Origin of the sequence: Streptosporangium fragile (assembly GCF_039534445.1) — a bacterium.
Taxonomy (GTDB): Bacteria; Actinomycetota; Actinomycetes; order Streptosporangiales; family Streptosporangiaceae; genus Streptosporangium; species Streptosporangium fragile.
This window is the reverse complement of sequence record NZ_BAAAVI010000061.1, coordinates 1-52,238: the sequence shown is the minus strand read 5'-3', so window position 1 is coordinate 52,238 and position 52,238 is coordinate 1. Positions and strand designations below refer to the sequence as shown.

33 protein-coding genes are annotated in these 52,238 nt (G+C 71.6%); 13 read left to right on the top strand and 20 right to left on the bottom strand.

Features of this window, described 5'->3' with window-relative positions; genetic code table 11:
- Positions 1–429: 429 nt before the first annotated feature.
- The 4 genes from ABD841_RS31110 to ABD841_RS31095 all read right to left on the bottom strand — a co-directional run bounded on the left by ABD841_RS31110 (position 430) and on the right by ABD841_RS31095 (position 4,087).
- Positions 430–1,746, bottom strand: coding sequence for a tyrosine-type recombinase/integrase (locus ABD841_RS31110; protein WP_344979226.1), 1,317 nt, complete (start codon positions 1,744–1,746; stop codon positions 430–432).
- Between the two features lie 80 nt (positions 1,747–1,826).
- Entirely contained in the window at positions 1,827–2,681 is an 855-nt protein-coding gene (locus ABD841_RS31105) for a DDE-type integrase/transposase/recombinase (RefSeq protein ID WP_344979224.1), read from the bottom strand.
- Positions 2,682–2,863: 182 nt separating this feature from the next.
- Positions 2,864–3,295 carry a hypothetical protein gene (locus tag ABD841_RS31100; protein ID WP_344979222.1) on the bottom strand — a complete coding sequence of 144 codons (432 nt, stop codon included), beginning with the start codon at positions 3,293–3,295 and terminating at the stop codon, positions 2,864–2,866.
- 603 nt (positions 3,296–3,898) lie between these two features.
- Complete coding sequence (locus ABD841_RS31095) at positions 3,899–4,087, bottom strand: hypothetical protein (protein WP_344979220.1); 189 nt, start codon at positions 4,085–4,087, stop codon at positions 3,899–3,901.
- Between the two features lie 627 nt (positions 4,088–4,714).
- Here ABD841_RS31095 and lgt point away from each other — a divergent pair.
- Positions 4,715–5,575 (top strand): prolipoprotein diacylglyceryl transferase, encoded by an 861-nt coding sequence (gene lgt, locus ABD841_RS31090; protein WP_344979218.1) that lies wholly within the window; start codon positions 4,715–4,717, stop codon positions 5,573–5,575.
- A 417-nt stretch (positions 5,576–5,992) separates the two neighbouring features.
- Here the strand turns inward: lgt and ABD841_RS31085 are convergent, their stop codons facing one another.
- The 8 genes from ABD841_RS31085 to ABD841_RS31050 all read right to left on the bottom strand — a co-directional run bounded on the left by ABD841_RS31085 (position 5,993) and on the right by ABD841_RS31050 (position 27,772).
- Positions 5,993–6,772: a thioesterase II family protein gene (locus ABD841_RS31085; RefSeq protein ID WP_344979216.1), complete on the bottom strand. Its 780-nt coding sequence runs from the start codon at positions 6,770–6,772 to the stop codon at positions 5,993–5,995.
- 96 nt (positions 6,773–6,868) lie between these two features.
- A complete protein-coding gene (locus tag ABD841_RS31080) occupies positions 6,869–13,630 on the bottom strand; it encodes a hybrid non-ribosomal peptide synthetase/type I polyketide synthase (RefSeq protein WP_344979214.1) in 6,762 nt (2,253 codons plus the stop codon).
- 26 nt (positions 13,631–13,656) lie between these two features.
- Positions 13,657–19,584 carry an amino acid adenylation domain-containing protein gene (locus tag ABD841_RS31075; RefSeq protein WP_344979212.1) on the bottom strand — a complete coding sequence of 1,976 codons (5,928 nt, stop codon included), beginning with the start codon at positions 19,582–19,584 and terminating at the stop codon, positions 13,657–13,659.
- 61 nt (positions 19,585–19,645) lie between these two features.
- Positions 19,646–23,461 carry an amino acid adenylation domain-containing protein gene (locus ABD841_RS31070; protein ID WP_344979210.1) on the bottom strand — a complete coding sequence of 1,272 codons (3,816 nt, stop codon included), beginning with the start codon at positions 23,459–23,461 and terminating at the stop codon, positions 19,646–19,648.
- Positions 23,458–24,495, bottom strand: a complete 1,038-nt coding sequence (locus ABD841_RS31065; RefSeq protein WP_344979208.1) for a TauD/TfdA family dioxygenase — start codon at positions 24,493–24,495, stop codon at positions 23,458–23,460. Before ABD841_RS31065 ends, ABD841_RS31070 begins: the two co-directional genes overlap by 4 nt.
- A gap of 8 nt (positions 24,496–24,503) precedes the next feature.
- On the bottom strand, positions 24,504–25,856 hold the full coding sequence (locus ABD841_RS31060; RefSeq protein WP_344979206.1) for an MFS transporter: 1,353 nt from the start codon (positions 25,854–25,856) through the stop codon (positions 24,504–24,506).
- Positions 25,857–26,021: 165 nt separating this feature from the next.
- Positions 26,022–27,536, bottom strand: coding sequence for a condensation domain-containing protein (locus tag ABD841_RS31055; RefSeq protein WP_344979204.1), 1,515 nt, complete (start codon positions 27,534–27,536; stop codon positions 26,022–26,024).
- Positions 27,533–27,772 carry an MbtH family protein gene (locus ABD841_RS31050; RefSeq protein WP_344979202.1) on the bottom strand — a complete coding sequence of 80 codons (240 nt, stop codon included), beginning with the start codon at positions 27,770–27,772 and terminating at the stop codon, positions 27,533–27,535. The genes ABD841_RS31055 and ABD841_RS31050 overlap by 4 nt, the downstream gene beginning before the upstream one ends.
- Positions 27,773–29,659: 1,887 nt before the next feature.
- Here ABD841_RS31050 and ABD841_RS31045 point away from each other — a divergent pair.
- On the top strand, positions 29,660–30,478 hold the full coding sequence (locus ABD841_RS31045; RefSeq protein WP_344979201.1) for an MOSC domain-containing protein: 819 nt from the start codon (positions 29,660–29,662) through the stop codon (positions 30,476–30,478).
- Positions 30,479–31,038: 560 nt separating this feature from the next.
- Here ABD841_RS31045 and ABD841_RS31040 read toward each other — a convergent pair.
- Positions 31,039–31,164 (bottom strand): ALQxL family class IV lanthipeptide, encoded by a 126-nt coding sequence (locus tag ABD841_RS31040; protein WP_344979199.1) that lies wholly within the window; start codon positions 31,162–31,164, stop codon positions 31,039–31,041.
- A 1,083-nt stretch (positions 31,165–32,247) separates the two neighbouring features.
- Here ABD841_RS31040 and lanL point away from each other — a divergent pair.
- From lanL to ABD841_RS31025, 3 genes are all read left to right on the top strand, one after another.
- Complete coding sequence (gene lanL / locus ABD841_RS31035) at positions 32,248–35,025, top strand: class IV lanthionine synthetase LanL (protein WP_344979197.1); 2,778 nt, start codon at positions 32,248–32,250, stop codon at positions 35,023–35,025.
- On the top strand, positions 35,025–36,842 hold the full coding sequence (locus tag ABD841_RS31030) for a S9 family peptidase (protein WP_344979195.1): 1,818 nt from the start codon (positions 35,025–35,027) through the stop codon (positions 36,840–36,842). The genes lanL and ABD841_RS31030 overlap by 1 nt, the downstream gene beginning before the upstream one ends.
- A gap of 201 nt (positions 36,843–37,043) precedes the next feature.
- Positions 37,044–38,090, top strand: coding sequence for a radical SAM protein (locus ABD841_RS31025; RefSeq protein WP_344979193.1), 1,047 nt, complete (start codon positions 37,044–37,046; stop codon positions 38,088–38,090).
- A gap of 41 nt (positions 38,091–38,131) precedes the next feature.
- On the opposite strand, the gene ABD841_RS31020 is transcribed toward ABD841_RS31025, so the two are convergent.
- Positions 38,132–38,752, bottom strand: coding sequence for an L-threonylcarbamoyladenylate synthase (locus ABD841_RS31020; RefSeq protein ID WP_425582069.1), 621 nt, complete (start codon positions 38,750–38,752; stop codon positions 38,132–38,134).
- A gap of 253 nt (positions 38,753–39,005) precedes the next feature.
- On the opposite strand from ABD841_RS31020, the gene ABD841_RS31015 reads away from it, so the two are divergent.
- Positions 39,006–39,548 (top strand): hypothetical protein, encoded by a 543-nt coding sequence (locus tag ABD841_RS31015; RefSeq protein ID WP_344979191.1) that lies wholly within the window; start codon positions 39,006–39,008, stop codon positions 39,546–39,548.
- A 366-nt stretch (positions 39,549–39,914) separates the two neighbouring features.
- Positions 39,915–40,160 (top strand): hypothetical protein, encoded by a 246-nt coding sequence (locus tag ABD841_RS31010; protein ID WP_344979189.1) that lies wholly within the window; start codon positions 39,915–39,917, stop codon positions 40,158–40,160.
- A 194-nt stretch (positions 40,161–40,354) separates the two neighbouring features.
- On the opposite strand, the gene ABD841_RS31005 is transcribed toward ABD841_RS31010, so the two are convergent.
- The gene (locus ABD841_RS31005; protein WP_344979187.1) at positions 40,355–40,786 is read right to left on the bottom strand and encodes an NUDIX hydrolase; all 432 of its coding nucleotides are present in this window, start codon (positions 40,784–40,786) and stop codon (positions 40,355–40,357) included.
- A gap of 212 nt (positions 40,787–40,998) precedes the next feature.
- Between ABD841_RS31005 and ABD841_RS31000 the strand changes: the two genes are divergently transcribed.
- Together ABD841_RS31000 and ABD841_RS30995 are read left to right on the top strand one after the other, a co-directional pair.
- Positions 40,999–42,039, top strand: a complete 1,041-nt coding sequence (locus ABD841_RS31000) for an STM4015 family protein (protein ID WP_344979185.1) — start codon at positions 40,999–41,001, stop codon at positions 42,037–42,039.
- A gap of 249 nt (positions 42,040–42,288) precedes the next feature.
- Positions 42,289–43,032 carry a TfoX/Sxy family DNA transformation protein gene (locus ABD841_RS30995; protein WP_344979182.1) on the top strand — a complete coding sequence of 248 codons (744 nt, stop codon included), beginning with the start codon at positions 42,289–42,291 and terminating at the stop codon, positions 43,030–43,032.
- Positions 43,033–43,059: 27 nt separating this feature from the next.
- Here the strand turns inward: ABD841_RS30995 and ABD841_RS30990 are convergent, their stop codons facing one another.
- On the bottom strand, positions 43,060–43,305 hold the full coding sequence (locus tag ABD841_RS30990; RefSeq protein ID WP_344979180.1) for a DUF2630 family protein: 246 nt from the start codon (positions 43,303–43,305) through the stop codon (positions 43,060–43,062).
- A gap of 275 nt (positions 43,306–43,580) precedes the next feature.
- Positions 43,581–44,054, bottom strand: coding sequence for a DnaJ family domain-containing protein (locus tag ABD841_RS30985; RefSeq protein ID WP_344979178.1), 474 nt, complete (start codon positions 44,052–44,054; stop codon positions 43,581–43,583).
- A gap of 221 nt (positions 44,055–44,275) precedes the next feature.
- On the opposite strand from ABD841_RS30985, the gene ABD841_RS30980 reads away from it, so the two are divergent.
- From ABD841_RS30980 to ABD841_RS30965, 4 genes are all read left to right on the top strand, one after another.
- Complete coding sequence (locus tag ABD841_RS30980; RefSeq protein WP_344979176.1) at positions 44,276–45,112, top strand: alpha/beta fold hydrolase; 837 nt, start codon at positions 44,276–44,278, stop codon at positions 45,110–45,112.
- A 138-nt stretch (positions 45,113–45,250) separates the two neighbouring features.
- Positions 45,251–45,712 (top strand): hypothetical protein, encoded by a 462-nt coding sequence (locus ABD841_RS30975; RefSeq protein ID WP_344979174.1) that lies wholly within the window; start codon positions 45,251–45,253, stop codon positions 45,710–45,712.
- Positions 45,713–45,755: 43 nt separating this feature from the next.
- A complete protein-coding gene (locus tag ABD841_RS30970; RefSeq protein ID WP_344979172.1) occupies positions 45,756–46,628 on the top strand; it encodes an aldo/keto reductase in 873 nt (290 codons plus the stop codon).
- Between the two features lie 133 nt (positions 46,629–46,761).
- Positions 46,762–47,595 carry an alpha/beta fold hydrolase gene (locus ABD841_RS30965; protein WP_344979171.1) on the top strand — a complete coding sequence of 278 codons (834 nt, stop codon included), beginning with the start codon at positions 46,762–46,764 and terminating at the stop codon, positions 47,593–47,595.
- Positions 47,596–47,694: 99 nt separating this feature from the next.
- Here ABD841_RS30965 and ABD841_RS30960 read toward each other — a convergent pair whose 3' ends face one another.
- The 3 genes from ABD841_RS30960 to ABD841_RS30950 form a co-directional block, all read right to left on the bottom strand.
- Positions 47,695–49,038, bottom strand: a complete 1,344-nt coding sequence (locus ABD841_RS30960) for an amidohydrolase family protein (RefSeq protein WP_344979169.1) — start codon at positions 49,036–49,038, stop codon at positions 47,695–47,697.
- A gap of 362 nt (positions 49,039–49,400) precedes the next feature.
- Positions 49,401–51,032, bottom strand: coding sequence for a serine/threonine protein kinase (locus tag ABD841_RS30955; protein ID WP_344979167.1), 1,632 nt, complete (start codon positions 51,030–51,032; stop codon positions 49,401–49,403).
- Positions 51,033–51,296: 264 nt separating this feature from the next.
- Positions 51,297–52,238, bottom strand: a 942-nt coding sequence (locus ABD841_RS30950; RefSeq protein WP_344979165.1) for a hypothetical protein, incomplete at its 5' end; no start/stop codon positions are given.

Genomic DNA, 52,238 nt, shown 5'->3' with positions numbered 1-52,238 from the left:
AGCTCCTCACCCTTCCAGGTTCCGGAGCCTCCAACCAACCCGGGGTGATCCAGGGTGGTCCGTGATCTCAGGGTGTGGCACCATGCGATCCATGACGACCCGAAAGGCCGATGCCGCGTAGACGGCCGAGCGCCCTGCGCGCACACTCGTGGGCGAGCCCCCGGAGTCACCGCCCGCTTCCCGAAGTCCCAGGCATCTCCAGCCGAACCCGTGCGGCCATCGCACGAATCGAGTTCGAGCACCAGTACTTGTGGCCCGGAGCCGTTGCCGAGGCTCTCGCCGAGTACCGGCAGTTCCTCCGCCAACCTGGCCGCTATCTCTATGTATCGAATCCGGACTGCCCCTTCTGCTACCCGGTAGAGGCCCGCGACACCCTGGAACACGCCCTGCGACGTCTTCGGCATCCGGCCAGGACGGAGCTTTCACGGATCACGGCGAAGCTGGACGAGGAGCTCCAACGCCGGACACTCCCCGATCCCCGACCGCGTCTCCCATCAGGACCCTTCGACGGATGGTGGTACCACCGCCTCTACGAACAATGATTGTCTCCGTGTACGGCGAAGGGTCCCGGCGCAAACCGAGACCCTTCGTTTCCACGGTGTTCTTCACGACCTCATGCGGCGAGCGCGTCGAGATGCGTTGGTTGGCCACCTCGCGCTGGCCGTCGATGCACTTGGCGTAGACCTTGAGCATCACGTCCACCCCGTGCCCTGCCCGCTCGGCCGCCTCCGGGGCATGCACCCCGGCGTTGAGCCACAGCGACACCGCCGCGTGCCGCAGGTCGTACGGCCGGGCCGCCAGCGGCGAGGCCACCTGGTCGGGCGTGAAGGCCAGCATCCGGGCCTCCTTCCAGACCTTGGCGTACGCCGACCCGGAGATCAGGCCGCCCGTCCGGGCGCGGAACAGCTGGCCGTCCGCGCCGACGCCGAACCTGTCGAGGTGCTCCCGCAGGATGGCCACCAGCTCCGGCGGGATCGGCACCTCCCTGGTCTCCTTCCGGTGCCGGTGCTTCAAGCCGCGATCGTCGTGCGTCTCCCCCGAGTCGGTGAACCGCTTGTTGCTCTGCGGCTTGGTCCTCTCCAGCGTCAGCAACCCCCACCCGGTCGAGGGCAGGTGGCAGTCTTTCCTACTCAGCCCCGCCGCCTCAGCCGGACGCAGACCGCCGAAGTACATGCAGGCGAACATCGCCGCCAGCATCGGCCCGCGCGAGCGGCCCACGTAGGTCACCGCGGTCAGCAGCTCACGCGCCTGAGCCGGATTGACCACCGAGCGGCGATCGACCTCGCCCGTGGACTTGATCTTGCGGAGCTTCACCTTGTGCAGCGGGTTCGCCGGAAGCTCCTCCAACTCCACCGCGTACTCCAGCACGTGATGGAAGACCGCCCGCTTGCGCCGGTAGGTCGAGGTGGCCGCCGCCGTGCCGTCCAGGAGCAGTGCCAGCGCCTCCAGAGCCGCCCGGGTGTGCTTGGCCTCCTCCAGAGCGCTCAGGGGCAGCGAAGCCGCCTCCAGCCACCGCACCGCACGGGTGATCTCCGGCGAGGGGTCCGGTCGGCGATCCTCCGGCAGGAAGGAGAACTCCCGCAGCGCCCGCCGGATCGTCTCGTCATCGGGACGGCCGGGCAGGTCTTTCGTGAGCACCGGCGTGACGTTGGCCAGGGCGTCCGTCATGCCCTCGCGGGTCTTGGCCGCCGCGTGCGGCCACCAGGCGTGGTGAACTACTCCGACTCCACGGAAGACAGGGCACATCAATCCGCTCGGCGTCCTCCTTGAGCGCGTCGGCGGTCCGGAGCTTGGCGGCCTCGGTACCTGTCAAACCTGTTGAGACATCAAGCCACGTTCGGTGTCTGTGCTGAGGCCTCGGCTTCGTCGGCTTCGGCCACCGCCGTCGGCTTGTTGATCCATACACGGGAGGGCAGCGGCGGCGGGCTCGGCCGCCGGCCGCGGAACCGCTCGGGATGCGCCAGGAACGCCGCGTTCAGGGTGGCTGCCCGCCGGGCATGGATCGCGACCGCCGGAACCATCGTCCACCGAGGCGGGGGTGTGCATCCCGATCCCGAAATTGCGGTGTTCGGTGTTGTAGTAGCGGAAGAACTGCTCGCAGAAGACGTTGGCGTCCTCGACTCCCCCGGGAAAGCCGGGCAGTACTTGAACGTCTTGAACTGCGCTTCGGAATACGGGTTGTCGTTGGAGACGCGCGGCCGGGAACGGGATTGGTCGACGCCCAGCAGTGCCGGCAGCCCGGAGACGGTGTTCGACGTCATCGCGGTCCCGCGGTCGGCGTGGATCGCCTCCGGGGCGATCCCGTCATTGGCCTCGATCGCGTGCTCGATGAACTCCTTGGCGAGAATCCCGGTCTCGGTCGGCCAGATCTCCCACCAGATGACTTTCCTGGAGAAGATGTCGAGGATGACGTACAGCAGATAGTGCACGCCGCGCCCGGGGCCTTTCGGCTTCGTGATGTCCCACGACCACACCTGGTTCGGGCCGTCGGCGGTCAGTTCGGGTTTCCTACGCGCCCGGTGGACGGCCCGGGCGCGGCGCTCGCCGACCGTGCCGCGCATCCGCAGCAGCCGGTACATGGTGGCCTGCGAGCACAGGTAGACGCCCTCGTCCAGCAGGGTGGCCCGCACCTGGCCCGGCGACTTGTCGGCCAAGCGCGGCGAGTCCAGCACCGCCAGCACGTGCGCGCGTTCTTCTTCCGACAGTTCGGCCGGGTGGTGGAACGGGCGGCGCGGTCCCGGCCGGGGCGGGGCGGGGTTGCGGTGCCGGTGCAGCGTGGCCCGGGACGTCCCGAGAATCACGCAGGCGCGCACCGTGCCGACGGCTTCTTCCATCTCAGGGAAGTGCTCGTCGAGGATCCGGGTCACTTCTCGTCGGAGTCTGCACTGCTTGAGATGTCCTGCAGCGGCGCGAACGCTTTTCCCGCGATATCGAGGGCGGTCTTCGTCTTGCCAGGCTCGCCGGCGAGTTTGTCGTTGGCGGCCTTCAGTTTTTTGTTCTCGGCGCGCAGCCGGGCCGGTTCCTCGGCCTCAGCGCTTTTCGCCGGCTTTCCCGTCGAGGCGGCCATGGTGCCGTTCTCGGCTCGCGTGCGCCAGTGCTCGATATGGAAGTGGTACAACCGTTCCTTGCACAGCAGGGCGCCGCGCTCGGCGCTGCCCTCGGGCAGGGCGTCGAAGGCCGCGAGGGTCCGCGCCTTGTAGGCGTTGGTGAAGGTGCGCCGCTTGGGCCGCTCCGGCGGCTGGGAGGTCATGCGACCATCCTGTCTCGTCATGGCGGTCTGGTCGGCGAGGGTCATCGTCACTGTCGTGGTGGTCCTGTCTCGCCCTGCTGCACATCAGAAGGACTCATGCGCCCCATGTCTCACAGCAGTCTGACAGAGAGGGGTCGGCTCGGCACCTGCGGCATTCAGCTTGACCCGAGCGCAGGCCACACGCACCGTCTCGCGTGTGCTGTCGTGATCGAATGCGCTACTTGCGGCTGCGGCGTGGGATGCGACTGCTTGAGTGTCCGCCATGAGGCTGACGGTACCCCGTCCGTTCGCCATCGACCGGAGCTGGTAACGCGACCTGACGCCGGCGTCGTCGCGACGGCCCCGATTCATCGGCAAACATGCCGCGCCCCCGTTGAAAGCGTGGACAGCGTTGACACAATTCCCTGTTCAGGCAGGTCGGAGCGTCGTTTCCGGCAGGGATAAGTGCGTTGACGAGCGTTGACACGAACTGCGGGTTCTGCATTGCCGTCAACGCGTGGTTGGGCACGCTGCGAACTGGCCTGACGTGCTCAGATACGGGTTTGTGTCAACGCTGTCAACGAAGTGGGAGCAATCGTCAAGCCCTGTGGATCACGAGTGGACTACGAGATTCCTGACGATCTGATCGCTGCCCAGCGCGCCTCTTGATCAGGGGATGTACACCTCGTAGTAGAAGCCCGGCATATAAGGGCCACCCCCGCGGAACCAGTGACAGCCGACGAGCCCGGTGTACAGGCCGCTCTGCGCAGCGTCCTCGTAGGCGAGGTCACAGTCGGCCAGGGTCTGGTAAGGGCCCTGCAGGTACCAGTCCGGCGTCGGCCAACCCCCCGCGGCCACGGCCGTTCTGGTGTGGGTGGCGGCGAAGGCGGGTGCGGTACTAGCCAGGACGCAGGCGCCCAGCGCCACGGCGAGTACAGCGGAATGTAATCGGCGGGTCTTCATTGTGGGTGACTCCTCACATCCGGGAAGGAGAACACCTTTAGGTGAGCACCGGCCACGAGCAGTCGTCAAGACCTGGGGCAAGCTGCCCGAGGGTGACCCCCGACCGGAGAGCGCCACGATTTACAGTTCGCTGGAGCCCTGAGGTGATCTCAGCGACTTTCATTTCAGGTAGCCGTGTTCGAAATGGGTGAGAACGAGCGCGGCTTTGACGATGCCGCCGATTCTGCTGGGGCTGACGGTGATGCGCTGGAGGGTGCGCCAGCGTTGTATGAGCGGGACATCCGATCTGCGTAAGGCGTCAACCCGAGCCGGCATTTGCGGGCCGCTGACTGTTTTTTCACGTGGGGGTTCAGTGACAGACTGCCGATCATGAGTGGTGGACAGGACTCTGTCTCGATCGTGGACGCAACCTCGTGCGCGGCGGAGGGGGCCGGGAGATCCTGCCGCCAGGGCGATGAAGGCGCGTGGAGTATGGACTTCGGTGGGATGTGTGATCGCGGCGGGCTGCACTAGATTCCTGTCATGTCACTCGCCGGCATTCCCAGTCCCTCCGAAGGGGTCTGGTATCTGGGGCCGTTGCCCATCCGCGGTTACACGATCTGCATCATGCTCGGTGTCGTGGTGGCCGTCGTCATCGCCGAGCGCCGCTGGCGGAATCGCGGTGGGGCGCCGGGAACCATGCTGGACCTGGCGACGTGGGGGATCCCGTTCGGCATCGTGGGTGCGCGGCTGTACCACGTCATCACCGACTGGCAGCTGTACTTCGGGCCTGACGCCCCGCACCGGCCGATCGACGCGATCCTGATCTGGAGCGACTCCGGACCGGGCTGGCGCGGTCTGGGCGTCTGGGGCGCCGTCGCCCTGGGCGGGGTGGGCGTGTGGATCGCCTGCCGCCGCCGGGGCATCGCCCTGAGCGCGGTCGCCGACACCGTGGCCCCGGCCGTCGCCATCGGTCAGGCCATCGGCCGGTGGTGCAACTATTTCAACCAGGAGCTGTTCGGCGGCCCGACCGACCTGCCGTGGGGGTTGGAGATCGATGCGGGCCGCCCGGGGACCGTGCCGGGCGTCACCACCTATCACCCCACGTTCCTGTACGAGTCGCTGTGGAGCCTGGGCCTGGCGCTGGCACTGATCTGGATCGGCGGTCGCTTCGCGCTGCGGCACGGCCGGCTCTTCGCCCTGTATGTGGCGGGCTATACCGCGGGCCGGTTCTGGATCGAGGGCCTGCGCGTCGACCCGGCCAACGAGGTCCTCGGAATGCGGCTGAACCAGTGGACGTCGATCGCGCTGTTCCTGGGCGCGGTGGCCTATGTCTACCTGACCCGGAACAAGAGGTCCGAGGAGTCCCTGGGCGATGAACGGGTTCCCGCCGAGGTGAAGTGACCCCACGCGATGGCGCCGCCTGGCCACCGCGGGCCCTGCCGTCACGGTGTAGGGACCTTGCGCCTGCCGTGAACTGCATTCAGGCAGTTCACGCGGCATGTGAGTACTCGCGGAAAGCGCCACCGGGCCGGTCCCGCCGACATATGTTCAGGTCGGCGATCTGTCCCGGGCTCGATGACCGCCAGGAGGAAGAGGCGGTCCTCGGGAGCGAATCTCACTCTGGTGTCCACGCCGAGTCGCCGTTCGAGAACGGTGATCTGGTGGCGGAGGGCAGGGGTCTCGGTGTCCTTGTCCCGATCGCCCTTCGGCGGCGGCCGCAGCGCGGCGAAGGTGTTCGTGAGGGTCGGATAGGCCGGGCGAAAGAGCATAAGTGATCATCATGCCGCTCCCTTGGCCACCCGCTGGAACGGCGTCCGGTCAGGGTTTCCACTCCCGTCCGAGCGCGGCGCGGATCGTGCCGATGAGCTCGGCCTGCGCGCTTCGCAGGAAGAAGTGGCCACCGGGGAGGACCCGTTTCAGGAACCCCCCGGACGTCTGCTCGCGCCAGGGGTCCACCCGCGAGGGCGGCGCCTCCCTGTCCTCGGCCCCGGCGAAGGCCACGACGGGGCACGCGAGCGGCGGCCCTGACCGGTACGTGTATGTCTCGCACACGGCGAAGTCCGCGCGGATGGTCGGCAGGAGGAGTTCCAGGAGCTCGGGCGCGTCGTAGACCTCCTCGGGGAGGCCGCCCAGCGACCGCAACCTCTCGACCACGAGCGCCTGCGGTCCGTCGTGGATCCGCGGCTGCTCCCGCGGGAGCTGGGGCGCAGGACCACCGGAGACGAACAGGACCCGCGGCTCGCCGAGGCCCCGCCGGCGAAGTTCGCGTGCCAACTCGAACGCTACGAGTGAGCCCATGCTGTGGCCGAACAGGGCATAGGGAACGCCGAGCTCACCCGCCAGCGCCGACGCGAGCGCCTCGACGAGCGGCTCGACGCGGGTGAAGGCGTCGTCGCGCCAGCGTGTCTGACGGCCTGGGAGCTCGACGGCGCAGACCTCGACGTCATCGGGGAAGGCGTCGGGCCACTGCGTGTACGCCGAGGCGCTGCCCCCGGCGTAGGGCAGGCAGAAGAGCCGGAGGGCCGGCGCGGTCCGGCGCCGCGCGCCCATGACCCAGCCCTGGGCGCGCGTCGTCCGGAGTGCTTCGGTTCGGTTCACGTGTGTGTCTCCGTGGTGTGTCTGCTCGGTCGGAGGCTCCGTGGGAAGCTCAGTCGGAGGCTCCGTGGGAGACCCGTGGGAGGCTCCGTGGGAAGCTCAGTCGGAAAGCAGCGTCTGCGCCTCCTCGTCGGACATGCCCTCGATCTCGGTGAGGAGCAGGTCCTCGATGACGAGCGCGGTGTCCTCCAGCGTCGGGCTGTCGAACAGGACACGGATCGGCACCTCTATGCCGAGCACTTTGCGCAGGTGAACCACCGCGCGCATCGCCATGAGCGAATCACCGCCGAGAGCGAAGAAGTTGTCGTGCACGCCCACGTGCTCGACCTGCAGCATGCTCGACCAGACCTCGGCGACGGCCTTCTCCAGCGCCGTGCGCGGCGCCTCGTACGGCGGCGCGTCCTCTCCGGCCACGTCCTCCGGGACCACGAGCGCCCGCCGGTCGACCTTCCCGTTCGCGGTGAGCGGCAGTTCCCCGATCTCGAGGTACACGCCCGGCACCATGTACTCGGGCAGCTTCGCGCCGAGGAACGTTCGCAGGTCCTGCGGCAGCCCGTGCCCCTCCTGGGGAACGACGAACGCGACGAGCCGCTTCGCGCCGCGCGGCTCTCCCTGGACGACGACCACCGCGGCCCGGACATCCGGGTGCTGCGTCAGAGCGGCTTCGATCTCACCGAGCTCGATGCGGTACCCCTGCACCTTGACCTGGAAGTCCTCGCGTCCGAGGAACTCGATGTCGCCGCCGGGGAGGAAACGGCCGAGGTCTCCGGTCCGGTACAGGCGCTCGCCGGTCTCCGGGTGGACGATGAAACTCGCCGCGGTCTTGGCCTCGTCCCGCAGGTAGCCGCGCGCCAGGCCCACGCCGCCGATGTAGAGCTGCCCGGGGACACCCGTCGGCCGGGGGCGCAGCGCGTCGTCGAGGACGTGGAACGTCTGGTTCCTCATCGGCCTGCCGTACGGGATGCTCGTCCAGTCGGCGGGCACGTCCCCGATGGGGTGGAGGATGGACCAGATCGACGCTTCCGTCGCGCCGCCGAGGCTGATGACGTCGGGCGCGCCCAGCACCCGCCGGATGCGCGGGGGGAGGGTGACCGGGATCCAGTCGCCGCTCAGCATCACCAGCCGGAGCGCCGTTCCGGTGGCCTCCTTCACGCTCATGTGCTCGACGAGGAGCTCCATCAGCGCCGGGACGGAGTTCCAGACCGTGACCCGGGCCCGTTCCATGAGGTCAAGCCACGCGGCCGGGTCGCGCTGCGTGGCGGCGTCCGGCACGACGACGGCGCCGCCGACGGCGAGCGGGCCGAAGACGTCGTAGACCGACAGGTCGAAGCTGAGCGATGAGAGCGCGAGGACGCGGTCGTCCTCGCTCACGCCGAAGCGCTCGTTGACGTCGGCGACCGTGTTGAGGGCGCCCCGATGGTCGATCATCACGCCCTTCGGGAGGCCGGTGGAACCCGAGGTGAAGATGACGTACGCGAGGTCGTCCGGCGTGGTGGAGACGTCGGGCGACGGCGCGGTGTCCGAAAGCCCGCCGGCGGGCAGCTCGTCGACGCGCAGGACGGTTCCCGCGCCGGAGAAGCCGGAGAACCGGTCCTGCCCGGCGTCCGCGACGCGTGCCTGGGTGAGGACCGCGCGGGCCCGCCCGTGTTCCAGCAGGAAACGGATCCGCTCGTCGGGCAGTTCGGGATCGACGGGCAGGTACGCGGCGCCCGCGGCGAGGATGCCGAGAACGGCGGCGCACTGTTCCCAGCCCTTCTCCATGACCACGGCGACCAGGTCGTTCGGGCGCACGTCGAGGTCCCCGAGCCGCGCGGCGATGCCGCGGGCGCGAGCCGCCAGCTCGCCGTAGCTCATCGTGAGGCCGGGCGTGATGACGGCGGGCCGTCCGGGTGTGCGCGCCGCCGCGTCGAAGAACGGGGTGTGCAGGAGGCCCGACGGCAGCGGTCCTTCGGTCCGGTTGTACTCCTGCCGCGCGGCCAGTTCCGCGCGGGGGACGAGCGAGGGCACGGGACGGCCCCAGTGCGCCTCGTCCTCGGCGAGCCACCGCAGGAGCTCCATCGTGGCGGCGTGTATCGCCGAGACCACGCCCTCGGGGAAGAGCTCTTCGACGGCGTCGATGTCCAGCATGAGCGCGCCGTCCACCTCGTACACCTGCGCGTCGATCCAGACCTGCGGCGTCTGCGAGATGCTGTAGGCCACCTCGCCGATCGGGGTGTGGTCGGCGTAGGCGGTGAACAGGCTGGTGAACACCGCGGGCATCACAGCCGCCGCCTCACCGCGGATCTTCTTCATCTCCCTCATGACGCGGACACCGCTGAAGAGCCGGTGATCGAGGTCGGTCAGGAGCCGGTCGCGCACGGCCGCGGCGCGTGCCTCGAACGGCGCCTCGCTCACCGCGTCGATCTCCAGGAGCGTCACCGAGGTGAAGTCGCCGACGATGGCGTCGACCTGCGGGTGGAGCGGGAGCCGGTTCGCCATGGGAAGGTTCAGTGTGAAGCGGCGGTTCTTCGACCACGTCGCGAGCGCCTCGCCGTAGACGGTGAGGAGCAGCGCCGTGGGGGTGATGCCGCGGCGCGAGGCCCACGACTTGACGCGCGTCCAGGGTTCCTCCGGCAGCTCCCCCGTCCAGCGGCGGAAGCGGGGGGCGTCGATGGCGCGCGGATCGCGCGCGAGCGGGAGTTCGGGGGCGAGCGCCAGGTCCGGGATCCGCTCCTGCCAGTACGCCTCCGCGCGCCGGTACCGGTCGGTCGTCTCCAGGCTCCGCTCCGCCAGCACGTAGTCGCGGAAGGAGAGGTCGATTTCGGGCAGCGGCGTGTCCGGGTACCGGTACAGGTGCGCCAGCTCGCGCATCAGGATGTGGGAGGCCCAGGCGTCGGTGATGAGGCCGTCGATGCTGTAGTGCAGGCGGGTGCGGCCGCCGTCCATGACGGTGGCGCGCAGCTCGAACAGCGGCCACCGGTCGGGGGCGAAGACCTGGTGGGACATGGCCGCGCGGGTGCGTTCGAGCACCGCGTCGGCCTCGTCCCGGGGCAGGCCGCGGACGTCCTTGGTCGCGATGACGTAGTCGGGGACGTCCTTCAGGATCCGCTGCTCGCCGTGCGGGAGCACGATGGCGCGGAGCATGCCGTGCCGCTGGACGAGTCGGCGGAACGCCCGCTCCATCCGGGGCAGGTCCAGGTCGGGGACGTCGAACTCCTCGTATCCGTGCATGCCGACGTTTCCGATCTCGAAGACGCCGGTGCGGCCGATCCAGTACGCCTGCTGCACGTCGGTCAGCGGGAAGGGCTCGTCCGAGGAGCCGGGGTCGGGGACGATGACCGGCAGTTCCTCGGGCGGGGCGTCCGCGGCCGCCGAGCGGGCGGTGCGCACGGCCCGCGCGAGGCCGCGGATCGTCGGTTCGTCCACGAAGGCGCGCAGCGGGATCTCGACGCCGCAGACCTTGCGGACCTGCGCGACGAGCTGGGCCGCGAGCAGGGAGTGACCGCCGAGCTCGAAGAAACCGGTGGTCGGCGCGATGCGTTCCACGCCGAGGAGATCGGAGAAGACGGCGGCGACCTGGTGCTCGGTGGCGTCCTCGTAAAGGGGCGCCTCCTCGCCCGCCGTCCCGCCGGGCGCGGGGACCGCGGAGCGGTCCCCGCTCTCCTCCGCCGGTGTGACGACGACGTGGCACGCGCCGGGTTCCGCGCCCACGACGCGGACCGCCGCCCGCTCGACCGCGACGTGCTCACCGCGCGACCAGACGACGCTCGTCCACGGGATCCCGGACTCGCGCCGGAGGAGGGCGGTGTGGGACTCGACGAGGACCGCGAGGGGAGAGTGCGACACGTCGGTCCCGTCCCCGCCGGCGACGTGGATCTCGCAGGCGGAGACGGCCCCGGAGGGGGCGCCGTCGACGAGCGCCACGGCGCGCGCCAGCGTCTCGACGGCGCGGACCGCCGGTGTGCGCACGTCGAGCAGCACCAGCACGGTGCCCGGCGCGCCGGGCGTCCCCGCCTCCGCCGCCTTCGCCGCAGCCTCCGCCGCCGCTTCCACTGCGGACGGCTCCACGGTGGACAGGTCGCGCACGGTGGCTCCCGCGCGGGACAGCGACCGGCCGAACACGGCGGCCAGCGGCCCGTCGCCCACGAGCGTGTAGCGCGCGCCGGAGTGCCGGTCGGTCGCCGCGGGCCCGTCCGGCGCGGTCGCCGGCACCGGGCGGCGGTGCGCTCCGCGGAGCGCGACCGCGCCGCGCGGCGGATCCACCCAGAACCGCTCCCGTTCGAAGGGATAGGTCGGCAGCACGGTACGGCGCGGCTCCGTCCCGCCGTGCAGCGCCTCCCACGCGACGGACACGCCCCGGCACCACAGCTCACCGGCCGCGGTCAGGACCTCCCGCTCCGCGTCGCCGTCCTCGGCGGCCGACGGCAACGACGCGACCGCGCCGAGCCCGTCACCGGCGCGCGCCAGACCGGTCAGCACCCTGCCGGGGCCGACCTCCAGCAGCAGGGCGCCTGGGCGGCGCACCGTGCGCAGGCCGTCGCCGAAACGCACGGCGGAGCGGATCTGCCGTGCCCAGTACGCCGGGCTCACGGCCTCCTCCTCCGTGATCCACGTGCCGGTCACGTTCGACACGAAGGGGATCTGCGGCGGCGCGAGCCGTACCCGCGCGACCTCCGCCTCGAACGCGGCGGCGGCCCCGTCCATCATCGGCGAGTGGAACGCGTGCGAGGTCCTCAGCCGCTTCGACGCGATCCCCCGCTCGGCGAGGTCCGCCTCGAAGGCCGTGAGCGCGTCGAACGGGCCGGACACCACGCACTCGCGCGGCCCGTTCACCGCGGCGAGGGCCAGTTCGCCGCCGAGCAGCGGCACGAGCTCGGCCTCGGGCAGCGGCACGGCCGCCATCGCGCCCGCGGGCGCGGCCCGCATGAGCCGTCCGCGCGCGGCGACGAGGCGCAACGCGTCCTCCGGCGCCAGGACGTCCGCCAGGCACGCGGCGACGAGCTCACCGAGACTGTGCCCGATCATGGCCGCCGGGCGCACGCCCCAGGACATCCAGAGCCTCGCCAGCGCGTACTCCACCGCGAACAGGGCGGGCTGCGCGTACTCGGTCCGGTTGACCGCCTCTCGCGCCGCGTCCCGCTCCGCCTCCGGCGGGTGGAGCAGACGGCGGATGTCGGTGCCGAGGGCCGGTTCGAGGATCCCGGCCGCACGGTCGATCTCCGCGCGGAAGACCGGCTCGCGCTCGTACAGGGCCTGCCCCATGCGGATGCGCTGCGCGCCCTGCCCCGGGAAGGCGAAGACGACCTCGCGGTCCTTCGCCGTCTCGTGCCCGGTGCAGCCCGTCTGCGCGGGTCCGCTCAGGGCGCCGGCCGCTTCCGCCAGGCTCCGGGCCACGACGAAGCGCCGGTGCGGGAGCGTCCAGCGGCCGCGCTGCAGGGTGTACGCGACGTCGTCGAGGCGCTCGTCCGGGTGCGCGCGCAGGTACGCGGCGAGTTCCGCCGCGGCGGTCTCCAGCGCGGTGGGCGTGGCGGCCGAGACCGGCAGCACGTGCGTGCGCCGTCCCGGAGCCGCGGCCGCGCGCTCCGGCGCCTCCTCCAGCACCACGTGGGCGTTGGTGCCGCCGATCCCGAAGGAGCTGACGCCCGCGCGCAGCACGTCGCCGCGCCAGGGCGTGAGGGACGTGTTGACGTGGAACGGCCCGTCCTCCAGGCCGAGCCGCGGGTGCGGCCGGGTGACGTGGAGCGACGGCGGAATCTCCCGGGCCTTCAGCGCGAGAATCGTCTTGATCATGCCGACCACGCCCGCGGCGGTGTCGAGGTGGCCGATGTTCGTCTTCACCGAGCCGAGGGCGCAGCGGTGCGACCCGGCGCCGCCGAAGACGCTCTTGAGGGCCGCCACCTCGATGGGGTCGCCGAGCGGTGTGCCGGTGCCGTGGGCCTCCACGTACGACACGGTCGAGGGGTCCACCTCGGCGACGGCGAGCGCCTCCGTGATCACGTCGGCCTGCCCCTCGACGCTCGGGGCGGTGAAACCGACCTTCCGCGCGCCGTCGTTGTTGACCGCGGAGCCGCGGACCACCGCGTGGATCACGTCACCGTCCGCGACGGCGTCCGCGAGACGCTTCAGGACCACGACGCCCACGCCGCTCCCCGGGACGGTGCCCGCCGCGCCCTCGTCGAAGGCCCGGCAGTGGCCGTCGGGGGACATGATGCCGCCCTGCTCGAACCGGTACCCCCGCGGCCGCGCGACGACGGTCGCCCCGCCCGCGAGGGCGATGTCGCACTCGCCGCTGATCAACGCCTGGCAGGCCAGGTGGACGGCTACCAGTGACGTGGAGCACCCGGTCTGCACGCTGACGCTCGGGCCCCGCAGGTTCAGCTTGTACGACACCCGCGTCGGCACGAAGTCCTTGTCGTTGCCGATGGACGTCTGGAACGCGCCGACGCGCGCCACGAGGTCCCCGTTGGGCAGAAGGTTGTTCAGGAAGTAGGAGTTCTCCCCCACTCCCGCGTAGACGCCCGTCACAGCCTCCGTCGCGTCGGACGGATGGCCGGCGTGCTCCAACGCCTCCCACGCGCACTCGAGGAAGAGCCGGTGCTGCGGGTCGAGCATCTGCGCCTCGCGCGGCGAGAGGCCGAAGAAGCGCGCGTCGAAGCCCGCCATGTCGTCGAGGGCGCCGAACGCCGGGACGTAGTCGGGATGCGCGATCTCCTCCGGTGCGGCGCCGTCCGCGAGAAGCTCCTCCTCCGTGAAGGTCTTGATGGATTCGACACCGCCGCGCAGGTTCCGCCAGAAGTCCTCCGGGGTGCGGGCCCCGGGGACGCGGAGGGCCATACCGACGACGGCGACGGCACCGGCGGGCATCGGGTTCTCGTCACTCATAACTGCTGTCTCCAACGTCTCTGGTCTCATGTCGCGCGTCGTCTCTGGGGCCGCCCACCGGCCAGCGCCTTCCGCACGTCCGCCCTGCGGCGGCCTTCGGAGCCTGCGGGGGACAGCGGGGCGTCGCCCGCGGCGAGGTGCCGTGCGAGCGTCCGCACCGTCGGGAAGCGGAACAGGTCCACCACCGGTACCTTCTTGCCGAGCGTCTCGGACAGCCGGGCCTGCACTCGCACGATGAGGAGCGAATGGCCGCCGAGGTCGAAGAAGTTGTCGTCGGCGCCGACCCGCCCCAGCGCGAGGACCTCGCGCCAGATCGCCGCGACCGCCTCTTCGAGCTCACCCGCGGGCGGGTTCCCGGTCGTCCGCGCCGGGGAAACGGGAGGCGGCAGCGCACGCCGGTCGATCTTGCCGCGCTCCCCGCGCGGAAGCCGGTCGAGGACGACGATCGCGGCCGGCACCATGTAGCCCGGCAACCGGCTCTCGAGGTGCGCGCGCAGTCCCTCCGCCGAGGCGCCGTCCGCGAGCGCGACGTACCCGGCGAGCAGGGGCGCGCCGGGCGTGTCCTCGCGCAGGAGCGCCACCGCGTCGCGCACGCCGGGGTACGCGGCGAGGGCGGTCTCGACCTCACCGAGCTCGATGCGGAACCCCCGGAGCTTGATCTGGTCGTCGCTCCGCCCGAGGAACTCCAGCACCCCGCCCGCACCGTGGCGCGCGCGGTCTCCCGTGGCGTACATGCGCTCGCCGGGCCGCCCCCAGGGGTCGGGGATGAAGTGCTCGGCGGTCCGCGCGGGATCACCGAGGTAGCCGTGCGAAACACCGGCGCCCGCGATGTACAGGTCACCGGGCACACCCCGCGGGACCGGCCGGAGCGCGGCGTCGAGCACATAGGCGCGCACGCCGGGGAGCGGACGGCCGATCGGGACCGCGGCGCCGGGGGACCGCACGGGCGACGGCGGCGCGGGCGGCTCGTGGACGGTGGCCGTGATCGTCGTCTCCGTGGGACCGTACGCGTTGAGCCAGCGGACGTGCGTGGGCGCCACGGCCTGCCAGTCGGCGAGTTTCCCGGCGTCGACGCGTTCGCTGCCGACGACGACGAGGCGGAGCGCGGGGCACGACGACGGCGGGTGCTGTGCCGCGGCGGACACCCACTCGTGCCAGTACGACGCCGGCAGGTTGAGCACCGACAGTCGCTCGCGCCGGGCCAGGGACATCAGCTCGTCGACGCCGGGCACGGGTCCCTCCGGGAGGAGGACGACGGTCGCGCCGCGCAGGAGGGTCGCGAAGAGCTCCTCCGCGGCCACGTCGAACGTGAGCGCCGCGAACTGCAGGACTCGGTCGTCGGAGGTGAGCGCGTAGCGCTCCGCGACCGCCTCCAGCGTGTGCGTGAGGTTGGCGTGTCCGACGCACACGCCCTTGGGACGTCCCGTCGTGCCGGAGGTGTACAGGATGTAGGCCGGTGCCGAGGGGTGCGTGACGTACGGCGCGCGACCGGCATGCGTGCCTTCTCCGGTCGCGGCCTCGATCGCGTCCTCGACGGTGGCGAAGGGCACCCGGTCGGACGGTGGCGCGCCGCCCGGACGCGACCCGAGGACGAGGACGGCCCGCGAGTCGCTCAGCACGTGCTCGAAACGCTCACCCGGGGCGCGGACGTCGACCGGGACGTACGCGGCGCCCGCTTTCAGGATCCCGAGGAGCGCCACCGGCCACGCCAGGCAGCGGTCCATCCGGACCACGACCGTGTCCCCGGCGCGCACGCCGTGGGCGCGCAGGTACGCGCACACGTCGTCGGAGCGGGCCGCCAACTCGGCGTAGGTGAGCGACCGGCCGTCCTGCGTCAGCGCCGTGCGGTCCGCCCAGCGCGCCGCGGCGGCGCCGAAGAGCCCGTGCAGCGTGGCGGCGCGCGGCGTGGGCGCGTCGTCCCCTGCCCCGGTGAGGGCGGCGAGTTCCTCGGCGCCCATCATCGTCAGGTCCCCCACCCGCGTCCCGGGGTCCGCCAGCGCGGACTCCAGCAGGGTCACGTAGTGCCCCATCATCCGCTCGACCGTCCCCCGGTCGAACAGGTCGGCGTCGTACTCGACGGAACCGCGCAGCTCCCCGGACGCCGACGGCGCCTCGTCCCACGCCACGGTCAGGTCGAACTTCGCGACGCGGCTCGCCGGTTCCCGCACCGACACCGCCAGTCCGGGCAGCGCGTCCGTGCTCACCGGCACGTTCTGCGTCGCGAGCATCACCTGGAACAGCGGCGTCCGGCCGGGGACGCGCGGCGGCCGGACCGCCGCCACGACCTGCTCGAACGGGACGTCCTGGTGCTCGTAGGCCGACAGTGTGCCCTCCCGCACCCGCGCCAGGACGTCCGTGAAGGTCAGCTCGTCCTCCCAGCGTGTGCGCGACACGAGCGTGTTGACGAAGAAGCCGATGAGATCCTCCAGCTCCGGGCGGGTGCGCCCGGAGACCGGTGTGCCGACGCTGACGTCCCGCACCCCCGCGTGGCGGCCCAGCACGAGCTGGAACGCCGCCAGGAGCGTCATGAACCGTGTCACGCCGTGGGCGCGGCTCACCTCGTCGAGGCGCCGGGTGAGGTCCGGCGGCAGGACCAGCGGGAACGCCTCGCCCACGTGCCGGGGAACGGGCGGGCGCGGGCGGTCCGTCGGCAGGTCCAGCGAGGGCGGCGCCTCCCGGAGGCGTTCTTTCCAGTACGCGAGCTGCGCCTCGCGCACCCCGCCGTCGAGGATCCGGCGCTGCCAGACCGCGTAGTCCGCGTACTGGACGGGTAGGGCCGGCAGCGGCGCCTTCTCGCCCCGCGCCGCCGACGCGTACAGCGCTCCGAGATCGCGGATCAGGACGCCCACGGACCAGCCGTCGGAGACGGCGTGGTGCATCGTGAGCAGGAGCACGGACCGCTCGTCCGCCAGCCGGAGCAGGCGGACGCGCAGCAGCGGCCCCGTCTCGAGGTCGAACGGCAGCTCCGCCTCGCGCCGCGCGAGGAGGTCCGCCTGCCGTTCGCGCTCCGTCTCGGGCAGCCTCCGGAGGTCCTCGGCCTCCAGACGGACGTCGGCGTCCTCGGTGATCAGCTGGATCGGCTCGCCGCCGTCGCCTTCGACGAGACGGGTGCGGAGCGACGCGTGGCGCCGCGCGAGCGCCCGGACGCCCTCGGCGAGGGCGGGCACGTCGAGCGCCCCCTCGATGGTCAGCACCAGCGGCACGTTGTACAGCGGGCTGCCCGGGGCGAGCCGGTCGAGGAACCACAGGCGCTGCTGCGCGAACGACAGGCGGTGCGGCCCCTCACCCGCCGCGGTGACGGGTGCGCGCGCCTCCGCGGTCCGCGCCGCCGTGACGCGTGCCGCGAACGCCTCGACCGTCGGCGCCTCGAACACGTCCCGCACGCTCACCTCCGCCCCGAGCCGCGCCGCGACGCGCGCCACGACCTGGGCCGCGAGGAGGGAGTGGCCGCCGAGCGCGAAGAAGTCGTCATGGGCGGAGATGTCCGGGACGCGGAGGAGCTCCTCCCAGATCCCCGCGACGAGTTCCTCCGCCGCGTCCCTGGGCGCGACGCGCGTCCCGGCCTGCACGCCGTCCGCGTCCGCCGGCGGCGGGAGCGCGCGACGGTCCAGCTTGCCGTTCGGGGTCAGCGGCAGCTCGGGGAGGGTCACGTACCAGGCGGGCACCATCGCCTCGGGCAGCCGCGCCGCGAGGTGCGCGCGCAGCTCACGCGGCTCGGCCGCCGCCGCTTCCGCCATGACGACGTACGCGACCAGGCGCCTGGCCTCGCCCTCACCGTGCACGTCGGCGACGGCCGCGCGCACGCCCGGGAACGTCGCGAGCACGCTCGCGATCTCCTCGGGCTCGATGCGGACGCCCCGGAGCTTCACCTGCGTGTCCGCGCGGCCCAGGTACTCCAGCGCTCCGTCCTCGCGCCAGCGCACCACGTCGCCGGTGCGGTAGAGGCGCTCGCCCACGCCGAACGGGCTCGGCACGAAGCGCTCCGCCGTGAGGTCGGGCCGCCCGACGTAGCCGCGCGCGAGACCGGCGCCGCCGAGGTGGAGCTCCCCGGGGACCCCCACACCCGCCTCGCGGCCGGACGCGTCGAGCACGTACAGGCGCGCGCCGGCGATGGGCCGGCCGATCGGGACGCGGAGCGCACCGGGCTCCACGTCCGCGACGTCGTGGGTGCTCGCGATGGTGGTGTCCTCGGTCGGGCCGTACGCGTTCACCAGGCGGAGGCCGGGCGCGGCCTTCCGCAGTGCGGCCACGCGCCTGGCGTCGGCCGCCTCCCCGCCGAAGAAGAGGGCGCGCAGCGGCGTGAACATGGACGGGTCGTCGTCCACGCACACGTGGAAGAGCGCGGTGGTGAGCAGCATCGCGGTGATGCCGTGCGCCTCGATGCGGGAACGGAGCGACCGGGGCGACAGGGCCTCGTCCTTGCGGACCCCGACGAGGCGGGCGCCGTTCAGCAGCGCCCCCCAGATCTCGAACGTCGCCGCGTCGAACGAGGTGTTGGCCACCTGTGCCATGACGTCACCGGGTCCGAGACCCAGGTGGTCCGCGTCGCACACCAGGTGCGCGATCCCGCGGTGGGTGACCGCGACGCCCTTGGGCCGGCCGGTGGATCCGGAGGTGTACAGCACGCACGCGCGCTGCTCCGGGTGGACGGCGCGCGGGCGCCGCCGCTCCCGGCCGGGACCACGCCCGGGAGCGGGGAGGCGGGTCACGTCCTCACCGTCCTCGTCGACCCGCACGACCGGCACGTCACCGGCGAAGGCGGCCTCCCGGTCGGCGAGCACGAGACGGGCCCCGCTGTCCTCGACCATGAACGCGAGCCGCGCGTCCGGGTGGCCCGGGTCGAGCGGCAGATAGGCCGCGCCCGCCATGAGGACGGCGAGCATGGCGGCGACGAGCGACGCCGACCGCTCCATGGCCAGGCCGACCACGTCCTCCGGCGCGACACCGTACCCGGCGAGCGCCTCCGCCAGGTGTTCGGCGCGGGCACGCAGCTCGGCGTAGGTGACGGTCCCGTCCTCGAACACCAGCGCCACGGCGTCCGGTGTCCGCCTGGCCTGCGCGCGGAACGCCTCCACCACGCTCCGCGCGCGGGCGCGGCCGGCCGCCGTTCCCCAGGCGGCAAGGAGCTCGCGTTCCTCCGGCGTGGTGTGCACGAGCTCGGACACCCGCGCCCCGGGGGCCGCGAGCGCGGACTCCAGCAGGGTCACGTAGTGGCTCGCCATCCGCTCGGCCGTTCCGCGGTCGAACAGGTCGGCGTCGTACTCGACGGAACCGCGCAGCTCCCCGGACGCCGACAGCGCCTCGTCCCACGCCACGGTCAGGTCGGGCGGCGCGACGCCGCTCGCGGCGCCCGGCACGGCCGGTCCCGGCGGTGCGCCGGTGCCGGCCGAGGGCTCCCGCATCGCGAGCATCACCTGGAACAGCGGAGTCCTGCCGGGGTCGCGCGGCGGCCGCACCGCCGCCACGACCTGCTCGAACGGGACGTCCGCGTGCTCGTGAGCGCCGAGCACCGTCTCGCGGACCCGCTCCAGCAGCGCGGTGAAGGCCGGGTCGTCCTCCCAGCGTGCGCGCAGCACGAGCGTGTTGGCCCGGGGGCGGGCGGCTCCGCCGGTCCGCGGGCCCTCGGCCCCGCGGACCGGTGTGCCGACGCTGACGTCCCGCACCCCCGCATGGCGGCCCAGTACGAGCTGGAGCACCGCCAGGAGCGTCATGAACCGCGTCACGCCGCAGGCGCGGCCCACCTCGTCGAGGCGCCCGACCGTGTCACGGCCGAGTGTCACGGCGAAGCGGTCTCCCGTGGAGCGCCGTACGGCGGGGCGCGCGCGGTCGGTGACGAGTTCGAGTGAGGGCGGCGCCCCTTCCAGGCGGTCCCTCCAGTACGCGAGGTCCTCCTCGCGCACGCCGGGCGAGTGATCCGCCGCCCGGCGTCTCCCGGTCGCTCTGTCGTCGCTCATGGCACGCGCTTCCTCGGAGGTGAGGGTGCGGCGGGAGCCGCTGCTTCCGGTCACGGCGGTCCTAGACCCACGCCGCGGGGCCGAGCGCCTGCGCGACCAGCGCGGCGAGGCCGGAGACCGCGGGCGGGCGCATGACACCGTGGTGGTCCGCGGCGACGGAGGCGAAGGAGAGGCCGGGCCCGACCAGGGAGCGCCAGCCCCAGGTGCGGTCCCGGTCCGGGACGACGCCGTCGGGCTCGGCGCGGATGAGCAGAACGGGGTAGTCCGGCGCCGGGTGCCGCGGTCCGTCCTCCTCGAAGTGCCGCTCCAGCGCGGTCATGTTCGCCGCGTACGCGTCGAAGAGGGTGCGCAGTTCCTCCTCCCCCGCGGTCGGCGGCAGGTGGCCTCCGATCTGCATGGCCTTGAGCAGCAGCTCGTACGCCGCCGGTCCCGGGGGCAGCGGCGACGGCAACTCCAGCTCGTAGTGCCAGGCGAAGCGGCCGATCAGCGTGGACTCCGTCAGCGGCTGCGTCTCCCGGGTGGCCTCGTCGTCCTCGTCGTCGTAGCCGGGGGCGGGGCAGTCGATCACGATCAGCTTGGCGACCTCGTGGCCGGCGCGGCGCAGCGCCCGGGCCGTCTCCAGGGCCATCAGCCCGCCGAAGCACCACCCGACGAGTACGGGCGGCCCGTCGCCGGAGGTGGCGATCGCCTCCGCGTAGCTCGCGGCCATCCCGGCGAAGTCCTCCTGCGGCGGCCTGCCGTGCAGTCCCCAGGCCTCCACGCCGACGATCCGGCGGTCCGCCGGCAGCAGGCGGGCGAGCTCCCAGTAGCTGAGCGTGCTGCCGCCGCCGGGGTGGACGCAGAAGACGGGGGAACCACCTTCGCCGTTGCGCAGCGGCACCAGGTTCGAATCCTGCCGGTCGCTGCCGCGCACCAGGTCGGCCATGGCCGCCACCGTCCGCGCGTTGAATATCGACGACATCGGCAGCCGGCAGCCGAAGGCGCCGTTGGTGCGGGAGATCAGCTTGATGGCGCGCAGGGAGTGGCCGCCGAGGTCGAAGAAGTCGTCCTCGGGGGAGATGTCGTCGATGCCCAGGACCTCGGCCCAGAGCACCAGCAACCGCTGTTCGACGGAGTCGCGCGGGCGCCCCGCCCGGGCGCGCTCCGACTCGACGGGGGCCAGCGCCCGCCGGTCGACCTTGCCGTTCCGTGTCAGCGGCAACCGTTCCAGCACCTGCCAGCCGGTCGGGACCAGGGCCGCCGGGAGCAGGCGGCCGAGGTCCGCCTGCAGGTCCTTGACCGCGGGGCCGTCGGCGTCGGCGCGGACCACGTAGGCGTCCAGGTGGGTGGCGAGGCCGTCGTCGTCCGTGCGCGCCACCACGGCGGCGGCGGTCACGCCGGGTCGCCTCCGCAGCAGTTCCTCGATCTCGCCGAGCCGCACCCGGTGGCCGCGGAGCTTGACCTGGTCGTCGAGACGGCCGATGATCTCGACGCCCAGGCCGGGTACCAGGCGGCCGAGGTCGCCGGAGCGGTAGCGGCCGGCGCCTCCCCTCTCCCCGAAGCCGGTCCCGCCCTCGCGAAGTTCGGCCAGGTAGCCCAGTCCCACGCCCGGACCGCTGATCAGCACTTCACCCGGGCACCACGGCGGCAGCGGGTTGCCCTCGTCGTCGACGACGGTCAGGGTGTTCTCCCCGAGGCCGGAGCCCACCGGGACGGAGGCGCACCGCTCGTCGACCGCCGCGGGCAGCGGCAGGCACGAGGCCCCGATGGTGGTCTCGGTGGGGCCGTAGTGGTTGTACACGCGCAGTCGCGGCGCGAGTTCCCGCAGCCGGGCGTGGAGTGAGGACGGGAGAACCTCCCCGCCGAGTACGAGCACCTCGCCCGGGAGCAGCGCCGGCGGGTCGCTCGCCTCGGCGAGCAGCGCCGACAGGTGCGAGGGCACCAGTTTCATGGCGCTCACCGGGTTCGCCCGGAGGCGTTCGGCGAGGGCCTCCGGGTCGGTGGCGGTGTCGGCGTCGACGAGGTGGACGCATCCGCCACCGGCGAGTGTGGGGAAGACCGCCGTGTAGGACAGGTCCGCGGCCAGGGTGGAGACGGCTGCGAATCCCGCGCCGTCGGGCAGGTCCAGGCGCTCCAGCACCGCCGCGGTGTAGTGGGCGAGCTGGTCGTGACCGATGACGACGCCCTTCGGCACTCCCGAGGTGCCGGAGGTGAAGATGACGTATGCGGCGCCGTCGGCGTCCGCCGCCACCGGGGCGGGGCCGCCCCGCGGGTCGTCCCGGCCCGGCAGGGGCACGGCGGTGACGGGGAGCGGGATGCCCGCGGCGGCGTCCGGCACGAGGGCCAGCGGGGAGGCCGACTGCCGCACCACCGTCTCGATCCGCTCCTTCGGCCATGCCGGGTCGATCGGGACGAACGCCGCCCCGGCCAGCCAGGTGCCCAGCATGGCGGCCAGGGTGTCCGCCGACGACGGGACCGCCACCGGTACGTGGTCGCCCGGCCGGACGCCGTGCCCGCGCAGCAGGGCCGCGACCGCCTCCGCCCGCCGCGCCAGCTCCCGGTAGGTCAGCACCTCGTCCGCGCAGCGGACCGCGGGACGGTCGGGGACCCGCCCGGCCTGCTCCAGGAAGCGGTACGGCACCGCCCGGTGGGCGTCCTGGACGACGGGTGTCCGGGACGGCGCCGCGGTGGGCGTCCCGGACGGCGCGGTCAGGCGCAGCACGCCGACGGCCCGCCCGGAGTCGGCCAACGCGTCGGTCAGGAGGTGCTCGAACGCCTCGGCGAACATGGCCAGGTCGGACGCGGTGACACGCGCGCCCGTGCCGGCGAAGGTCAGCGACAGGCTCTCCGGGCCCTGCACGCAGTCCAGGTGGAGGGCGCCCGGAAGCTCGGCCCTCCCGAAAGGCCCGGGCTCGGCCGCCGCGGCCCACCGGTCCCACCGGTGCCGGAAGGAGGGCACCGGCCCGGTGCCGTCGCCCCCGTCCTCGCCCGGGTCGCGGTGGCACTCGTGCGCCGCGGCGTCCCGCAGTGCGTCGGCCGCGTCCCGCGCGGCCCGGGCGAATGGGGCCTCCGGTGCGATCGGCAGGCGCACGGCCACCGGGCGCTCCAGCAGTCCCAGGACTCCGCCCAGCCCGTCGGCGGAGCGCCCGTCCGTGACCACGAGCATCCGGCCGTCGCCGCCGCGGGTGTAGCGGGCGTGCAGGGATCCCCACGCCGCGAGCAGGATCGCCGCCTCGCTCACCGCCAGCTCGCGGGCGGCGGTCCGCAACCGGGCCGGCACCGGGCCTTCGACCGTCACCGACAGCGTCTCGGGTACGGCGTCCCCGTCCCACCGGCCGGCCGGCGTGAGGAAGGGGACGGCCGCCTGCGTCCCGCTCGTCTCCTCCGGCTCCCCGGCGGTTTCGGAACGCTCCAGTTCCTCTCCGAGCCAGGCGGCGACGTCGGCGTACTGCAGTGCCTGGCCGTCCTCCGCGGCGCCGGCCGGGCGCTCCCCGAGCAGGAAACCCGTGATCATGCTCCAGGAGGCGCGGTCCACGCTGAGGCGCGGCAGCTCCAGGCGCAGGAGCGCGCCGTCCGGGGTGTCACGGTGCTCCACCGTGAGCTCACCCGCCCGGAGCACCGTGCCGCCGAGGGGCCCCTCCTCGGCCGAGACCGGGCCCGCCGGGTCCACCACCTGGACCGGTATGCGCAGTCCTGCGACCTCCGCATACCTGGTCCGCAGGATCTCGTGCTCCGCGACCAGCGTCTCCATGCGGGCCGCCAGCTCGTCCAGCGCGACGGGCGGGGCCGGGCGCACCGCGTGTACGGCTCGGCTCCGCGCGCCCTCCCGCAGGAAAACCGCTCGCTGTTGCGGTGAGAGCTGGTATCCCTCGATCCGATCGGGTCCGACCGCGGTCATCGTCGACCTCCCGTCCGTCCGTCGTGCTCGTCCGTCATCGCCACCAGGACTCGGCGCGGACCCCGGTAGGGGTCCCGGCCGTGGGAGACCAGCATGTTGTCGATGAGCATGACGTCGCCCTCCTGCCACGGCTCACGCACGGTCTCCTCGGCGTAGGCAGCTCTCACCCGGTCGAGCGTGGAGTCCGCGATGGGCTCGCCGTCGCCGTAGTAGACCTGCCGCGGAAGCTCTGATTCGTCCCCTTCCAGCAGCTCGGCGCGGACCTCCGGAGCCAGCGCGGAGGTGTGGAAGAGGTGCGCCTGGTTGAACCACACCTCCGCCCCGGTCGCCGGGTGCTCGATCACGGCCTGGCAGATCTGCGAGGTGCGCAGCCGGTCCTCGCCGTACCAGGTGAACTCGATATCCTGCGCCCGGCAGAGCGCCTCGACCTCGGCGCGATCGTCGGTCTCGAACGCCTGCTGCCAGCTGAGGTCGAATCCGGTGCCGTAGTTGCGCACGTACCGCACTCCGCGCTCGACGAAGGGGCGCAGGAGCGCGCGGTCCAGCCGCTCCGTGATCCGCCGGCTGTCGGCGAGCGGCGTCGCGCCGCCCTCCTGGGCCGCCGTCCCGCAGTAGAACCACAGGTGCTCCGGCCAGATCCGCGCGTAGGCCATCTCGTTGTGCTGCGGGATCGTCTGGTCGGCCGGGTACTCGGTCGACGTGTAGACGCCCGCCACGCCGGAGCGGCTTCGCGGGGTGGAACCGTAGGTGTAGTTCAGCAGCTTCGGCGACCACGCCTGGACGACGTTGTGGAACTCCTCGGGCCCGGAGACCTGGAATCCCCGGAACAGCACCGCCCCGCGCTCACGGAGCAGCGTCTGTACGCGCTCCCGGTTCGTGCGCAGCCAGTGTCCGAGGTCGACCGAGGGCGCCGTGGGCCGGACGACCGAGATGATCGGGTGCGGGCTGTGTGCGACGGATACGAGGTCGCTCGTGCCCGATACGACGACCCGGCGACGCGTCGCCGAGGCGCCCGGGGACAGCGGTGTGGTCATGGTGCTCCTCAGTGGTCGTGGGAGGGCCGGCGAGGCGACGTGTCGGTTGTGGCTTCCGCGGCGGCCTCGGTTTCCGTGGCCTCCGCGCCGCCGAGCCGGCGCACGCGGCGCACCGGTGACAGCAGCAGGATCACCGCGGGCAGGAGCAGTCCTCCTGCCGCGATCAGGATGGTCGGCCGGAGTCCCAGCGTGGAGCCGAGCGCGCCGCCGAGCAGCGCGCCCAGCGAGAGGGAGCCCCAGGCGAGCGTGCGCACGGTGGCGTTCACCCTTCCCAGCAAGTGGTCCGGGGTGACCACCTGGCGGAAGCTGATGACGGTCACGTCGAAGACCGGGATTCCGAAGAGGGCGATGAAGTTCGCGGCGGCCGCCGTCGCCACCGCCGCGAGGGAGTTGCCCTCCACGCTCGCGAGGATGAAGTAACCGACACCGGGCAGCGTCAGCGACAGCACCAGCGTCGGGCCGACGCCTATCCGGTCGCCCAGCCGGTCGACGGAGAGCGCTCCGAGGAGGGCTCCGGCGCTGCCCGCCGCGACGATCAGACCGACCTGGGCCGTCCCGATTCCCGCCTCCCGGATGAGGAAGAGGAACAGCACGGCCGTCAGAGCGCTGAGGAACAGCGCGGTGACGACGGCCGCGGTCGTGCACCAGCGCAGCAGGGTGTGCCTGCCGATCACGCTGAAGCCCTCGCGCACCGAGGCCCACACCGAGGGGGCCGGCCGGCCGGCTCCGGCGCGGGGCGCCGACGGCGCGTCCGCGGGCATCTTGACCAGCGCCAGGGCGGACAGGACGTAGCTGAAGGCGTCCACCGCGATCACCACCGGGGCACTGATCGCGCTGATCAGCACGCCCGCGATGCCGGGACCGGCGATCTCCGCGACCGACTCCGACACCTGCAGCTTCCCGTTCGCCTCCATCAGTCGTTCCCGGCCGACCAGGCCGGGCACGTACGACTGGTAGGCGAGATCGAAGAAGACGGTCATCGTGCCGACGACGAAGGCCACGAGGAACAGGTGGCCGATCGTCAGCAGGTCCAGCAGGTAGGCGATGGGGATCCAGGCCAGGGCGGCGCACCGCACGACGTTGGCCCCGATCAGTATCGGCCGCCGGGCCCGCCGGTCGACGAGGACCCCGACGAAGAGGCCGAACAGCAGGAACGGGAGCTGCTCGAGCGCGGTCAGGACACCCGTCTCCATCGGAGTCGCCTGGAGGATCACGACGGCGGTGATGGGCAGCGCCACGTAGGTGATCTGGGTCCCGAACATCGAGACGGACTGGCCGGCCCACAGCAGGGCGAAGCTCCGCTGCCGGAACAGTGAGCCGGGCCGGTTCGTCGTCGTGGTGAGGGCTTTCTCGGCGGTCATGCGACCCTCGGTTCCGCTGCCGTTGAGGCGAGGTTCATCAGGATCTCCTTACTCGTTCCGCCTGCCGCTGGACGGCAGTCGCGCCGCGCCCGCAGGCCGGCTGTTCCGGGGCGGCGGGAACCCGCCCGTTCCCTCGGCGGCGCTCGGCCGCCGGACGGTCCGCTGTCATGTGCGCACCCGCGCCCCGGCGAGTTCGGAGAGCCTGCGTGCGGGATCGGCGGCGGCAGCCGTGATCAGGGTGGTGAACTCGTCGGCGAAGCCGCGCACCGTGTCCTCCTCGAACAGCCAGGTGTCGTACTCGGCTCGCAGTCCCAGGTGGTCGCCGGACTCGATGACGTGGAAGGTGACGTCGAACTTCGTCGCCTCGACGGCGTCGGCCAGCTCCTCGACCGCGAGGCCCGCCATCTCCAGCGGCGCGTCGGGGACGTTCTGCAGTGCCAGCCACACCTGGAAAAGGGAGGTGCGGCCGTCACCGCGTTCGGCCACCTGCTCGGCGACGTGCTGGAAGGGGACGTCCTGGTTGTCGTAGGCCCGCAGCGTCCACTCCCGAACCCTGGCCAGTAGTTCGCCGAACGTGGGGTCGCCCGACAGGTCCGTCCTCATCGCCAGGGTGTTGATGAAGCAGCCGATCAGCGGCTCGACCGCCGAGTTCCCCCGGCCCGCGACCGGTGTCCCGACGACCACGTCCTCGCGGCCCGCGGCCCGGCCCAGGACAGCCGAGTACGCCGTCAGCAGCACCATGAACAGGGTTGTCCCCGTCCGCTGGGCCAGGCCGAGCGCCGCGTCCTTGGGGAACGTGACCGTGAAGTGGCGTCCCGGCGCCTGCGCTTGGCGCTGCCGGGGCCGGGGACGGTCGGTGGGCAGGCCCAGCTCGCGCGGCGCTCCGCGAAGCGCCCGCCGCCAATACTCCGTCTGCCGGGCGAACCGCTCCGCCTGGGCGCGCTGCCACAGCGCGTGGTCGCGGTACTGGACGGTGAGTTCGGGAAGGGACGGCCGGACACCGCGCCTTCCCGCGTTGTACGCCGTCGTCAACTCGTGAAGGAGGATCCCGATCGACCAGGCGTCGGTGACGATGTGGTGCAGCGTGACGTGCAGATAGTGCTCGTCGTCGGCGGCCCGCAGCAACAGCGGGCGGATCAGCGGTCCCGTCTCCAGGTCGAACGGCTCCGCGCTGACGCGGTCGATCAGGGCCTGCGGGTCCTGACCGGCCCTGTCCACGACCGGCAGGTCGAACGGGCCGGGCTCGTCGACCACCGCGGTGGGCTCCCCCTCGGGGCCGACGGGGTAGCGGGTGCGGAGGATGCCGTGCCGGGCCACCACCGTCCGCAGCGCCTCCGCCAGGACGGGGACGTCCAGAGCGCCCTTCAGGCGTAGCGTGAGCGGGACGTGGTATGCCGGGGACCGGTCCTCGAACATGTACGCCATCCAGAAACGCTCTTCGGCGAAGCTCAGCGGCCCGTTCCGCCGCCCGGACGCGGTGGGGAGCCCCTCCGCCGTGGCCGCAAGACCGGTGGGATCATCGGTCTCGGCGCTCCGCCCGGCGAGGCGTTTCGCCAGGAGCGCGCGCTTGGCCGGCGACAGGGAGTCCAGGCGCGCCTGCGAGGCGCGTCTGCGTTCCGTTCCGGCGCCGTGCCGTTCGGAGGCCGCCGTGGAGTGGTCCGCGCTGCCATGGGCGGTCATCGGCCCGCTCCCCGTTCGGAAGAGGGCGCTCCCTCCAGATGCGCCACGAGGCCGAGTGGTCGCATGTCCGTCCAATTCACGTTGACGTAGTCGAGGCAGGAAGAGCGGCCGGCCGCGCCGTGAACGGGCCTCCACCCGGCCGGCAGGGCCGCGTGCTCCGGCCAGAGCGCATGCTGGCCCTCGTCGTTCACCACCACAAAGAAAAGACTTTCCGAATCGTCGAACGGATTAGACATCAAGCCTCACTTCTCCGGGGCACCGGCCCCTCCGCTGGTCACGGGCAGGGCGTTCACAGGTCGGCCTTGGCCGAAAAGCAAGCTGAGTTTTGTCCGCCCCTCCGGGTCGGCGACCAGGACGATACGGAGTCGAATCGGAATCCGTCAACCAGGATCCAACACTTCACATAACGCATTTCCCAGATTTCGGAAAGTGACCGAGAAAGCAAATTCCGAGACCCTCGCCAGATCTTTGAATTCCACACAGAACCAGCAGGTAATATCGCTTAAGAAATGCGCCTATCGCAAAAGAGGAAACCACCGCCGATGCCCGGTCGTCATGCGGCAGGACACGCAAGAAGCCGTTCGAGCGAACAGTGGCACTGTCCGATCAGACACGGTGAAGAGCGCGAGAGCCCTCGCGCACAGACATCGGAAAAAGGCACACGAGAACATCGACGGCCCCCTTCGACCGTCGGTTCACCATTGTGGCCGGACTCGCTGAACATGCCGCCCCGAGGACCCGGGACAGCCCGAGAGCAGTCACATGAATCGCATGAGAAATCCCCCGGAAACACTCGTCTCATCGGCGATCGAAGCATGAGCCCCGATGCCGAAAGATTTCCATCCCCGTTCGACCGGCCTAGCTAAACACGCCCCATGTCCGATGTCAACGAATTCTCCTGAGACCCGCGGCGACGGGACCGTCCCATTCATGCCGACCGCCCGGAATTCAGAATGGGGCCTGAGCTGTGCCGTATCGCGCGGAGTCTCCGACGAATCCCGGAGGGTGACCGGCGCGGCCGCACATCGCCGGTCGCGCCTTTCCGTCCGGGCCGGCCGCCCACCGTGACATATTCGGTGTGAACAACCCGCGACGACGCTCGCCATCGGCCACGCCATGAGACGGGAACCTTTCCACTTCCTCAAGAGAACCGTTCCCGGACGACCCTTCCGGTGCCGATCCGACGACTCCCCGCACTGCATGTCCGGATCCATGTCGCGGCGTATCTCCGCGAGACGCGGTTTTCGGCATCCGTCCCCGGACCGGTCGAGCATCTGAAAGGCCGCACAGAAACTTAGATATAGGATGTCCCATTCCTCACTCCGCAGAGTGATGCTCTTTCACCGGAGGTCACGTCGAGCGAAGTGGTGTATCAGCCGGCTTCGCAGCCCCCAGACCTCCGCGCGCCGGAGCAACCACCGACGCGCACCTCATCGTGCCCGCACCCCGCCGTTCGCGTCGGCGGTCACTCCGGACCGACTTGACACGCCCCGCCTATCGGAGGTCTCAGCCCCGGCCCACCGAGGCAGTGGACATCTCGCCGTAGCGAGCCCTCGGGAACCGAGGTGTCCATGATCATGAGCCACAGATGCCGCCGCTTCCTCCCGCCCGTGCCGCAACGGACGTGCTCGGCCCGGCCGGGGAAGCGCTGCGCAACCGACAGGGGAAAAAGGGCTGGTGGTCGTGGTGGCCATCAGGACACCTCCGACAGGATCCACCTGATGATCTGGTCGACGTCCACGTGCCCGCGGGCTGCTGATTCCGCTGCCGGAAGCCTGCGAGGCGGCAGACCGGTGAAGCTCCGAGCCGGCTTCGGCGGAACCCGCGAAGTCGCTGCCCTTCTCCGGGCCGGCACGACCTCCGAGCCTGTCGTGAGTGAAAGCGGCAGACCTGGGCGATGCCGCCGGGCCCGCTTGGAGAGGAGGTGCCGAGCCGTGTCCTCCGACGGCACCCGCAATGAGTGTTTCACCGGAAGCCGCTACAGGGTTTCCGACGAACGGACCCCCTCGCCTCATCGAAGAGCGTGCGGAACCCACATCCCAGAGGGGGCCCGATACCCGCTCCGGAGGCCCCGTGGGCACGCTCCCATAGCCCAAGAGAGCGCTTTCTCCTATCCTTGTCCAATGGAGCTAGCGGAGATCCGCACCTACCCCATCAAGTCCACCAAAGGCATCCTCCGTCCATCGGCTCAAATCCTCCCCTGGGGTCTGGAAGGCGACCGCCGCTGGGCCGTGGTGGACCCGCTGGGAGAAGTGATCTGGGTAGGCGAACACCCCCGGTTCCTCTCGGTTTCGGCCGCTGAAACCCCCGAAGGCGGCCTCCGTCTGTCGGCGAAGGGCATGGGCGAACTCAAGGTCCCCCCGGCCACCGGCGACACGATCCCGGTAGGTTTCTCCAACCTCGACCGAGCCGTGCTCGCCCACGCCGACGCCCATGAATGGTTCACCCGCCTGCTCGGCAGGCCCGCCCGTCTCGTCTGGCTGGACGGCCCCGGACGCGGGACCATCACCGAGGAACACGGCGGCTTCCCCGGGGAGATCGTCAGCTTCATCTGGGAGGCACCCCTCCTGCTCGTCTCCAGGAGTTCGCTCCAGCGCCTGGACGACTGGATCGCCGAAGGCGCCACGGAACGTCAGGAGCACCCCCCGGACCCCCTCGACGTCGCCCGCTTCCGGCCCAACGCCGTCATCGACGGCGCGGAACCCTTCGCGGAGGACGCCTGGACGTCGGTCCGCATCGGCGAGATCGACTTCCGCGTCTCGGAGTTGTGCGACCGCTGCGCCGCCACCATCTGGGACCCGGCCACTCAGGACCGCGGCAAGGAACCCCTGAGAACCCTGGCCAAACACCGCCGCTGGGACGGAAAGACCTGGTTCGGCATCCGCCTGGTGCCCAGGAACCTCGGCGAGCTGAGAGTCGGCGACGAAGTCCGGCCGGGCTAGCCGGTCAGGCGCCTCAGGGCCGCCTTCACCACCGCGGGGTCGGTGGTCCGCCGGTAAGGCGGGAACGAGTTGAGCAGGAAGCCGCTGTAGCGGGCGGTGGCCAGGCGCGGGTCCGTATCCCGGCAACCTCATCGAGGGTGATCCGGTGCCGGCGTGAGGCGTTGCGGACATGGCCCTCCTCCAGCACCACCGCGCCGCGCTTGCTGATCAGAGCATCCGGTTCGGCCCAGAATGCCGCGTCGGCGGGGCGTCGCCGCGCGGGGTCGTCCTCATCAAGGTGCGGATCATACGGTGACTGGCTGATTGGCTCGGCGAAGAGCCCTCGCTGGTGGGTGAGCTCCACCGCGTGCGGGCACGGCAGCGGGGAGGAGATCCTCGTCGAGCGCGAAGGTCGGTGAGTGGGCAGCCGACCTCCGACCGCCCGAGGTCGGCTGTTCGGCGCGTGTCGCCTCGGCCGCTGCCCACCTGCGGCGAATGCCTCCGCGGCCGAGGCGACGCGCTTTCGACCGTTCACCTACCGTGAGCGTCCGGTCCGGCCGCTCCTGCGGTCAGTGTCAGAGTCAGACGAGCGTGGTGAGTACGTCGGTCAGGGAGACGAGAGTGACGCAGGTGCCTCCCCCGCACGGAAACAGGGCGTTCTCCGGCTCACCGGGGAGCATGTCCAGGGCGTTGATGTCGAGTTCCATCGCTTTCTCCTTTTTCGTGGGGGAGAACCCCGCCGATACTGCGGTGGTCTCCGTAGCCGCCGGTCCATCCGGCGGAGTCCGTGTGGTCGGACCCGGTGTGGCGCCTGCCGTGCCGCTTCACCGGCGCGGGCGGGAGCTCTCCGCGCGGGGCCGCCCGCCTACCGTGGGCGCGTGGGCGCCTCGCGCCGCCGATCCGATCTCGTCACAGGCCGGCCGGCGTGCCGTCTCCGTCGCGGACGTGCCGGTACGTCGAGCCCATCGGCCCACCGGGTGGTGTCCGCCTCGGTGCCGATCGCGTCGCCGCCCACCTCGTCCCCTTCCCCAACCGAGACCGCGTCCCGTGCCCGTGCCGGTACGGCGGATCCGTCGTACGGGGACAGCATCACGACGGGCACTTATGAATCACTTTCGAGCGGGACGACAAGGTTTTCCCGACTCTTGGCTCTGACCTTCGTCAATCACCGGAGCAACCGGGACGGAAGACGCTGTTGCCGGCCTTTTCCCTGGTGGCAGCGGCCTCCAGGACTGAACGATTTCCACCTCGTGCGGCCGAGGGCGGTTCGACGGAGCCTCGGATGCCGACAGGAAACGCTCCGGCACGGCGGTTGTCAGTGCTGTGCCGGCATCCGCCGGTCACCGTGCCCCGGGACGTCCCCGGGCCGGGCGGCGGTTCGCCCGAGCCGAACCGCGCAGGCGGGCGCCGGCCTGTGTGCAGGGCCTGCCGGCGGGCCGGTATCCCGGGCCGGGTGTCGTTTCGCCACCGAGTACCGGCTGGTCATGACCGTGCTCACCCGGGCGCCGGAGACGGGGTTCCGTTTCGCCGGCTCACCGCCGATGAGGCTTCCCGCGCCGACGATGATCCGCGGGCGCTTAAGGATTCTTAACCATCCTTAATGGTTGTTTACGGCTGCCACGGCTGGAGGCGGCGGAAGTCTTTAAGGCCGCTACAAGCCCCTGCTGGCAACCTGATCGGCGCCCGGAGAGGCACGGAAGAACCGGTCATGGACGAGATCCGAGCAACCACATCAAACGAACGACTCGACATCGGCACATATCAGATGAGGACGAAGGGGATTCGGCGTTGTGACTGAGCTTGGTGCGGCCGTGGACGGCATCTCCCGCGTGGATCGTCACGTCCTGGCGGACATCGCCCGGGCGACGTTGCGCCGTGTGACAGACGAGACGGGCGGCGCGGAGACCGAGGGCGTCCCGGGGTGGGAGTTCAAGGTCGGTTCGCCGTGGACGTACGTGACTCCGGCCGGACTGGCCACGCAGGCGCAGGGCTGGAAGCTCCACATATCGGCCACGCCGTTGTCGGCACCGCTGGTGCTGTCGCGCGCGGCACAGGTACTGGGGCATCGTCGCTGCCCGTTCAAGTACGCCACCACGTTGGACGAGCTGGTCCAGCTCGTGGGACGCAGCCAGGGCCGCGGCTCGGTGGGCAAGTTCATCACGGTGTATCCGCCGAACGACGAGGCGGCCGTGGAGATCGCGGAAGAGCTGCACGAGGCCACCTATGGCCTGCCGGGCCCGCCGATCCTCTCCGACCGGGTCTACCGGCCGGGCAGTCTGGTGCACTACCGCTTCGGGGTGTTCTCCGCGCCCAGCGTGCTCGACAATGACGGCTACTACGCCTCGCGGCTCATCGCGCCTGACGGCACTCATGAGACCGACGAGCGCAAAGCGTGGTACTCCCCGCCGGCGTGGGCGACCTGCCCGTTCGACTCAGGTCGTGCCCCGGTCAGGACCACCGCGCCGGAGGCGGTCCTGCTGGCCGACCGGTTCGTCGTGCGCAGGGCGATCCGGCACGGTGCCAAGGGCGGGGTGTTCCTGGCGGAGGACACCACGACCGGCGCCCAGGTGGTGATCAAGCGGGCGCGCCCGCACCTGGGCGCCTGGCTCGACGGCCGCGACGAACGTGATCGGATGCGCCACGAGGCGCGCATGCTCGACCTGTTCGGACCGCTGGGTGTCACGGCGCGCAAGGTGCTTCTCTTCGAGAAGGACGACAACCTGTTCCTGGCACAGGAGCACATCGAGGGCACCGTACTGAGCGCGTGGTCGAACAGCGCCCACCGCGAGCGGCCAGGCACCGTGGTGTCCCTCCTGCGGCGCCTGGCCGGACTGGTCGCCACCGTTCACGGGCAGGGCTATGTGCTGCGCGACCTGACGCCCGGCAACATCGTCGTGACCGCGGACGGCGACTGCCGTCTGATCGACCTGGAGATGGCCGCCGTACCCGGCACTCCGGTCTCCCACGTCCACACTCCCGGCTTCGCGCCGCCCGAACAGATGAACTCGACGCAGTACGGTCCCGCACTCGGTGCGGAAGCCGACCTGTACGCGCTGGGGGCGACGGTATTGTCCGCGGTCACCTCTTCCCAGCCGCCCCACCGGAAGGATCAGCCCGCCGGTTCCCGCTCCTGGGACGAGCGGGTGGAAACGGTGACGCGGGTCGCGAGTGCGGGCGACCCGATGGCGACCGCGCTCTCTCCGCTGATCCTGGGACTGATGCGGGAGGATCCCGCACAGCGCTGGGATCTGCGGCGGGTGCGGGCGTTTCTCGATGAAATCGACGTGGAGCAGGTCGGTTCCTCCTCCCGGACGGAGGGCTTCCGTCTGGGGGTGGCCGGGCAGGACCGTCTGCTCCATGACGGGCTTGCCTACTCGCTGCGCACCATGTCGCCCGGGACGGACACCGCACCGTCCACCCACCTGTGGCCTTCGAAATCAGCTCTGACGGCTGATCCGTGCGCCGTCCAGTACGGCTCGGCCGGGGTGATCGCGCTGTGGGCCACGCTGGTGGATCCCGCTCAGGCCGGTGACGTACTGCCGCCGGAAACACGTGCCGATCTGACGACCGGGCTGCGGAAGGCCGCGAACTGGACGGTGCGGCAGCTGGCACGTGAGCGCCGGCCCTCGCCGGGGCTGTACTTCGGCCGGGCCGGCGTCTCCGTGGCCCTGTACGAGGCGGGCCGCGCACTCGGCGATGAGGCCCTGCGCACCGCCGGCCTGGAGCTGGCGCTGAGCCTGCCGACCACCTGGCCGAACCCGGACATCTGCCATGGCTCAGCCGGGACGGGGATGGCGCTGCTGCACCTGTGGCGTGTCTCGGGCGACACACGGTTGCGGGAACCGGCGGAGGCATGTGCCGACGGCCTGCTGAAAGCGGCCAAGCGGACCCCGGAAACGGTGACGTGGCCCATTCCCGTGGATTTCGACTCCAAGCTGGCGGGTGCCGAACACTACGGTTTCGCCCACGGCGTCGCCGGGATCGCGGCATACCTGCTGGCCGCCGGAACCGAACTCGGTCGTGACGACTGTCTGGAGACCGCCGTGCTCGCCGGGGAGACCCTGGTGGCGGCGGCCGAGTACCAGGGCGAGGCCGCCTGGTGGGCGACGGGCCCGCGGGATGGACAGAAGCTGCCGCACTGGTGCAGCGGATCCTCCGGCATCGGCACCTACCTCGTACGCCTGTATGCGGCGACCGGGGAGCAGCGCTTCCGGGACGCCGCCCATGGCGCCGCGGTCACCGTACACGGCACCCGGCGGAACTCGGGGACGGTCGCCTGCCACGGCCTCGCCGGTGAAGGGCAGTTCCTGCTCGACATGGCCGACCTGCTCGGCGAGCCCGCCTATCACGAGCAGGCGGAAGAACTGGCCGCGTGCCTGTGGGCACGCGCCGTCCTGCGCGACGGGCTGCTGGTGGTGCCGGACGAGAACGACACCGGAATCTCCATCGGCTGGAACACCGGGCTGGCCGGAGTGCTGGACTTCCTGCACCGGCTGCGCCACGGCGGACCACGCCGGTGGATGGCCGAGACGGACGACGACGTGCGGGCCCGCGGGGGCAGAGTGTGATGATCTCCGCGACGAAGAGCCGGGCCGGCACGGCGACCGGCGAGCCGGATCAGCCGTTCGTCCGCAGGTTGAACTTCCGTTTCTCCCCCGGTGGGCGGTACGCCGCCTGCCTGGCCGCAGACGACCGTGATTCCCCGATGAGTCCGGAACTGTGGGACCTCACCGGTCCCGCGCCTCGCCCCCGGACGGTGCGCACCCGCGACGGCGAGACCACCGCGAACGTGCCGCTCCCGACGGATGAAGGCGATCTTCTGCTGTGCCGGTCCGGTGCCTACGGCTCGCGGCTCACCTTCGCCTCCCGCTCGGACAGCGGGAAGACAGTCGAGGAAATCGAGCTGATCGGTGTCCGGAGAGGCGGTCTCCGGCTCTTCCCCGGCACGGCCCGGTTCCCGGCCCTGGTGTTGGAGACGGACGGGGACGCGAACACCGTGGTGTGGCGCCTGCCCGGTCGGACCGCTCCGCCGGAACGGATCGTCCGGCTGCCGTACCTGGTCGGCGGAGGGGTCTGGCTCGATGAGGAGGGCGGCAGGCTCGCGCTGGTCTCCACCGGTCCCGGAGCCGGCGCCATGGTCCTGGATCTGTCGCACGGCACCACGACCGCCCTCGGCCTGCCCGACGGCGAACACCTGCTGCTGACCGCGCCGCGCGGCGGCGTGCTCCTCACCGCCGCGCGGCAGGGCGGCGTCCACCGGCTCGGCGTCCGCAGTCTCGGCGACCGGGGACCGACCGTCTTCCCCGATCGGCTCAACGAGATCGAGGGCACCGTCACCCCGCTGGCGCTGGATCCCGCCGGGCGGCTCCTGGCCTTGTCGGTCGTCCGCCGTGCCCGTTCCCACCTGCTGATCCACGACCTGGTGGCGGACAACGCAAGCGAGATCGAACTGCCCCCCGGTGACCTGTATCCGACCGCCCACTGGTCCGGCAGCGGCCTGCGGCTGGTCCACAGCGCCTCGGACCGTCCGACGGGCGTGATCACCGTTCCGGAACCGTCCCGGCCGCGTCTCCTCGCCCCCCGCGACGGGCGCCGATCCCGGTGGACCGCCGCCCGGACGCAGCAGTACGCCGCGCCCGAGGGGACCACGGAGGCCGTCGTGTACGGCGACCCGGTCGGCAGCCGGCACCTGGTGGTGGCGCTCCACGGAGGCCCCGAGGCCGCCTGGCGGCTCGGATTCGACCCGTTGTTCCAGCGCCTCGCCGCCGAGGGCATCGCGGTGGTGGCGCCCAACCAGCGGGGAAGCACCGGATACGGCTCGGCCCACCGTGACGCCATCCACGGCGCCTGGGGCGGTCCCGACCTGGCCGACATCCTGCACCTGGGCCGTTCTCTGGTCGCCGAGCGCGGCCCGGACCGGCCTCGGCCCATGCTCTACGGGGCGAGCTACGGCGCGTACCTGGCGCTGCTGGCCGCGGCCGCGGAGCCGGACCTGTGGGACCGTGCCGCGGTCGTCGCGCCCTTCCTGTCAGGGGCGCTGCTCCACGAGGACGGGCCGGGATCGGTCCGCAATCTGATAAACCGGCTCGGCGGTCGTGAGGAGATCCGGACCGACGACCTCGGTCCACGTGATCTGCTCCGGCTGGCCGACCGCATCCGGCTGCCGCTCCTCATCGTGCACGGCGAACAGGATCCGATCATCCCGGTCAGCCATTCCCGTCGCCTGCACGACCGGCTGCTCCGGACCCGTCACGTCCACGGCGCGCCCATGACCTATCTCGAGGTTCCCGGAGCGGGCCACGACCCGCTGACCGACAGCGGCGGACATGCCGTCACCCGCCGCGTGCTCGGGTTCTTCCGCACCGGAGCACCCTCGCCCCGTTGAGGCGCTCACCGTCATCGCGCACCGCATCAGTTCCGCCACCCGTGCCCGGCGCATCGCGCCGATGGACGGCACCACCGCGCTCACCGGAACGCACGGGGACCCGCTGAGCCGCTCCCCCTGTACGCCGGCCTCGTCGGCCACTGGACGGGAACCGGGCGCCCGGCATTTCGCACAACCCTCCGTAAGGGACAAGGAGTCCTCATGAGTGCCCCTGTCAGCCGGCCCACCGATGTCGTCTGGGACCTCACCTACGCCTGCCCCCTGCGCTGCGTCCACTGCTACTCCGAGTCGGGCAGGCGGCCGACCCGGCAGTTGTCCCACGGCGAGATGCTGCGGGTCGCCGACGCGATCGTCTCACTCGGCCCGGAGACGGTGGAGTTCGCGGGCGGCGAGCCCCTGGTGATCAAAGGGGTCCACGAGGTCGCCGAGCACATCGCGCGAGCGGGGATCAAGGTCAGCCTCTACACCGGCGGATGGACGCTCACCCCCGAAACCGCCGAGGACGCGGCCCGGGTCTTCCACCGGATCACGGTCAGCGTGGACGGGGCCGACGCCGAGGTCCACGACCGCATACGGGGAAGGGCCGGCTCGTTCGAACGCGCGATGAACGCCCTCGCCCTGCTGGACGGCATATCCGCCCGGCGTTCGGCCGAAGGAGGCGATCCTGTGATCTTCGGCGTCGACTGTTCGGTCCTGCGCAGCAACCTTCACCAAACAGAGGAGTTCTGCACCGCCGTCGCCCCCCGGTTCCCGCGGATGCGGTTTCTCAACTTCGCCGCCGCGGTGCCTTCGGGGCTGGCCAGCCGGACCGGCTTCAGCGAGGCGGAACTGCTCACGAACGAGGAGCTCCGTACCCTGACCGGCCAGGAGCACACCGAGCGTCTCAGGTCACTCGCACCGGCCTCGGTGGCGGTGTCGACCTCGAGCAACCTCATCCTTCTGATGCACCCCGACCACATCAAGCGTTCCGGCTTCTCCCTGATGCAGGTGGAGCCCGACGGCGAGGTGCGCGCGATGCCCATCTACGAAGGGTGCGTGGGCAATCTCCTGACCGATGACCCCGCCGTCCTGTGGCAACGCGCCGTCGAGCGGTGGAGCGATCCCTTCGTGGTCGAAGCGGTGTCCCGGGTGCGTTCCCTGGCGGACTGGGCCGAGGCGGTGCGGCGCATCGACCGCCGGTTCGGGTCCCGTGAGGTGCTTGCGCGGATCGACCGCCGTCCGCCCTGGCCTGCTTCGGGGCTCTCCTGAGGTGCGGTTCGCCGTCCCACGGGCACGGCCCTGCCGGTCGCCTACTCGAAGAGGGACAGGTCTCCGGTGCCTCGGCGGAGGATCTCAGGCTCGCCCTGCGAGAAGTCGACGACCGTCGTCGGGGAGGCGCCGCACTCACCGGAGTCGATGACGGCGTCCACCACGTGGTCGAGCCTCTCCTTGATCTCCCAGCCTTGCGTCAAGGGCTCGGTCTCGTCGGGCAGCAGCAGGGTGCTCGACAGCAGCGGTTCGCCGAGCTCGGCCAACAGCGCCTGCGTGACGACGTGATCGGGGATCCGAACGCCGACCGTCTTCTTCCGGGGATGCAGCAACCGCCGCGGCACCTCCTTGGTCGCCGGCAGGATGAACGTGTAACCACCGGGGGTCGCCGCCTTGATCGTGCGGAACAGCGCATTGCTTACGTGAACGAACTGGCCGAACTGGGCAAAGTCCCTGCAGACCAGGGTGAAGTGGTGGTCACTGCCGAGGCTGCGGATCTCCCTGATCCGGTCGATGCCCTCCTTGTTGCCCAGCCGGCACCCCAGCGCATAACACGAGTCCGTCGGGTAAGCGATCAGTCCGTCCGCATGCAAGAGCTCGACCACCTGGTTGATCAACCGAGGCTGCGGATTGTCCGGATGCATATCGAAGTACTTCGCCACACCTCGGAGCTTAGGTGCTGTCGCGCAGCATCGACCGCTTTCCGAGGTTGCATCACGTGGGAGCCGGCCAGGGCTGTCGCGGCGCCCGGCTCATCGGCCGGGGGCAAGAAGCGCTCGGGGTGACGGTGGAGATCTGGTGCGCCGTGCGTCCGGCGCAAGCGCCGGTCAGCGCCTCGGCGATCCCGCGACTCAGGACCGTGGGTTCCTGTCCCCGTCCAAGTCGATCGCAAGTCCGGCCTCCTAGCGTGCGGTCATGTCATCGATCTCGCGCGGGCGCGCGGCGGCGGTCGTCTCGCTGGTCCTGGCGTTCCTCGTGGTGGCGGTCGCCCTGTTCGGCACGCAGGCGGACTACGCCGTCCTCGACCGGCCGATCCTGCTGGGGACCGTGGCCGCGATCCTGGTCACCGTCTCCGGGCTGTGCGCTTTCGGCAGGCAGTTCCTCTGGTCCGGTGTTGCTTTCATGCTGGTATGGGCGGTCGTAGCGGCGTTCATCCGCCTCCACATCGCCCGTTTCCCGCACAGCAGCGTGCCTCATCCGACGAACCCGGCGGTGGAAGCGGTGCTGCTGGTACACAGTGGGAGCCTGGACAGCGTCTGGGAACTCGCCGTCCGCAGGGAAGACGGGTGGTGGACCCGCGAGTGGACCGCGATGACCTGCCTCAACACCGACTCGGGCGGGCCCCCCGAGGTGACCTGGATCAGTGCCGAGCGCCTGCGCGTGCGCGACCTGGTGATCGACGTCAATCCCGCGACGGGACGGCCACGCACTGTGGTGGACGGCCCGGACCGGTGCTGAGCGAACGCCGTCTGCTGAGCCCGGCTCTGTCCTTCGCGCGGCATTCACCCTCATCCGATGTGCGGCAGCGGCACCGCCCTTCGGCAGTTCCCCGGGTCAACGGTCCTGTCTCGCCCTCCACGCAGCCCAGAAGGGCGCTTCCTCCCGATGTCCCACCCGAGCCTGCCCAAGAGGGAGCAGGACGTCAGGAGTTCGAGCCGCCGCGCAGCACATGCCGCACTTCGGCGGTTCACCGGCCGACGGCGCCCTGCTCGCCCCACGTGGGTCGCCGCTCCCGTTCGGTTCCGGCCACGAACCTGCTTGCCAACGGTCATGCGCCTTCGCCCGTCATCGGACAGAATCGGGTTGAACGACGGAAGGTGCCGGATGGGCCGCCTGCGGGAAGCAGTCAAAGAGTTCGCCTTCACGATGGTCGTGGGGCTGGTCGGATTCGGCGTGATCTTCGGGATATCCGCGCCGTTCGGCCTGCCGTGGCTGGTGGACGTGCTGGGTGGCCGCTCCGTACCACCCGTCATCGGGCTGCTCTTCCTGCTGGGGCTGGCAGGACTGGCGACGTTCGTCGTGCGGTCGGTGCGGAAGATCGGGAAAAGGCGGCGTCAGTCGGCTGAGTGACATCCGCGCATGTGAGCGGGCCCACCCCGAGCGGTTCCACGGCCGGCGGGCGATCCGGCGTCCGTCGTCGAGGTCGAACACCTGCGGTTCATGGTGGAACGGCACCCCGGAGAGGTCTTCCTCGCCTCCCGAGGGCAGGCCCGGCACCGCCGGCGAAGGTCTTGCCTTCCGCCGCCGGGCCCTTGGCCCTCGGCTCACTCGAAGAGCCGGTACAGCAGCGCGCCCTGGCCCGACTGCAGGACGTGGCCATGCTCGACGGGGATCCAGAAGCACTCCAACCGGATCGGCTCCCCCCGGCCGTCGTTGTCCTCCCGGCTCGGCCAGCGCTGCGGCGTCCGTTCGCCGAGTACGAGCTGGAACACGTGCCGGCGCTGGATCTCCCGCCGGTACGGCGTGAGGTCGTAGCTGGTCACACCGAGCTTGCGGACGATCGCGAAGTCCGTCAGGCCCGTTTCCTCCCGCGCTTCCCGCAGCGCGGCGTCCTCGGGCTTCTCACCTGGACGGACAGTGCCCGCGGGCACCTGCAGGCCCACCTCCTCGAAACCGTGGTCGACGTGCCGGAAGACCAGCAGCCGCCCGTCGCGCACGATGTAGCACACAGCCTTGTCCCGGACGGGCCTGTCCACCGTTCCGCCTCCCGCCGATCGTGAACCGGGTGGAGAACGCCGGCGTCAGGTCATGGGCACCGGTCGGGACGAGCACTTCGGGGAAGCCGACGCCGGGCTTCTCAACCGTCATCCGCCGATGACCTCAGAGTTCCGCGAGGGCGGAGCCGTCCGTGTTGTCGCCCGGGTCTGATAGGACATAACCCCGCAACCCCGAGGCGAGGATGCCCCCTGTGATCCAGTACGACGAGTACGACGACGAGGATCTCGACGCGCTCAACGCCGAGACGCCGGCCGATCCGCGTGATCCCGGTGAGGCGTTCATCCCCGCCGGCGGGGTCTACCGCTGGGACATGGCAGGCGCCCACCGCGAGACCTACGCCGGGCTGCCCGTCACCGAGCCGGACGCGATCGCCCGCCGTCGCGTCCCCGACCCTTCGCGCTTCGCCTGGTCGCTGTACGACGACGACCCCCTCGGAGAGGACGACGGCGGCTCGGCGTTCTCGGACGGGCTGGAGGAGTTGCTCGCCACGGTCGGCGGCTCCCGGATCCGGGCCATCGTGGTCTCCGGGGGCAACGCGCGCAACGCCCCCGCCGTGCTCGCCGCCAACGCCCACCGGCTGCCCCGGCTGCGCTCGCTGTTCCTCGGCCTCGTCGAACCGGAGTACTGGGAGATCTCCTGGATCCGGCAGGGCGACATCACCCCGATCCTGGAGGCGTTTCCCCGCCTGGAACGGCTGGACGTGCGCGGAAGCGACGGCCTGCGGCTCCGTCCCGTACGGCACGAATTCCTCAACGTCCTGCGGTTCGAGTGCGGTGGCCTGCCCGGTGACGTCGTCCGCGCGCTCGGGCGGTGCGAGCTGCCCGCGCTGGAGCATCTGGAGCTGTGGCTCGGCGTCTCCCAGTACGGCGGCGACGCCACCGCGGGCGATCTGGAGGGCGTCCTGTCCGGGGCGGGGCTGCCCGCGCTACGGCGGCTGGGGCTGCGCGACAGCGAGATCCAGGACGAGGTGGCCGCCGCGGTGGCCACGGCACCGGTCGTCGCCCGCCTGGAGGCGCTCAGCCTGAGCATGGGCGTGCTGACCGACACCGGAGCCGAGGCCCTGCTCAGCGGGCAACCCCTCACCCATCTGCGCCACCTCGACCTGCACCACCACTTTCTCACCGAAGCCATGGCCGAACGGGTCCGGCTCGCCCTGCCCGGCGTCGAGGTCGACCTCTCCGATCCCCAGAACCCGCTGGAGGACTGGCGTTACGTCGCCGTCTCGGAGTGAGCCGCCGTCCCGGAGTGAGTCACCGTCCCGGAGTGAGTCACCGTCCCGGAGTGATCGGAGGGAGAGGCGCGGCGGCGCCCCCGGCCCGAGGGCCTGGCACGGGCAAGGGCCTGCGACGCTCCCGGGCTCGGCTGCCGAACCCGGTCGATGGACATCAGGGCGACGCCGCCTTCCGGGGCAGCCGCCGAGGTCTCGAAATTTCCGGCGGCGGGGCTGGCCTCTCACCGCCGCGGCGGGGAAAGTGAGGGAATGACGACCGCGGACACGCCGCCGCTCCCGAAGCTGGCGGTCATCGCCCGCGAGGCGGGCGTGTCGGTGGCCACCGTCTCCAAGGCGCTGAACGGCAGGTCGGATGTCTCGCCGCACACCAGGCGGCTCATCACCGAAGTGCTCGAACGCCGGGGGTACCCCCGGCGGCCGCGACGGCGCCGCAGGGGCGACATGATCGACGTCGTCCTGCAGGGCCTGGCTTCGCCGTACGCGCTGGCCGTCCTCGGCGGCGTCGGGGACGGCGCCTGGCGCGCGGGCGTGGACCTCGTCGTGTCGGCCGTGGTCGACCGTACCCGGAACGGCCAGCCCCCGCCGGCGTGGCTGGACCGCATCAGCGTCCGCGACAGCGCCGGTGTCCTGCTGGTGCGGACCTCGCCGACCGCCGCGCATTCCGCGATCCGGCAGGCCGGGCATACGGCCTGCCGGCTCTGCGCGCGGGCCGGAAGAGCCGGGGTGCCGGACAATGGTGAGATGAGAATCAGAGACCTGCGCAACCTGGGGCCCAAGAGTGAACTGTGGCTCGACCAGGTCGGCATCGGCGACGCCGGTCGGCTCGCCGAACTCGGCGCGGTGGAGGCCTACCGGCGGTTGCAGGACGCCGCCATCCCGGGGTTGTCGCTGAACGCCCTGTGGGCGTTGGAGGGCGCCCTCACCGAGAACGACTGGCGCCTCATCCCCGCCGAGCGCAAGCAGGAACTCCTGGCCGAGCTCGCGGAGGGATGAACGGCCGCGCCGGGGCGACGGAGTTCCTCACTGAAGGTATTTCTCCACCTGGGAGACGGGCGCCACCCGAGCTTCGTCGGGATCCATGCCCGCCTCCTCGAGCGCGCGGCGGCGGCGCAGCAGGTCCCAGCACTGGTCGAGGGTCTCCTCCAGGTGGGTGAGCCGGTCGTGCTCCTGCGCGTCGCCGATCCCGCCCGACCTCCGCTTCTCCCGCAGGCTGTGCTCCTCTCCCACGAGAGCGCTGATGCGCTGGAGAATCTGCTTCTCGTCCATGGGGCAGTCCTATCCTTCGCGGCACCGGGTGCCTTGGTCATCAGTAGCCGTACGCCTTCACCGATCGTGACGGCGGTCCGGCGCCGGGTGCCGGGCAGGGCGCGTGCGACGACCGCCGGCACGCGGTCGCCTCGCCTTCTTTCCCCGGCGGGAGACATGGTGCTGAAAGATACCTCAGTTCACATCGCCCAAAAATGTGACCTCCCACACGCGCCGCGGCCGGTGTCCGGGGCGCCGATGTCCCGGGCGAGGAGGGAGAGCCCTGCCGTGACGGCTCAGCCGCGCCTGGTCCGCCGGAAGAAGGAGCGCCTCCTGCGGGGCGGTTCGGGGACGGGTTTCTCCTCCTCGGCGGGATGGCGGGCCCGCCAGTCGGCGACGACCTCCTCCACGTCGAAGAGCGGCTGGACGAGCGGCGGGCCGGACAGGGTCTTCCCGTAGCTCTCACGGATCCTGCCGTTGACGGCCTCGATGATCCCGCGAGCCTCGGCCTCCGTCCGCGCGCTCACCGCCGCCGCCCGGGCCTCCTCGGCCTCCTTCCGCAGCGCGAGCGTCCCCGGCAGCGGGAACGACAGGTTCTCCGCCTCCATCTTCTGCTTGATCCACCACATCTCGTCGTACGGCCTGCCCTCGCCGGGGAGGGGCTTGCCGGCGCCCGGCAGGTTGTCGAACTCCCCGCGCTCGGTGGCCTCGCGGATCTGCCGGTCGACCCATGTCTCGAAGCTGACCCCGGGGGGTTTGCGGTCCGTCACAGGTTCACCTCCTCTGCCGTGGTCAGCGGCGTTTCCGAGGATAGCCAGCGCGGAGCCGCCGCGGCCGTCCCGGACGGGCGACGCTCTCGGCCGGCTCACCATGACTTTCGCGGTGGGTGTCCGATGCGCGGTGGCGCCCGTCACACCTTTCGCGACGCACTTGACGCTTAAGACGACCGGTCATATTGTTCCGGTGTCGCTCCTCGAGAAAGGCACGGGCAATGGGAAGCATCAAGGTCGGTACCGAGAACAGCGTCGACATCGAGCTGCACTACGAGGACAAGGGCTCCGGGCAGCCGATCGTCCTGATCCACGGGTTCCCGCTCGACGGCAACTCCTGGGAGGGGCAGGTGCCCGCGCTGCTCGACGCCGGGTACCGGGTCATCACGTACGACCGCCGGGGGTTCGGGAAATCGAGCCAGCCGTCCACCGGGTACGACTACGACACGTTCGCCGCGGACCTGAACGTCGTGATGGAGACCCTGGATCTCCACGACGCGATCCTCGTCGGTTTCTCGATGGGCACCGGCGAGGTCGCCCGCTACATCGCGAACCACGGCTCGTCGCGGGTCGCGAAGGTCGCGTTCCTGGCGTCGCTGGAGCCGTTCCTGGCGATCACCGACGACAATCCCGACGGCGCGGGCCCGAGGTCGCTCTTCGAGGGCATCTCCGAGACCGTCAAGAAGGACCGCTACGCGTACTTCACCGCCTTCTACACCGACTTCTTTAACCTCGACCAGAACCTCGGCTCCCGGATCAGCGAGGAGGCCGTCCGCAACGCGTGGAACGTCGCCGCGGGCTCGGGCCCGATCGCCTCGGCCGCCGCACCGCTGACCTGGCCGACGGACTTCCGCGCCGACATCCCGAAGATCGGCGTCCCGGCGCTGATCCTGCACGGCACCGAGGACCGCATCCTTCCGATCGACGCGACCGGCCGCCGGTTCGCCAAGGCGCTCCCGTCGGCGGAGTACGTCGAGATCGAGGGCGCCCCGCACGGACTCCTCACCACTCACACCGCCGAGGTGAACGAGGCCCTGCTCGCCTTCCTCGCGAAGTAGGAGTTTTCTCCGCCCTCATCTCGGTCGCCTCCCGCGGCATGCGGATCCGGGTGACCGGGGTGGGCGGGCGGTGAGTTTCGCCGCGTGGCGGGTGACCGTCACCGGCCCGGAGCCGACAGGCAGAAAGGACGGCCGATCATGGCCAGCACCACGCCGGCCCATCCCCGGCTTCCGCTCAACACCCTCGGTGTCGCGTTCGGACTCGCCGGACTCTCCGGCACCTGGACCACCGCCACCGCCCTCGGCGCGCCGGAGGCCGTCGGTGAATTCCTCTGGGTGACCGCGGCCGTCGCCTGGATCACCACCCTCACCCTCTACGGCACCCGGATATCGCACCTGCGTGAGGTGGTCGAGGACCTGCTGCGCCGCTACCTGCGTCTGCCGTTCGCCCTCGGCTTCTGGGCCTTCACCTTCACCACCGCGGCCGGCGCCACCTACGGCGTCCGGCTGCTCACCCTCGGCCCGTCCCCCCTGCGCACGATCGCCGACTGGCTCCTGATCGCCCTGGCCACCGGCATCATCGGGGCCGTCGGGATCCGTTCACTCGCCCTGCTCCACCTGCCCCGCCACATCCGCGCGGCCCGTGTGCAGCACACCTGATTTTTACGACCGTTTCAAGACGACCAGTCATTTTGGAGCTCTCATGACCACCACGACCACGCCGAACGCGGCGGACGCCGGCACCTTCCGGATCGGCGGGGACCTGCCCGTCGCCCGGCTCGGGTTCGGCTCGATGCAGCTCACGGGCCGCAACGCCTTCGGCCCCTCCCGGGACGCCGCGGGCGCTCGGACGGTCCTGCGCCGGGCGGTCGAACTCGGCGTCAACCTCATCGACACCGCCGACGCCTACGGTCCCGGCGTCGCCGAGACGCTGATCGGTGAGGCACTGCACCCGTACCGCGACGACCTGGTCATCGCGACCAAGGGCGGGTTCGTGCGGGGCCCGCGCGGAGAGTGGATCACCGACGGCCGCCCCGCCCATCTGCGCGAGACCCTGGACGGCAGCCTGCGGCGCCTCCGCCTCGACCACATCGACCTCTACCAGTTGCACCGCATCGACGCGAAAGTGCCGCTGGCCGACCAGATCGGCACTCTGCGCGACCTGCGCGCGGCCGGGAAGATCCGCCACATCGGCCTCAGCGAGGTCAGCGCGGCACAACTGCGGGAGGCCGAGCGCATCGCGCCGATCGCGACCGTGCAGAACCTGTACAACCTCGCCGAGCGGTCGTGGGAGGATCTGCTCGCTTACACCGCGGAACGCGGAATCGGCTTCATCCCGTGGTTTCCGCTCGCCACCGGCGACCTGACCCGGCCCTCGGGGCCGCTCGGCCCCGTCTCCACCCGCACCGGCGCGACGCCGTCGCAGCTCGCCCTGGCCTGGCTGCTCCACCGCGCCCCCAACGTGCTGCCCATTCCGGGGACCTCGAGCGTCACCCACCTGGAGGAGAACATCGCCGCCGCGGCGGTGAAGCTGAGCCCTGCCGATCTCGCGCTGCTGGACGGGGCGGCCCGGTAAGGGAGATCAGCCGATCATCGCGGAGCAGCCCGGCATCGCCCTCGCCGCGTTGCGCGCCCGAGACCCGGGACTCCTTCGGCAGGCCGTCTTCTTCACCAATCCAAGAAGACCAGTCACATTCATGGAGGTAGAAGTGTCCACATTCCTCTCCGACTCGGTGGAGACCCGTCACGTCGACGGGCCCGAGGACGAGCGGTTCGCCTATCGGCGGTTCGGCCGCCCCGGCGAGGTCCCGCTCGTGCTGTCCCAACGGTTCCGGGGGACGATCGACCATTGGGACCCCGCTCTCCTGGACGCGCTCGCGGCCGACCGCGAAGTGATCGTGTTCGACAACAGGGGCACCGGCGCCTCGACGGGCGAAGCCCCCACGACGGTCGAAGGACTCGCCGAGGGCGCGATCGCGTTCGTCCGCGCCCTCGGACTGCGGCAGATCGACCTGATGGGCTGGTCGATGGGCGGGTTCGTCGCCCAGGGCGTCGCCCTGGCCGCGCCGGAGCTCGTCCGCCGGCTCGTGGTGGCCGGAAGCTCACCCGGCGGAGTGCCCGACCAGCCCGCGGCACCCGCGAAGGTGTGGGAGGTGGCGGGCAAGCCGCACAACGACGACGAGGACTTCCTGTACCTGTTCTTCCCGGAGACCCCGCAGGCGCGCGCCGCAGGCATCGCCTCCCTGCGGCGGCTGGACCACCGGCTGAAGACGTCCGGGGCGAACGTCGCCCCGGCGACCGTGGTGGCGCAGGTCGCGGTGAACCGGAGCTTCAAGGGGTTCTACGACCGTCTCGGCGAACTGACCATGCCGGTGCTGGTAGCCAACGGCGCGCACGACGTGATGATCCACGCCTACGCCAGCTACGCGATGTCGCAGCGGCTGCCGAACGCGAAGGTCGTCCTCTACAGCGACGCGGGCCACGGCTTCCTCTTCCAGCACGCCGCCGACTTCGCCGACGAGGTCGACCGCTTCCTGTCCTGACCGCCGAGCCGCCTGCCGGGATCCCCTCGGGCGGTAGGGGCGGCGCGGGACCCGGCCGCGGCAGTCGCCCGGCGGCCGGGTCCCGGAGACGTACCGCCGTCAGGGAGCGCACGTGGGGTCGGTTCCCGCGCCGGCCTGGTCGAGCAGGTCCGCGCGGTCGACCCGCGTGCCCAGCCGCCAGATCCCGGCGATGTCCCGGCTGTCGAGGATGGTGACGGTCGGATCGCCGTTGACGAGCAGCAGGTCGGCCAGCTTGCCCTGCTGGATCCCGCCGCGGTCACGCAGGCCGTAGGTCTCGGCGACCTGGTAGGTGGCCGACCGGAGTGCCTGCGGAGGGCTCATCCCGGCGTCGACGAGCATCTCCATCTCGCGATGCATTCCGGCGCCGTTCGGGACGCCCGGGTTGCCCGCGTCGGTGCCCGCGAGGATCGGCACGCCGGCCGCCCTGAGCTGCGCCAGGTTGCTCTTCACGGAGCCGTAGTCCCATCGGGCGCCGAACTCGGGGGGGAAGGCGGCGCTCATGAGTGCCTGGCCGGCCGGCGACAGCCACGGGGCGATCCGCGGGTCGCTGAGCTCGTCGACTCCGAGCGCGAGGCCGTCGGCCGCCCGCCACACGTCGAGCGTCGGCGTCATGAACGCGTCGCGGTCGAGCATCATGTCGACGAACTCCTGGTCGATCGGATCGACCGGGGCGTGGGCGAAGCCGTCGACCCCGGCCGCGAGCGCCGCCTTGGCGTCCGCGGCCTTCGTGGCGTGCGCGACCACCTTGAGGCCGGCGGCGTGGGCCTCCACGACGACGGCCTCCAGAATGTCGATCGGCAGCTTGGGCGTCGGAGTCTCCTGGAACATCGAGAGATCCTCGACGATGACCTTGATGTGGTGGGCGCCCTCGTCGACACGGGCCTGAACCCAGCCGGGCACCTCCGACACGTTCGACAGAACCGGGACGTCGCCGAAGACCTCCGGCGGATACTCGGTTCCGTGGCTGCCGGCGACCGTCGCGAAAGCACCCGAGATGATCATGTCGGCGCGGTCGGTCTCGGGACCCGCGCACGTGACGTAGTCGCGGACACCCGGGTTCTCACCGACGCTGACGACGGTCGTGACGCCGTAGAGAAGGGCGTCCTTCATGTCGCGTACCGTCAGCATGTGGCCGTGCGCGTCGAGCAGACCGGGGAGAAGCGTCCTGCCCTCGCCGTCGACCACCGTCGCGCCGCCCGGTGGGGTGATCTCGCCGCCGGCCTCGACCTTCCTGATGCGGTCGCCCTCGACCAGCACGTCGGCCTCCGCGAGAACGCGCTTGCCGTCGAACACGCGCACGTCGTCGAACAGCACCTTGGCCTGTCCCGAAGAGTCCGCCGCGCTACCGGTGGCGAAGACGACGCCGGCACCGAGGGCGAGCAGCGTCGGTACACCGATCGCCCTGATGGCGCGAGTCCCCATGGGCGTTCCTCCTGACCTCGAGGATCCGGTCAAGCCATACCGATCGACGTCCGCCGGCGGCCCCGGCTCTCGTCGACGGCGGCAACCGGCTTCCAGCGTGCCCTTCCCTGTCTCCGACAGCCTGCCGAACGGCCTGGAGACGGGACAACGGCCGCGGCCCACCACCAACCTGCATGGCACTTTGTGCCCCCGGTCCATCGGGAATCGGCCGCCATCGGGAATCAGCCGCTGTCGGGAACCGGCCGCCGTCGCCGGGCGGGAGCCGACCGCCGTCGCCAGGCGAAATGCGCGCCGGAGCCGGCGGGGCGGACACCGGACGGCGGCCGGCGCGGACGTCCGGCCGGCCCCCGCCGTCAGGTCCGTCACCGGAGGACGTAACAGTAGTTCGACTTGCCCTTGAAGCGGTGGAAGGCGGCCGGTTGCCGGAAGCGCCACCGGCAGCCCGCGTCACGCTGGTCCTTGGTCAGATACATGGTCTGGCCGCCCGCCCGCTTGACGCAGTAGGCACCCGGCTGCGGAGTCTCCCGGTATTCCACCCACTCCCAGCCCAATGTCACGCAGTACGCGGTGAAGTGCCCGGGGCCGAGTTCGGCGGTCCGCGTCGGCGAGGGCGTGGGCGAGGGCGAGGGCCGTGTGGGAGACGCCGGGTCGGCGGCGAAGGACTCGCTCGCGGTCGGTCCGGGCCGGGCCGACCTGCTCGGCGCGCCGGTGGGCCTGTCCGGCGTCGGCTCCGCCTCGGGACGGTTGCGCGCCCTGGGAGCGGACGTGGGCGAGACCCTCGGCGCCGCGGGCGAGACGGTCCGGGCCGTCGCCTTTCCCCCCGGGGAGGGCGAGCCCTGGCCGGCGCCCCCTTTCGAGGGGCGCGCCGTGGGGCTCACCGTGGCGGCCGGGACCTGCGAGGTCGGGGCCGTGCCGGATCTCAACGCGGACGCGTCCCTGTCGGGCAGCATGGCGACGCCGACCGCGACGCCCCCCGCCGTGACCGAGGCGACGACGACGGAGACGGCCGCCGCCCACATCCCCCGGCGCCTTCTCGGCGCGCCCGGAGCGGGAGCGCCGTCCACCGCGCCGGGCGCGGTCTCCCTGTTCGACGCGTCCGCCTCCCCGGCCGGGGCCGGCGGCCTCGGGGCGGCGCCTCCCCCGGGAAGGCCGGGGACGACGGCGCGGACCGGGGGATCCGATGAGAGCGCGGCCGGCGCGCGGTCTCCCCCTCTCACCAGCCGGTCAAGGATCTGCTGCGCCGACGGCCGCCGGGACGGGTCCTTGGCGAGACACGCGGCGAGGAGGCCGCGCAGCGACTCCTCGACCCCGTCCAGGACGGGATCCTGGTTGAGGATCCTGTTGATGACCGCGGGGATGGCGTCGTCGCCGAACGGCGGACGCCCCGTGGCCGCGAACGTCATGGTGGAAGCCCAGGCGAACACGTCCAGGGCGAGGCCGAGTTCGCCGGCGGTCAGTTGTTCGGGCGCCATGTAGGCCGGCGTGCCCACGATCCCGCTGGTCACCGTGCCCGTCCCGGCGAGGGCGCGGGCGATGCCGAAGTCGATGACCCGCGGACCGTCCGGGCCGATCAGCACGTTCTGCGGTTTGAGGTCCCGGTGGACGACTCCGGCGTCGTGGAGCGCGACCAGGGCGGTGGCCGTACCGATGGCGAGACGTTCGAGAGCGCTGCCCGACCGCGGTCCCTCCGCGGTCACCACCTGCTGGAGCGAGGGCCCCGGAACGTACTCGCTCACGATGTAGGCGCGTTTGCCGAACATGCCGACGTCCAGGACCTGCGCCGTGCAGAAGCGGGCTACCCGCTTCGCGACCTCCGCTTCACGCACGAAGTCGTCGCGGGCGGCGCGATCCTGGCCGAACCGCGCGTGGAAGAGCTTGATGGCGACGAGATCGCCGGAACCCGTCTCCCCCAGGTAGACGACGCCCTGTCCCCCTTCTCCGATCCTTCCGACGACGCGGCAGCCGCCGAGCAGCGCGGGATCACCTGACTCCAAGGGCTGAGCATCCACCATGTGTTCTCCGGCGGGCGTGTTCGCCCGGTCGCAGTTATCCGGCGCGTCGGAGCAACGCGGCCGGGTGGTTCCCACCGCACGGCGGTCTGGTGCCGAACGTGTCGATACTCGCCCCCACCGGGGCACGGTCGATCTTAACGGCGGCGCAGTCCGGTGGGGATCCTCCACCGCCGATTCCCCGGCCGTGACCGCTCCGCCGCCGGGGCCGGGAAGCCGGCCCTCCCACGGGGCTCCCCGGCCATGCCGTCACAGACCGTAAAGGGCGTCGACACCGTCGTATCGGGCGGGTGCGTTCACCAGGCGCTCGGACAGCCGCTGCGCCGCCGCCCTGGCCCGCTCATGCCACCACGTGAGTCCGTTGCGCTCCGCCAGCCACTCCAGCAGGGTCAGGTGCCGGTAGGCGGCGTCGTGGTCGCCGACGGCCGAGGCGAGCAGGGCCAGGTACCAGTCGACGGGCCCGGAGCAGCAGATCGCGGGCACCGCCGCGATACGCCCGCTGTGGGGCAGCAGCACGGCGTAGGTCGCCCGGCACCCGGGCTCGTAACCGACGGTGGCCTGGGCCGTGCCCTGCAGGCAGATCGCGGCCAGCCACGTCCAGTCCGGGGGCGGTGCCGGCCAGCCGTCCCCGACGGTCTCCCACGCCTCCTCGACGCGGCCCTGCGCGCACAGGTGCAGCACCCGGGAGTCGTGTTCCACGGTGGCGTGGGTGCCGGCGACCGCGTCGATCAGCGGCCCGGCCTCGGCCATGGTGCCCCGCTGGTAGCACATCGCGAGGCGTCCCACGTCCACGACGCTCCGCACGTGCCACACGCCGATCCGCTCGGCCTGCTTCTCGGCCTCGCGGTACAGCGCCTCGGCGTCGTCGAACCGGCCGTCCAGGACGAGCCGGTTGGCCCGCCACACGGTGTGCTGGAAGCGCGGCCAGGGCAGCGGCAGCCGCTCCAGCAGGGCGTCGCAGCGGGCGGCGGCCTCGTCGGCGCCGGGCAGGTCGAACAGCTCCAGCCTGTTGTGGGTGTGCATCATGTGGGCGAGCAGTTCGAACCCGGGGCTCTGGGTACGCAGTGCCAGCTCCTGCAGCTCGTCGGCCGCGCGCATCCGTTCGGGCAGCGGCTGGATCAGCGACAGGTGGCGCCCGTTGAGCGCCCACATCAGCAGGTGCGGGTCGTCCAGCCGGCGGGCCATCGCGAT

What these genes read in the sequence shown, in the direction of transcription:
- ABD841_RS31110 (WP_344979226.1), bottom strand. Translation starts at nt 1,746, where the DNA reads ATGTGCCCTGTCTTCCGTGGAGTCGGAGTAGTTCACCACGCCTGGTGG.
- ABD841_RS31100 (WP_344979222.1), bottom strand. Translation starts at nt 3,295, where the DNA reads ATGACCCTCGCCGACCAGACCGCCATGACGAGACAGGATGGTCGCATG.
- lgt (WP_344979218.1), top strand. Translation starts at nt 4,715, where the DNA reads ATGTCACTCGCCGGCATTCCCAGTCCCTCCGAAGGGGTCTGGTATCTG.
- ABD841_RS31080 (WP_344979214.1), bottom strand. Translation starts at nt 13,630, where the DNA reads ATGAGTGACGAGAACCCGATGCCCGCCGGTGCCGTCGCCGTCGTCGGT.
- ABD841_RS31075 (WP_344979212.1), bottom strand. Translation starts at nt 19,584, where the DNA reads ATGAGCGACGACAGAGCGACCGGGAGACGCCGGGCGGCGGATCACTCG.
- ABD841_RS31070 (WP_344979210.1), bottom strand. Translation starts at nt 23,461, where the DNA reads ATGACCGCGGTCGGACCCGATCGGATCGAGGGATACCAGCTCTCACCG.
- ABD841_RS31065 (WP_344979208.1), bottom strand. Translation starts at nt 24,495, where the DNA reads ATGACCACACCGCTGTCCCCGGGCGCCTCGGCGACGCGTCGCCGGGTC.
- ABD841_RS31060 (WP_344979206.1), bottom strand. Translation starts at nt 25,856, where the DNA reads ATGACCGCCGAGAAAGCCCTCACCACGACGACGAACCGGCCCGGCTCA.
- ABD841_RS31055 (WP_344979204.1), bottom strand. Translation starts at nt 27,536, where the DNA reads ATGACCGCCCATGGCAGCGCGGACCACTCCACGGCGGCCTCCGAACGG.
- ABD841_RS31050 (WP_344979202.1), bottom strand. Translation starts at nt 27,772, where the DNA reads ATGTCTAATCCGTTCGACGATTCGGAAAGTCTTTTCTTTGTGGTGGTG.
- ABD841_RS31045 (WP_344979201.1), top strand. Translation starts at nt 29,660, where the DNA reads ATGGAGCTAGCGGAGATCCGCACCTACCCCATCAAGTCCACCAAAGGC.
- ABD841_RS31040 (WP_344979199.1), bottom strand. Translation starts at nt 31,164, where the DNA reads ATGGAACTCGACATCAACGCCCTGGACATGCTCCCCGGTGAGCCGGAG.
- ABD841_RS31030 (WP_344979195.1), top strand. Translation starts at nt 35,025, where the DNA reads ATGATCTCCGCGACGAAGAGCCGGGCCGGCACGGCGACCGGCGAGCCG.
- ABD841_RS31025 (WP_344979193.1), top strand. Translation starts at nt 37,044, where the DNA reads ATGAGTGCCCCTGTCAGCCGGCCCACCGATGTCGTCTGGGACCTCACC.
- ABD841_RS31015 (WP_344979191.1), top strand. Translation starts at nt 39,006, where the DNA reads ATGTCATCGATCTCGCGCGGGCGCGCGGCGGCGGTCGTCTCGCTGGTC.
- ABD841_RS31010 (WP_344979189.1), top strand. Translation starts at nt 39,915, where the DNA reads ATGGGCCGCCTGCGGGAAGCAGTCAAAGAGTTCGCCTTCACGATGGTC.
- ABD841_RS30995 (WP_344979182.1), top strand. Translation starts at nt 42,289, where the DNA reads ATGACGACCGCGGACACGCCGCCGCTCCCGAAGCTGGCGGTCATCGCC.
- ABD841_RS30990 (WP_344979180.1), bottom strand. Translation starts at nt 43,305, where the DNA reads ATGGACGAGAAGCAGATTCTCCAGCGCATCAGCGCTCTCGTGGGAGAG.
- ABD841_RS30980 (WP_344979176.1), top strand. Translation starts at nt 44,276, where the DNA reads ATGGGAAGCATCAAGGTCGGTACCGAGAACAGCGTCGACATCGAGCTG.
- ABD841_RS30975 (WP_344979174.1), top strand. Translation starts at nt 45,251, where the DNA reads ATGGCCAGCACCACGCCGGCCCATCCCCGGCTTCCGCTCAACACCCTC.
- ABD841_RS30970 (WP_344979172.1), top strand. Translation starts at nt 45,756, where the DNA reads ATGACCACCACGACCACGCCGAACGCGGCGGACGCCGGCACCTTCCGG.
- ABD841_RS30960 (WP_344979169.1), bottom strand. Translation starts at nt 49,038, where the DNA reads ATGGGGACTCGCGCCATCAGGGCGATCGGTGTACCGACGCTGCTCGCC.